The following is a 57,671-nucleotide window of genomic DNA, read 5'->3' on the forward strand; positions in this document are numbered from 1 at the left end:
TCAGCTCTGGCCTGCACCCAAGTCGCGATTCGTGTCGTCTGGTCTGTCGCGTATGAAGATCAAGATCAAAAGCGAACGCCTGTCTCGAATCCTGCAAAACCTGTAGGAGCTACCGGAGCTGTGCGACAGTGGCGAATGCGGTGTGTCAGGCAATACCTCTGCAGCTGACCCACCGCTTTCGCCACTGTCGGAACCTCCAGAGCTTGTACAGGTACAGCGTCAGCCTTGAGAAACTTGATTTTGATCCTGCCTTGCTCTGGCCTTTGATTTTGATCTTCAACCGAAAAATTGCAGGCGCCGCAGAACGCGACTCGGGTTGCAGGGAACTTCGACGAAGTCGAAGCCAACCAAGAGCAGGGTCTTTGAACTGCCCCCCCAAAAAAACCAAACACCCAGAAACCTGTACAAAACCGACGAGCTGTACAATATTTGTGTAGCTTTTTGATATTACGTTTGTGATGATCTGTGCACTGCAGATGGACATCGCAGGTGAGTATTGACACGCGCTCGATCGGCCATGGAACGAGGTCCCTAAGTTGTTCCACTTGCCAGAGCCGCCATCATGTTTTTCGACTCTTCCAAGAACAAGACCATCCAAAACCTGCAACTGACCGTTTCCCACCAGGCCAGTCTACTGGACGCCATCAGCCGCTCCATGGCGAGCATCGAGTTCGACCTCAATGGTGTCGTACTCACCGCCAATGACAATTTCTTCAAGACCATGCGCTACCGCCCTGAACAGGTGATCGGCAAGGAACACCGCATGTTCTGCACCTCCGAATATGCCCGCAGCAACGAGTACGCTCAACTCTGGTCGCGCCTGCGCAATGGCGAGTTTGTCTCGGCGACGTTTCAACGCGTGGCCGGCGACGGCAGCACGGTGTGGCTGGAGGCCAGCTATAACCCTGTCTGTGACGCCAATGGCAACGTCGAGAAAGTCATCAAATACGCGACGGACGTCACCGCAAAGCTGCAGGCCGAAAGCGAGACCCGCAACAAGCTGCAGGCCATCGACCGCGCCATGGCGGTGATCGAATTCGATGTGGACGGCCGCATCATCGCCGCCAACGACAACCTGCTGCGCCTGTTGGGCTACAGCCGTCAGGAGTTGCTGGGCAAGAGCCACAAGCTGCTCTGCCCCGCCGAGCTGACAAGCGGCGCTGATTACAAGGATTTCTGGAAACGCCTGAACAAGGGCGAGTTTTTCAGCGGCCAATTCAAGCGCATCGGCAAGCAGGGTCAGACACTGTGGCTGGAAGCGTCCTACAACCCGGTTTATGACGCCTGCGGCAAGCTGAGCAAGGTGGTGAAGTTCGCCTCCGACGTCACCGCACGGATCGAAAAGCACAAGCAGGACGCCCACAGCGCCGCGCAGGCGTATCACATCTCTGTGCAGACTCAGAAAGTCGCCGAGCAAGGCACGCAAGTGATTCAGCAGGCGGCCAGTGAAATGCGCCAGATTTCGCGCAACATTGACGATTCATCGCGGATCATCGGTCAATTGGGCGAACGCTCGGAGCAGATCACGGCCATCGTCAACACCATCCACAGCATCGCCGATCAAACCAATCTGCTGGCCCTCAACGCCGCCATCGAAGCGGCTCGCGCGGGGGATCAGGGTCGCGGATTCGCCGTGGTGGCGGACGAAGTGCGGCAGCTGGCCGGGCGCACCAGCCGCTCGACTCAGGAGATTTCAGAGATGATTCAGCTGATCCAGAACGAAACCCGCCAGGCCATCGTCAGCATGGACAACACCCGCAACAACGCGATCAAGGGTGTGGATCTGGCGGATCAGGCGGGTTCGGCGATCGTGCAGATCAGTAACGGGACCAACGATGCCGTGGATGCCGTGCGGGTGTTTGCCGGCAGGGATTGATATCGCTACCCCAACCTGTGGGAGCGAATTCATTCGCGAAAAATAGTTCGGCCAATACATATCCGTTGGATGTACAGGCCTATCGCGAATGAATTCGCTCCCACAGGGGGATCACCGTTGCAACCAAACCGTCGCGTTCATTAGGCCTTGCGCGCCTCGTTCTTGCTGCGCATGGCCTTGGCGCGCTTCTCCAGCACCACGTAGACAATCACCGCCAGCATCAAAGGAATCAGAAAATAAATCACCCGGTACCCAATCAGCGCCGCCAGCAGTTGCCCTTTGCTGAACTGGTGCTGCATCAAGGTAATGAACACAGTCTCCAACACCCCAAGCCCTGCGGGAATATGCGCAATAACGCCTGCGATGCTGCTGATCAGCAGAATCCCCAGCACTGCCGGATAAAACGCTTTTTCCGGTAGCAGCACATAAATCAACAGCGCCATCAGCCCCCAGTTCAGCGCGCCCAGTAACGCCTGGCGCAGCGCCTGATTGAGCGACGGCAATACCAGTTGCTGCTTGCGAATGGTCCACGTGCGGCGTTTGGAAAAACGGCACGCGAGGAAATAACCGAAGCACACCACCAACAGCACCACGCCGATCAATTGCAGCGTGGTGTCGCCGATCTTCCAGCCCTCGGGCAGGTCAATAAAACCTCCGGCAAAAACAAACCCCGCGAGCAGCATGTAGCCCAGCCAGTTGGTGATCAGGCTCAGGCTCAAGATGCGGGTGATGGTCGGCACGTCCAGCCCCAGCCGTGAATACAGCCGGTAGCGCAACGCAATGCCGCCGACCCAGGAGCTCAGGTTGAGGTTGAAGGCGTAGCAGACAAAGGTCACGGGCACGATCTGCTTCACCGACAGCTTGTGCTGGGTATAACGCCGCGCAAGCACGTCGAAGCCGCAATAGGTCAGGTAGCTGCCAAGCGCAATGAAAAAGCCCAGCACCAACGTGGTGGCCTTGTACGACTCCAGCGCATGCAGCACCTCGTTCCAGTCCAGATTCTTCACCAGCAGAAACAACATCACCGGCACGGCGATGAAAAAGAACAGGGTGAAGAGCCGCTTGGCCCAGGTCAGCCAGGGACGATTCTTGCCCGATTCAGCGGTTTTTTCCTGATCCGCCGACGCTTGCGATACCCCGCTCATAGCGATTTCTCCTGCTCGGTGGTCAGCTCGCGCTTGAGCTCCTGAGCCTCGGGCATCACGTCCGGCGCGCGCACCGGTTTCAGTCTTGGACCGTGCACAGGAAACAGCCCGGCGATGGCCGGAAAATGCCGCAGAAAGTGAAAGCTGAGAAAGATCATCGGCGCTCGCCACCATTGCCCTTTCGCCAGCCCTTTGAGGTTGGCCTGCTTGCTGTGGGCGGCGGCCAGTTCCTGCAAATGCTCATGCAGCTGCTGGTTGAGGGCACGATCGCGAATGAACAGGTTGGCTTCCAGATTCAGCGCCAGGCTCAACGGGTCGAGGTTGCTGGAGCCCACCGTGGACCACTCCTGATCGATCAGCGCGACCTTGCCGTGCAGCGCCCGCTGTTTGTATTCATGAATCACCACGCCTTCGCGCAGCAGCCAGGTATAAGTCAGGCGCGAGCACATGCGCACGAACGGCATGTCGGGTTTGCCCTGCAGAATCAGCGTCACCTTGACACCGCGACGCGCTGCATTGCGCAGTTCGCGCAGGAAGCGGTAGCTGGGAAAGAAGTACGCGTTGGCGATGGTGATGCGTTGGGACGCACTGCGCATGGCCAGCAAGTATTGCTCTTCGATGTCAGTGGTGTGGCGACGGTTGTCGCGCTCGGCCAGCAACATCCGCGCACTGCCCGCCTTGCGCGTGACCACGTCGAGGGGCGTGAACGTCTTGCGCAGCACAGGGCCGAGCATGTTCAGCGTGGAGCGATAGATATCGGCGACGATGGGCCCGCGCACCAGCACGGCGTAGTCCTGCTTGGCGGTGATGCCGGTGTCAGTCATGTGATCGACGCTGTAATTGATGCCGCCCATGAACGCCAGCTCGGCGTCGATGACCACCACCTTGCGATGCAGGCGACGAAACAGGTTGGTGCGCATGCCCATGAGTTTGGGGCGCGGGTCGAACAGCTGAATCTGCACCCCGGCAGCAATCATCGCCTGCACGAATGCGGTGCTCAGGTCGCTGGTGCCATAGTCATCGACTGTGATCACTACTCGCACGCCTCGGCTCGCCGCTTCGATCACTGCCTGCTGCAGCCCTTCGCCGACAGGGTCCTCGAAGATGATGAAGGTTTCGATCAGCACCTCCCGCTGAGCCGCGCGAATGCGTTCGAAGACCTTACTGAAAAAATCCTCGCCATTGATAAGCAGCTCCACGGAATTGCCGTCCTGCCAAAGGCCGCATCGATCGCTGAACGCCTTCATAACGTGACCTCCACCGCCAGCGGCGCGTGATCGGAAAGGTGAGACCAAGGCCGGTTCGACAGCACTTTCGGCGCACGAGCCTGCACGTTGCGTACGTAAATCCGGTCCAGACGCAGCAGCGGGAAACGCGCTGGAAAACTTTTGGCCGGCGCCCCGAATGACTCGACGAACACCTCCCGCAGCCCGATCGATGACAGCGCCGCGTCGGCCTTGAGTCGCCAGTCATTGAAATCCCCGGCGATGATCACTGGCGCGTCCTCAGGCAGCTTCGAGACGAGCTCTGCCATCAATGCAAGTTGCTGCTGACGGTGCACTTCCTTGAGGCCAAGGTGCACGCAAACGGCGTGAACCTCGCCGAAACGCGGCACATCCAGAACGCAATGCAACAAGCCGCGCTCTTCAGTGCCGAGTATGGAAATGTCGAAATTTTCGTGGCGCAGGATCGGGTACTTCGACAGCAGCGCGTTACCGTGGTGGCCGTGGGGATAAACCGCGTTGCGGCCATAGGCGAAGGCGTCCCACATGCTGTCGGCGAGGAACTCATACTGCGAGGTGGTCGGCCAGTCCTTGACCTTCTGCGCGTGGTTCTGATGCTCGCCGTGCACCTCTTGAAGAAACACCACGTCCGCCGACACGCTGCGCACCGCATCGCGCAACTCCGGCAGGATGAAGCGCCGATTGAGGAAGCCGAAGCCCATGTGCATGTTCATCGTCAGCACATTGAGGGTGACCTCGGTGGTGGCCGCCTGTCGCGGGCCGGCAATGTCTTCAGGGGTGAGAACAGTGGTCAAAACGTCACTCCTTGTAGATCGCCCGGTGCGACTTCCAGGTCTGCGGTCAAGTCAAAACGGGTAAGCAGCGTGCGGGCATCAAACGGCGCGCGCACTTTGATGTCGTTGTCGAAATAGCAGTAAACATCGCGGGATTTGCGCGCGCGGGGCGGTTTTTCGTTGGCCAGGTGCGCATCCTCAGGCTGCCGGCCCTGCCGCCACAACTCGATGCGATCGCCCCATCGCTTGAGCGCCTTGGGTGTGTAGCCGCTGGCGTAAAGCGCTTTGTCGCCGTGCAGGCGCAGGTACATGAAATCGCAGGTCAGGTCTTCCAGATAAGGCCACTTACCTGCGGTATCGGCCACCACCAGCGCCACTTTGTAAGTGCGCAGCAGGGCGATGAATTCCGGGACGGCGAAGCTTTCATGGCGGATTTCAACGGCGTGGCGCAAACGCGCCCTGGCCGCAATATCGAGGTAGCCCGGCTTCTCCATGCGCGCCGCGCAGCCTTTGGCGCAGGCTTTGGCGGCCTTGCCATCGTGGGGCAGCAACTTAAGAAAGGCCTCGAACTTTTCCGCGTCGAATTTGAAGCTCGGTGGAAACTGCCAGAGGATCGGGCCCAGCTTTTCCTTGAGCTGAAATATCCCCGAAGCAAAGAAATTGGCCAGCGCTTCTTCAATGCCGTTCAGGCGTTTGACGTGGGTGATGTAACGCGGCGCCTTGACGCTGAAGACAAAGCCCTTGGGCGTGTCGGCGTACCAGCGGGCGTACAGGTCCGGCGACTGCAGGGAGTAGAACGAGCCATTGATCTCAATGCTGTTCACAGCCCTGGAGGCGAATTTGAGTTCGTTTTTCTGGGCCAGGCCTTCCGGGTAGAAATCACCGCGCCACGGCACATAGCGCCAGCCCGATATGCCGATGCGGATATCGCTCATGCAAGTGCTCTCTGTGCTCGCCGTCACGGCGGGGGCCGTGACAGTCCTGAACTAGAGATATGAAGCCTGTGAGCCGGCCAGGTTCCATGATTTTTAGCCGGGGCTCATCTTCAGCCCGGCAGGCGCACGGTGCGCTTGGCGCCGGTGAACAACCCCCAGGTCGACATGAACAGTGCCGCGATCATCGGCCCGATCACGAACCCGTTCAGGCCGAACACGGCCATGCCGCCCAGGGTCGAAATCAGAATCAGGTAATCGGGCATCCGCGTGTCCTTGCCCACCAGAATCGGCCGCAGTACGTTATCCACAAGGCCAATCACAAAGACCCCGAACAAGCCCAGCACCACGCCTTGCCAAAGCATGCCGCTGGCCAGGAAATACACCGCCACCGGCGCCCAGACGATGCCCGCCCCCACTGCCGGCAGCAGCGACAGAAACGCCATAGCCACGCCCCAGAGCAAGGCGCTGGGGATATCGAGAATCCAGAAGATCAAGCCGCCCAGCGCTCCTTGAGTCACCGCCACCACGATGTTGCCTTTGACGGTTGCCCGCACCACCCGGGTGAACTTCAGTTGCAGTCGACGCTTCTGTGGCTCGGCCAGCGGCACGGCGGTGCGGATGCGGCGCACCAGCTCCGGCCCGTCGCGCAAAAAGAAAAACAGCAGGTACAACATGATGAAAAAGCTCACCACGAAATCAAAGGTGCCTTGGCCGAAGCTGAACGCTTGAGTGGCCAGGTACTGGCTGCCTTGCATCGCGGCCTTGGAGATTTTGTCCTGCAGCCCGTTGAAATCCCCGACACCCAGGCGATTGAGCCAGTGCTGAATCGACGTCGGCAGCAGCGCCTTGAATTCGGCGAGGTATTTGGAGATGTCCAGCTGGCCGCTTTCGACGTTCTTGTACAGCGCCGTGCCCTCCTGAACCATCAGCATGCTGATGATGATCACCGGCAGAATCGCGATCAGCAGGCAGACCAACAACGTGCACAGCGACACCGCATTGCGCTTCCAGCCGAAGCGCGCCAGGAACCGTCGTTGCAGCGGCGCGAAGATGATGCCCAGGATCACCGCCCAGAACACGGCGCCGTAGAACGGCAGCATGATCCAGATGAAGGCGATGGTGACCAGCACTAGCAACAGCATGAGGGTTTTGTTTTGCAGCGCAGTATCGTTCATGTTCCTTCCATGTCAGTGAGCCCCGCTGAGCACGAGGCCTAATGATTAGTCCGCCGATTGCGACAGGAGTGCCGCCTGTAACGCAGACGAGAAGAGGCATGGAATTGAACGAGGGTCAGGACGTGGCGGGTCGTAATGACCCGCCTTGCTGGCAATGGATGCCCTCGTCAGATGCGGAATTGCCCGACCAGTTGGCCCAGACGATGGTTGAGGTCCGTCAGGCTGCGCGAGGTGTTGGCGCTGTGGCGGGTTTCGTCGGCGACGCTTTCCACCGCAACGGCGATTTGATGCACGCTGCGGTTGATCTCCTCGGCCACGGCCGTCTGTTCTTCCGCGGCGCTGGCAATCTGCGCGTTCATCGAATTGATGGTGCCGATCAACTGACCGATGGTGTCCAGCGAGGCCCCGGCTTCGTTGGCTTTGGCAGAGGTGCCGTCGCCCGCTTCGCTTGAGCGACGCATCGCCGCCACTGCGCCCTGGGTGCCCTGTTGCAAGCGATCGATCATGCCCTGGATTTCCTGGGTGCTCTGCTGGGTGCGACTGGCCAGTGCGCGCACCTCGTCGGCCACCACCGCAAAGCCACGACCTGCCTCCCCCGCTCGCGCCGCTTCGATGGCCGCGTTGAGGGCCAGCAGGTTGGTCTGTTCGGCGATGGAGCGAATCACCCCCAATACGCCGACGATGGAAGTCACGTCGTTCTGCAGGCTGTCCAGCGAGGTGCCGCTGTGGCGGATGTCATTCACCAGTGCATGGATCTGCTCAATGCTGCCATCGACCACACGCTTGGCGGCCTGGCCCTCTTCGTCGGTCTGCTGCGCAGCCACCGACGCACCTTGCGCGCTCTTGGCAACTTCCTGAGCCGCTGCCGACATCTGATTGATGGCGGTCGCGACCTGATCGGTCTCGTGGCGCTGACGCTCCATGGCCTGTTCGGAGCGTTGCGCCTGATGGGTGACCTCGCCGACCAGCCCGGTCAGTTGCGAGGTCATTTCGGCAATCTGGCGCACCAGCCCGTGAATCTTGTCGACGAAGCGGTTGAACGAGCCTGCCAGTTCGCCGAGTTCGTCTTGCGAGGTCACGGCCAGCCGGCGCGTGAGGTCACCCTCGCCCGCCGCGATGTCGTCCAGATTGGCCTTCATCAGACGCAGCGGCCGCAGGATGCTGCCGGCGATCCACACGCCGATCACGGTAATGATCACCAGTACCAGCACGGCGATGCCGATGATGGTCATCAGCATGTCTTCCATGCGCTGGGTGACGGCCTGACGGACTTCGGCGACCTTGGCGTCGATGTTGTCCAGATTGACCGACGAGCCGACCGCCATATCCCACTTGGCGAGGTATTCGGTGTAGCCAAGCTTGGGCACCAGTTCGCTGGAGCCCGGCAGCGCCGAGGAATATTCGAGAAAATGGGTGCCATTCTTGGCGACGTCCACCAGGCCGGCGTTGACATAGACGCCATTGGGGTCGCGCACGTCCTTGAAGCTCTTGCCGATGCCATCGGGGCTGTCGCCCTTGAACAGGCGCACGGCCTGGGAGTCGTAGCCGAAGAAGTAGCCGTCTTTGGCGTACTTGACCTGAGAGAGCATCTTGATGACTTGCGCGCGGGCCTCGATGTCGCCCGGCGCCGAGGCGTCGTACAGCGGCTTGATCGTGCCCATGGCCACGGCGACGTAGCTTTGCAGGGTCGCCTTGGCTTCTGCGAGCAGATGCTGACGGGTTTCTTCGACTTCGCGCCTGGCCTGTTCGCGCAGCATGAACACCGTGCTCACGCTGATGATCAACGCGAACAGCAGCACCGGAAGCACCGCCAGGGAAAGGACTTTGGCTTTGAGATTTAGCCGCATAGGTACATGACCCTTTTATTATTGTGTACGTTGGCCCGTCGGGCTCCTTATCGGTTAACGGCGCGGCACGGCAAAAGTTGAGGTCACAACGGCGCTCGTTCCGTTAATGGATGCCCGGTTGCGAGGCCTGTCGTTCGGGCAGATCGATACGCACCTGCAAACCGCCGAGCGGGCTTTCAAGCAGTTGAATCCGCCCGCCCCAGGACTCGACGATGTCCTTGACGATGCCCAGCCCCAGGCCATGGCCGGTCACCTGTTCGTCCAGCCGGTTGCCGCGCCCCAGCACTTCTTCGCGCTGCACCTCGGGAATGCCCGGGCCATCATCGTCGATCAGCAGGCAGTAGCCGTCCGGCTCACGGGTGATGCACAGGCCTACCACGCTGTCAGCCCATTTGCAGGCGTTGTCCAGCAGATTGCCCAGCAGTTCGAGGATGTCTTCCCGGTCCCACGGCAGCACGAGGCCGCGGGGGACGTGATTGTTCAGCTCAAGGTGCTCGCCGTGGATCATCTGCAAGGTGGAAAACAGCCCCGGCAGCTCGACATCGCAGTCCAATCGCACGCCGGGCAAGGCATCGCCCGACAGCCGGGCGCGATTGAGCTCACGCTCCAGACGCTGCTGAATCTGCTGCAACTGCTCGCGCAAGGTCTCACGCACTTGCGGGTGGCCGGCCAGTTTCGGCCCTTGGGCGAGGCTCATCAGCACCGCCAGCGGGGTCTTCAAGGCGTGGCCGAGGTTGCCCAACGCATTGCGCGAGCGCTTGAGGCTGTCTTCGGTGTGGGCCAGCAGGTGGTTGATCTGCGCCACCAGCGGTTCCAGTTCCACTGGCACTTGTTCATCCAGTTGCGAGCGCTGGCCTTGCTGCAGTTGCTGAATTTGCTCACGGGCCTTGTCCAGCGGGCGCAGGGCGCGGCGTACGGTGATCCGTTGCAGGATCAGGATGAGGATCAAACCGCCCAGCCCCAGCGCCAGACCGATGCGCTGAACCAGCGCAAAACTGGCCTGCACCGGCGTGTAGTCCTGAGCGACGGTGATGGAAATGGTTTGGCCGAACTTGCGGTATTCGGAGTGCAGCAACAGCAGCGACTGCTTGGTCTTCTCCAGCTTGAAGTCAGCGTGCAGCCCGGTGTCGTCAGGCTGCGGCAGTTCCAGATCCCACAAGGATCGCGAGCGCCAGTGCCCGCCGTCGAAGTCGATGCGGAAATAATGGCCGGAATAGGGGCGCTGATAACCCGGCGACAGACGGTGCTCGTCCAACTGCATTCCCGCAGGGCCGCGAACGATGGCGACCAGCAGCAGTTCAGCGTCGTTGCGCAGTCCGGATTCCAGATAGCGTTGCATGCCGACCTCAAACAGCCAGAGGCTGACCTGCGCCAGCACCAGCCCGATAATCAGCAGCACGCTGATCAGGCCCAGGCTCAAGCGTCGCTGTATCGACCTCACCCGCCCGTCCCGCCGAACCGGTAGCCCTGACCGCGACGGGTCTCGACCACCGCGCGCCCCAGCTTGCGGCGCAGGTGGTTGACGTGCACTTCGATCACGTTGGAATCGCGCTCGCTTTCGCCGTCGTATAAATGCTCGGCCAGATGGCTTTTGGAGAGGATCTGCTCGGGGTGCAGCATGAAGTAACGCAACAGGCGAAATTCGGCGGCCGTCAGCTGGATTTCTTCGCCGTCGCGGATCACGCATTGACGACCTTCATCAAGGTGCAGGCCCGCTGCTTCGAGCTTCGGCTGGTTCGCCAGCCCACGCGCCCGACGCAACAGCGCCTGAATGCGCAGTTGCAGTTCTTCGGGGTGGAAAGGCTTGGTGAGGTAATCATCGGCGCCGGCTTTGAGGCCTTCGATCCGTTCGGCCCACGAACCGCGAGCGGTGAGCACCAGCACCGGCGTCGAAAGCCCGCCAGCGCGCCACTTTTGCAGCACTTCAAGGCCCGGAACGCCAGGCAGGCCCAGGTCAAGAATGATCAGATCATAGGGTTCGCTTGCGCCCTGATGTATGGCATCACGGCCATCGGCCAGCCAATCCACGGCGTACCCCTGGCTCAAGGCGCTGAGCAGCTCGTCGGCCAGGGGAACGTTGTCCTCAACCAGTAACAGGCGCATCAATCATCTTCCTTGTCTTCGAGCAGACGGCTGTCGCGCGCGTCGAACTTGAGCTCGCGCACCACGTGATCGGCGGTAACCAGCTCGATCTCGTAGACCAGCACGTCGTGTTTCTCTTCCAGCTCCGCTTCCAGGAGCTTTGAACCGGGGTAACGTCCCAACGCTTGTTCGATGAACTGCTCCAGCGGCAGGATCACGCCGCGCTGACGCAGCGCCAGCGCTTCATCCTGATCCAGATCCCGCGCGGTACAGACCGTGCAGGCCATGACTGCGCAGGTTGCAAGCAAACCGCAAACCAAACGTGCATAGGGACGCTTACCGGCGATCATTAGGTGTCCTGGTGATCTTTGAGAATCTGGCCGTTGGTGGCATCGAGTTCGACGTCCCACTCGACGCCCTTGGCATCGCGCAGTTCGACCTGATAGACGTATTTGCCATATTCCTGTTCCAGTTCGGTCTCGGTGATGGTCGCGCCTGCGTGCTTGGCCAGCACGGCGGCGTTGAGTTTTTCAAAGGACTGAATAGTACCTGCATCTCGCAGACGCAGGGCTTCATCCGGGCCCAGATCCTTGGCTTGTACGTAACCTGCGGTGACAGCGAGGGCAGCGGTGGCGAAAAGGGCAGTGAAAAATTTCATGATGAATCTCCGTTGAGTTCGTCGTTTTGACGCAAACAACGATATCGAAACGAACTTAATTGAAGCTGAATTCTCTGGCTACATGCCATTATGTTTGGTACTAACCGCCGCTTTCTGATCCCGCGTCGGTGGCTATAATCCGCCTCTGTTCAACGCTGGAGTGCCCATGAGCGCCATTCGGATCAAGACGCCCGCACTGACGATCAAGGCCGGCGCGCGCGCATTGGCGCGCATTCGTGACAATGGCCTGTCGCCCGCCGACGTCGGCACCATTCCCGGCGCAGCGGGAGGGCCCAAGGCCCTTGGCATTCAGGGGCTCGACCTGGCCCTGTTCGGCGAATGGCTGCCGCGCGTTGAACGCGAGCGCTCGCTGATCGGCGCATCCATCGGCTCCTGGCGCTTCGCCAGCGCCTGCCTGCCCAACCCCGTCGAAGGCATCGAACGGCTGGGCAAGCTCTATAACGAGCAGAGCTTTGCCAAAGGCGTGACCATGGCCGAGGTCACTCTGAGCTGTGTGAAGATGCTCGACGACCTGTTACAGGGCCACGATGCCAGCGTGCTGAGCAATCCCCACTACCGCCTCAACATCATGATCGTCAAAAGCCACGGCCTGCTGGCGCTGGACCATCGTGGTGGTCTGGGCCTCGGGCTCGGCTCGGTGATCGCCAACAACCTGATCGGCCGCGCCCGCCTGTCGCGCCACTTCGAGCGCCTGATCATGCACGACGCACGACTGGCCCCGCCGGTGCTGGCGCTGACTGATTTTCCGTCGCGCTGCCTGCACCTGGACACCGGCAACCTGCGCCATGCCTTGCTCGCCTCGGGTTCGATTCCGATGGTCATGCAGGGCGTCATGGACATCCCCGGCGTCGGCCCCGGGACCTTCCGCGACGGCGGCCTGCTGGACTACCACCTCGACCTGCCCTACAGCGGCAGCGACATCGTGCTTTACCCGCATTTCACCGACAAAATCATCCCCGGCTGGTTCGACAAGACCCTGCCGTGGAGGCGTGGTGATGTGGGTCGTTTGCAGGACGTTGTGTTGCTCGCGCCCGCGCGGGACTACCTGGCCACCCTGCCCTACGGCAAATTGCCGGATCGCAGCGACTTCAAGCGGTTTGTCGGCAAGGACAAGGAACGCCAGCAGTATTGGCGGACCGCGATGGAGCAGAGCCGACGATTGGGCGATGAATTCATCGAGCTCGTTGACAGTGGACGGCTGGCCGGGAGACTCCAGCCTCTGGTTTAAGGGGCTCTGATTCAACGGCGCGGGTTTTAACCAGGCGGTCAGGTTCTGCCTGTCCCCCGGCGATCCATTGCTGATAAACTCGCCGCCTGTATTTTTTTGTCCAGGCGATCGCCACTTTTCAAGGCCCTTACTACCGTGGAAATCTTCAAGGAATTTACATTCGAATCCGCCCACCGCCTGCCTCACGTCCCGGAAGGCCACAAGTGCGGCCGTCTGCACGGCCACTCGTTCCGGGTCGCAATCTACCTGCAGGGCGAGCCTGATCCGCACACCGGCTGGATTCGCGACTTCTCCGAGATCAAGGCCATCTTCAAGCCGCTGTATGAGCGTCTGGATCACAATTACCTGAACGACATTCCCGGTCTGGAAAACCCCACCAGTGAAGTACTGGTGAAGTGGATCTGGAATGAGCTCAAGCCGTTGCTGCCTGAGCTGTCGCAGATCCGTATTCACGAGACGTGCACCAGTGGGTGTGTTTATCGCGGTGAGTGATGTTATTTGAGGAGCGGTGGGTCCTGACGACCGAACCGTTTCGCCTTCGGCGACTTGCGTAAACAAGGCGCAATGCCCGCCCAAGGCGCAGGGTGCTTGCTGCGGGTTGGGCGTTGACTACGTCAAAGCGCTCACGCCGGCGATGTTCCGTGGCACGCCGCACTGCTACAGCGTCAGAACCGGTAGTTCAGCGCCAGGCTGGACAATACGGTTCTGCTGGCTTGAGAGCCTGCTTTCCCCCCGTAATACCGGCGCTCACCATCCTTCATATCCTTGACCAGCGTGCTGCCTTTGGCCTCGGCATAGGTCTGATAATCAACACCTGCCTTGAGCGAGAGCTGCGGGTTGAAACGATAAGACAGCCCCAGCGCCAGGCTTTGCATGCGGCCTTTGTTGCCGTTGTTGCCGGTAAAGGTGATGTCGCGCAGGTGATGCTGGTCATGGTCTCTGGCCTTGACCCACTGGCTGTATTTGAAGCGTCCTTCCAGTGTCCAGTCTTTATAGGTGTAAAGCCCCACCAGTCCCACGTACGGGGTTTCGTAGCTCTGTTCGTAGGTGATGCCTTTCACGCCTGCGGGGATTTTTCCCGAGATATCGCGAAAGCCTTCGTCCGATGAATAGGTCAGGCTGCCGCCTCGGGCCTGCCAGCCGAACTCGTTGCGCTGGTAACCCAGCAGGCCCCCCAACGCCAGATCGTCGCGCTTAAGTGCCCAAAGCGTGGCCGCAAATTCTGCCTGCCAGGCTTTCTGAATGCGCGTGTCGGGATGGTCTGAATAGTCGCTCCACCCGGCGTGCTCATCGCTGAGCCAGTCGTAATCCTTCATGTGCCCGTCGCCCTTGGCGATTTTCGTCCAGCCGCGGGCTTCCAGGGTCAGCGAGTCGTTTGGGTGGTAGGCCAACCCCAAATGAAGCGTGGGGACTCGCTTGAGGTCCCAGTTCAGTTGGCTGATTTTTTTGCCATCGTAGGTGTCGTACACCTTCTCCTGCGCCTGACCGTTCAGCAACCCCGCCCCCAGGCTCAACTCAACGCCGCCGAGCTGGAACTGTTGTTCGTCCTTTATTTGTGCGTGGGCGAGTGATTCTTGCGCGAGCGCTGCAAGTGTCAGCAATACCAGCGTTTTGCTTGCCTTCATAAACTGTTTAGTACCTTCCGCTTGAAGAGATGCCTGTGGTTTGGCAGGTGGCGAAAGGGTGACTTTTCCGGCGGGATGTTTCTGTCAGGTGACTCTTGTGTTGCGGTGTGAAAGCGGGAAGTCTGGGATGGGAAATGGACTACAAGCTTGAAACTCTGGAGGTGGCGACCGTGCGGGCCGCGATTGGGCGTAGACGGTGGCCAGGTAAAACACCGGTGTCTGGAGTACCGCTTTCGCGGCCGTCGTAACCTCCGACTGCTCCTACGAGAGATTGGGGCGTAACCCACATCAGCGTTCGCTTCTGGGTTCATGCGCGGTCAATCAGACGAATACCCCCGTCCCGAAAAACCAAAAAAGGGCCGCCCGCTCAAACGGACAGCCCTTTTCACCCAAGCCCGCGAAAATTACGCCAGGCTTTTACTCACGACTTCATACACATCCGGCGACAACTGCCCCGACGCGCGAATCCGCTCCAGCTCGCCCCTCATCAGCGCCTGGCGCTTGTCGTCGTATTTGCGCCAGCGCGTCAACGGCGCCAGCTGACGCGACGCGATCTGCGGGTTGAAGCTGTTCAGCTCGATGACCAGATCCGCCAGGAAGCGATACCCCGAACCATCCGCCGCATGGAAGTTGATCAGGTTCTGCCCGGCAAACGCACCGATCAGCGCCCGCACCTTGTTCGGGTTCTTGAGGGTAAACGCCGGGTGCTGCATCAGCGCCTTCACCCGCTCCAGACCGCCCGTTAGGGTGCTGCCAGCCTGCACACTGAACCACTGATCCATGACCAGGGCATTGTCCTTGAAGTTTTCGGCGAACACCGCCAGTGCCTTGGCCTTCTCGTCTTCGAATGGCGAGTTGACGAGCACCGCCAGCGCGGTCAGGCGTTCGGTCATGTTGTCGGCGCTGTCGAACTGTTCGATCGCCGCCGCCAGCACTTCTGGCTTGCCAGTGAGCATCAGGTACGACAATGCGATGTTTTGCAGCGCGCGGCGGGCGAAGTGTTCGGATTCAGCCACGTAGGCCGTGGCCTTGGACACCTCACGATTAGCCACGTAACGCTTCCACAACGCGTCGCTCAGGCTGTTCGCCAGTTGCTGACGAGCGAACTCGCGAGCGGCGTGGATGGCATCGACATCGGCCACTTCGCTGATTTCGGTGAGGTACGCCTCGCCTGGCAGCGAGAGCATTTCGGCGACCATCGCCTGATCCAGAGACTCATCCGCCAGCACGGTGCGCAGCGCAGTGGTCAGACGCTGATCCAGCACCAATGCCTCGCCCTTCTGATGCTGAGCAATCAGCTCCTGCAGCACCTGCACCGACAACTGCTGACCGGCATCCCAGCGGTTGAAGCCGTCGCTGTCATGCTGCATCAGGAACATCAGCTGGTCGCGGTTGTACGGGAAGCTCAGTTTCACCGGCGCGGAGAAGCCACGCAGCAGCGAAGGCAGCGGCTGTTCGGCGATGTCGACGAAGGTGAAGGTCTGTTCGGCTTCGGTCACGGAGATGACGCGGGAGGTACCGGATACCGAGGATTCATCCTGCAAGCGCAGCGCAATTTCCTGACCTTGCTTGTCCAGCAGGCCCAGCGATACCGGAATCACGAACGGCTTTTTCTCGTCGCCTGGCTGACCTGGGGTGGTCGGCGCGCTCTGGCGGAAGGTCAGGCTGTAGGTTTTGGCCGCAGCGTCGTAGGACTCGCTCACCGCCAGGCGCGGCGTGCCGGCCTGGGAATACCAGCGCTTGAACTGGGTCAGGTCGATGCCGTTGGCGTCTTCCATGGCCTTGACGAAATCGTCGCAGGTCACGGCCTGGCCGTCGTGGCGCTCGAAGTACAGGTCGCTGCCTTTACGGAAACCTTCGGCACCGAGCAAGGTGTGGATCATGCCGACCACTTCCGAACCCTTTTCGTACACGGTCAGGGTGTAGAAGTTGGAAATCTCGATGAAGCTGTCCGGGCGCACGGCGTGGGCCATGGGGCCCGCATCTTCAGCGAACTGGTGCGTGCGCAGGTACGCGACATCCTGAATGCGCTTGACCGTCGCCGAGTGCATGTCCGAGGAAAAGCCCGCATCACGGAACACGGTGAAGCCTTCCTTGAGCGACAGCTGGAACCAGTCGCGGCAGGTCACGCGGTTGCCCGACCAGTTGTGGAAGTATTCATGGGCGACGATGGCTTCAACACGTTGGTGCGCAGCGTCGGTCGCGGTTTCGGCGCGGGCCAGCACAGCGCTGGAGTTGAAGATGTTGAGGCCCTTGTTCTCCATGGCGCCCATGTTGAAGTCGTTGACCGCCACGATCATGAAGATGTCCAGGTCGTATTCGCGGCCGTAGACCTCTTCGTCCCAGCGCATGGATTTCTTCAGGCTGTCCATGGCGTGCTGGCATTTGTCGATGTTTTCCTGCTCGACATAAATGCGCAACGTGACCTTGCGTTCGGTCATGGTGATGAAGGTGTCTTCGATGCACCACAGATCACCCGCCACCAACGCAAACAGGTAGGCCGGCTTCTTGAACGGGTCCTCCCAGGTGATCCAGTGACGCCCGTCTTCGGAAGGGCCTGCCTCGATCGGGTTGCCGTTGGACAGCAGGATCGGGAAGTCCTGTTTGTCGGCAATCACGGTCGTGGTGAAGCTGCTCATCACGTCCGGGCGGTCGAGGTAATAGGTGATCTTGCGGAAACCTTCGGCCTCGCACTGGGTGCAGAACATGCCGCTGGACTTGTACAGGCCTTCCAGCGCGGTGTTGGTTTCGGGGTGGATCTTCACGCTGGTGTCCAGGGTGAAGGTCTCGGATTGGGGGTGGACGGTCAGGTTGTCCGGGGTCAGCTCGTAGTCACCCGCTGCCAGATCGACATCGGCCAGCTTGACCGACAGCAGTTCCAACTGTTGACCGTCAAGCACCAGCGGTGGCAAGGCGACTCCTTGTAAAGGCTGGCCCCGCTGCGGATTGCGGCGCATGACCAATTGCGCGTGCACCAAGGTGTGGTCGTCGAACAATTCGAAGGTCAGGTGCGTCTCGTCGATGAGGTACTCAGGCGCCTGGTAATCCTTCAGGTAGATCATTTTTGGCTGTTCGGTGCGCATGATGCTGTCCCTTCTTCCAATTCAGGCTACTGATGCACGGCGAGTTGATACGCCGTGTACTTGCGAATATTGATCACGCCCGTGTCGAAGATCAGGTACTGGCCCTTGATGCCCAGCAACGTGCCTTCGGCGATGGGGTCCTTGTCCAGGTTGAAGCTGACGATCTTCGTCGGATAAGCCTCGACCGGGTAGTTGATCTCGATGGGTTGCACATCGTTCAACAACTGGATCGCCTGCAGACCGAAGCGCGTTTGCAGTGACGCCAGGCCTTCGGCGCAAGACTCGAACAATTGCTGACGAATGGCCGTCAGGTCAACCGATGGCGCATCGCCTTTAAGCAGGGCCCGCCAGTTGGTGCGGTCGGCCACTTGGCTGCGGAACAGGTCTTCGACGAAACCCGACTGCTGACGGGTGGCTACGCGCACGATCGGCAACGCCTGGCTCGCGCCCTGGTCCAGCCAGCGTGTCGGCAGCTGGGTGGCACGGGTGATGCCGACTTTGACGCCCGACGAGTTGGCGAGATAAACCACGTGATCGGTCATGCAGAACTGCTCGCCCCACGACGGATCGCGGCAGGTGCCGTGTTCGTGGTGGCATTTTTCCGGGCTCATGATGCACAGGTCGCACTGGGCCAGTTTCTGCATGCAGGGGTAGCAATAGCCCTGGCTGAAGCTGGTCTTGGTGCGACGGCCGCAATGGCTGCAGTGAATGGCACCCAGGTATTCCAGGCGCACGGTCTTGCCGATCAGCGGGTTGACCGGAATTTCCGAGTCACCCAGACGAAACGCATATTCCACCTGCGTGGCATCGAGCCGGGCAGACATCTTGTTGACGGAGCCGCGACCAATCTCTATCAATGGATGGCATCCGACTTGAAGAGGATGTTCGGCACCGGCGCTGACTTGGAGGCGCACTCCTGCGGGCCCATGTAGCCGATGCGCTGTTCTTCGGGCACGTTGCGCACTTCCCAGGCGATCAGCGCCTGCAGCGACAGCTCACGTTGCTCTTGAGTCAGCTTGCGGCCATCGGACCACTTGCCGATTTCCACGGCCAGTTTCAGGCTCTCGTAGATGTCCGGGGTGATGTTTTCGATCATTTCGACAAAAGAGGACATTGGGCTCTCCCAGAATTAAGCGGGCAATTTTAATGCTTACGGCGCGCCAATGCACCGCCCACAAGACCTGTTGCACAACCGATGATCAGTCCGCCGACGTGGGCGCCGTTGGCGATTTCGCCAAAACCCAGCAGGCTGATCAGCCCGGACATGCACAGCACCAGCCACGCGAGCATCATCACCAGTACGCCGCGCGGCAAACGATAGATGGGGTTGGGTGCGAGCCATTGAAAGATCCAGCAGTGACCCAGCAAGCCATACAGCACTCCGGACAATCCGCCGAACAGGCTCGGGCCACTCCAGAAATACTGGCCGTAGTTGGAAAAGGCGCTGAAGGCCAGGGTCAGCCCCAGCAACTGCCAGCTGCCCTGGCGTACTTCGATACGCCGCCCCAGCTCCCAGAACCACAGGGCGTTCATCACCAGATGCAGCAGGCCGAAGTGGATCAACATCGGCGACACAATCCGCCACCACTGCCCCGCCGCCAGCGTGACATCGACCGGGGTGAACATCACGTAATCGCCGCTGACGCGGAAATCGTTGAAGGTCAGCCAGCTCAGCGCCTCGAAGTTGTCGCCCAAAAGCGTCACCCCCGCGACGATCAGGCACAGCAGCAAAAAGATGCTGGTCACCGGGCTGCTGCGCACTTGCAGCAACGGACTTGGGCGGCTTACGGCCACCACTTCACGGCCCGGCGGCAGCTGCGCGGTAGGATCGCCTTGCGGGTATTGCTCATAGAGACGCCGGACATCGTCGGCCAGTTGCGGCGCGTCGGGCACCCAGAGCACTTGCTCGCCTGCCTCCTCGCTGACCCGGTGCGGGACGTTGAGGCGGCGCAGCAGTTCGACGAAACCGCTCAGGTCGATGTTCAGGGGCAGACGCAGGACGGCGACCGGATTCATGGATTAAGGCTCATTTGGCAATCTCGGGCCGCGTGACATCGACCCAGACGAATTTGCTCGGGTCGATGCGGGTTTCTTGATCAAGGCGATACGCGGCCAGCTTGCCGTACAGCACGGCGCTGTAGTCCAGGCACGCCAGGTTCGGGCGAATCGGAGCGGGAATCCCGCTGCGCCAATAATGGCCGACGAACAGCAATGGCTCGTCCGCGCCATAGCGCAGCAACGCGCTTTTCTCGCTGTCCGACAGCGGCCGTTTGGCCACGGGCTCGGGCAAAGCGTCGGGCTGGAACACCACGTCGCCGTAGGTCTGCGGGTTGTCTTCCCAAAACTTGGTGCGGAACGAGGCTCGGGTCAGGCCATCACCACCGGTGAGCGTCATGCCGTGGGGCAGGCGCATGTCGGTGCCGCGCAACAGTCGGTCGAACACCGCGCTGGCGAAACTGCCTTGCACGGCAGAGGCCTGGACGAAGTGCTGATCGATGCGACCGTCGCCATGGGCGCTGCGCAATGGCTCGATCAGGTTGGTGTCCCAACAGGCGTGCACCAGCCGGAAACGCTCGGCGTCGATGAACAGCGGCAGCTCATAGAACCATTTGAGGAAGTCGTTCCAGTCGCCGGGATGCCCTTCGAACTGCGCCAGGGTTTCGCCCAAGAGGCGCGCGTGACGGGGCGTGTGCTCGCGCACGAACTGCTTGCCGCTTTCCGGCGGCGCAGGGGTCGACCAGCCCAAGGCATTGAACTCATGGTTGCCCATGATGCAGAACGCCTGCCCGGCCACGACCATGTCGTGAACGATGTGCAGTGCCTCGCGAATGCGCGGGCCGCGGTCGATGATGTCGCCCAGGAACAGGGCGATGCGTTCAGGGTGGCGCCAGACGCCGGCCTGAAAGCGGTAACCAAGGGTGTCGAGCAAGTGCTCAAGGGTCTGGGCACATCCATGCACGTCACCGATCAGATCGTAGCTACGCGCGGGATCGAGCATCAGTCGCTCCCGCCGCCGAGCCGACTGCCCCAACCGAGTTTGGTCCGGCAGACTTCGTAATAGTTGTGATCGAGGGGGTGAATCAGACGCAGTTTTTGCGGTTTCTTTTTCACGGTCACGGTGTCACCCGGCGCGCAGGTGAAGTGGTTTTGTCCATCGCAGGAGACCTGTGGATAAATCGTCATGTCCTTTGAGACAACGATTTTCAGCTCACTGTTGCCGTCGACGACAATTGGCCGGCCGGACAGGGTGTGCGGGTACATCGGCACGATGACAATGGCGTCCAGCTTGGGGTGCATGATCGGGCCGCCCGCCGACAGTGCGTAGGCCGTGGAACCTGTCGGCGTGGCCACGATCAGGCCGTCGGCCTTCTGGCTGCAGACGAACTGGCCGTCGATGTAGATCTCGAATTCGATCATGCGCGTGGATTTGCCGGGGTGCAGCACCACATCATTGAGGGCGTCGCCCTGGCCGATCGCTTCACCGTGACGGCGCACTTCGGCCTGCAGCAGGAAGCGGTTTTCCACCAGATAATGACCGTCGAGCACCTCGGCGACCTTCACTTCCAGCTCATCGGGGCGGATGTCGGTCAGAAAGCCCAGGCTGCCGCGGTTGATCCCCAGCACCGGCACGTTGTGCTTGGCCAGCGCGCGGGCGGCGCCGAGCAGGCTGCCATCGCCGCCGACGACGATGACCATGTCGCAGACTTCACCGAGCATCTTGCGCGAAGAGGTTTGCAGACCATGCCCCGGCAGGACCTCGGCGATGGTGTCTTCGAGGATCACATGCAGGTGCCGCGATATCAGGAATTTCTTGAGTCGGCGGACAGTCTCGAGCACTTGGGAACTGCCCAGGCGACCAATGATGCCGATATTACGAAATTGCTCCATGGGGCTCCCGCGGGGTTCATGCCTGTAAAGAACGCGATTATGGGCGAAGGGGTCGGTAGCGGCAAATCACGGTGCATGCCGATTGGTTTGCGGACGGCTCACTTCGCTCGGTAACCATCCCAATACCCGGCGACGTCAGCCCGAATCGCGTTGAACGGCGAACAAAAACGGCACGATCTGTAGGAAAACAGCCGCAACCTTAGAGGCTTTCGCTGACGCTCTCCCGGGCACGCCGTCACGCCAACCCCGTTCACCCTGCTCCACCTTACCTCTCCAACGCCCTTATCCATCGCCTGCATGGGGGAACGAGGGCAGCGTGCGAATCGACGTTCACACGTCGCACATCGCTGTGACCCACTCCAAACCGCACGGAAGCGTTTCTTTGACAGGATCCATTAGTGGCTAAAGGCTATTTCATTCGAAAAAACGATCGTACCGCCTGCGGTGGCGTTGTCCTGGACTCACACCCCGGGGTCAATATGTTTGGACAGGAACATTGCCGCGAAGGCGACAGGGTCACGTGCGGCGTCGATGGGCAGATCTACACCATCGAGGGGGGAATCTCGTATATCACGAGTCACGGCAAACGCGTGGCAGGGTCACTCGACAGCTACAGCACCTGTCCCTGCCGGGCGGAGCTCTGGCCCTCCTCCACCCAATCCTCCTATGTGAGCCGTTCCGATAATGGACCGAGCACATCGGACGCACGCAAAGCACCCGTTTATGCGGTTGCCGCCCGCTCCGTCCCACCCTCCACTTCGAAACATTCAAATCCCGATGCAAAGGTCGGCGTCAACGTCGAGGAACTAGAAGAAGAGGAAGAAGAAGTCGAGCAGCAACAGCTCATCACCCTGCGCATCGGCGTGTTCTTCGACGGCACCGGCAACAATCAGGCGAACAGCGAGACCGTCGCCGGGTGCATGGCCCGAGACGTTGGCTTGCAGGATCAGAGCGAGGACATCCGGCAGTTCTGCGCAACGTATGGCTATGGCGTGGATGGCAGTACGCCGGACAACAGCTATGGCAACGACACCAGCAATGTAGCGCGGTTGTATGAGCTGTATGTGGATCAGGCGGACATCAGCCTTGGGGCGGAGGACGAAGAGGCTTCGATTGCCGTCTACTTAGCAGGCATCGGGACCGTGAGTGGTGGCGACGATGATCGCTACGGTCAGGCGACGGGGCGTTGGGGAACGGGGGTGTTGGCGCGGGTGGAGCAGAGCTCTGAGTTGGTAACCGAACGATTGCAGCGGTTCAGACGCCATAATCCAGGGATCAAGGTCAAGCGCGTGGAAGTGGACGTGTTTGGCTTCAGTCGAGGGGCCGCTGCTGCCCGACACTTTGCCAACGACTTGCGCAACGCCCAAAAAAGTCTTCTGGCAAAAACCCTTTCCGCAGACCCGGCCGCGTTTGTCGAAGGCTTTGCCTGGCGACTGGAGCAGGATTTCTGCCTCAACTTCATCGGCCTGTTCGACACCGTGGCCGGAATCGTCTCGCCTCTGGCGGGTGATTTCAGCCCCGGCAATGCCCGCGTGTCAGGCCTGAACCTGGCACTGCCCGCCAACATCGCACGGAAGGTCGTCCAGTTCGTCGCTCGCGACGAACATCGCCTCAACTTCGCCCTGACCCGTACCGATCACGACATTCTGCTGCCCGGCGCCCACTCAGACATCGGCGGCGGCTATCTGCCACGCAGCCGCGAACGGGTATTAGTGAGTAAGCCACTGCACAGCCTGGAACACCTCTATCTGAGCCATGAGCGTTCATCCGCCTTTTACCAGTTGCGGACCAGCAACGATCCCTGGCTCCGGCACCTGGAGGCGAATGGCATTGAATGGGACATCGAAATCTGGTCTGTCGTACAGCCACGCAGCCGAGACGAACTGCACCCCATGCAACGCGTCTACGTGGCGCCCAAGGTCGAGCGCGAAGTGTACGGCGACCTGTCCAAAATCTACCTGCGCATCATGCGCGATTTGGGCGCACGGCACCGCGTTCCGTTCATCGCTCTCGATGATCTCGACGACCGTCTGGCACTGCCGAAAGAGCTGACCTCAATCGCCGAAAAGCTGCGGGCGTATGTCCTGCACGGCTTGCCCACCCCCAACCTAACAACCCCGGAAGAACAGTTGCTGCTCCAGCGATACATCCATTTGTCTGCGAACTGGAACGCCGTGATGAACTTCAGGAACAGCGATCTGGACCTCATTTTCATCAACCGTCCCACCCACGATCACCGGCGAGTGACCCATGCCAATCGCTAAATGGAGCCTGCTCGCTGTACTGGCTCTGCTCCCGCTGCTGGGCGCCTGTGGCACCAACCGCTACGGCGTGAACCTGCCCTACGACGGGTGGCGGCTGGGCTTTTTCGCGCCCAATTACATGGAGGTCTGGATCGAAACCGCCAACGTCATCGACATCAACGACCGTATTTTCAGACGCGCCATGAGCGGCATTGCTTCCGTTAGGTCGCCCCGCAATTTCAGGGGAAACCCGAATGGCTGGCCTAAAAATCCTGTCGATGGAAAAGGCAAGCATGTCTTCGGTGCGAATTTGCCTCAGCTGATCTATGTCCGTTGGCAATCACTGGCTGAGCCACGGACCTATGAGGCGTTTATCGAGATACCGAGTGCCGTGGGTCAAGAAATGCTCAAGGGAGAGCGGGCGTACTGCTACGGCGATACCTGGATAGACGACCACCGAAAAAATGTCGTTATAGGTTTGGCCCCCGGCGGCATCGCCAAAACCTGGATCATGGGCGTGTGCCTTGACGCAATCGAAGTCAGCCGCGTTCAAGCCAAAGTGGCTCCGAAAGGCCCTTACGAAGGCTTCTCGAACGGTCGGTATCGTGATCTGAACCCGGAGGCCAAGGCCTACATCGACAAATTCGGCATTCCCTTCGACTCATGGTGAAGCACCTCCCATCCATGCCTGCACAAAGGGAGGCTCGATGATTTTCGATCACTACGATTGCCAAGGCACCCAGTGCAAGCGAGTGACCCATGCCAATCGCTAAAGGGAGCCTGCTCGCTGTACTGGCTGTGCTCCCGCTGCTGGGCGCCTGTGGCACCAACCGCTACGGCGTGAACCTGCCCTACGACGGGTGGCGGCTGGGCTTTTTCGCGCCCAATTACATGGAGGTCTGGATCGAAACCGCCAACGTCATCGACATCAACGACCGTATTTTCAGGCGCGCCATGAGCGGCATTGCCTCCGTAAGGTCGCCCCGCAATTTCAGGGGAAACCCGAATGGCTGGCCTAAAAATCCTGGCGATGGGGCAGGCAAGCATGTCTTCGGTGCGGATTTGCCTCAGTTGATCTATGTCCGTTGGCAATCACTGGCTGAGCCACAGACCTATGAGGCGTTTATCGAGATACCGAGTGCCGTGGGTCAAGAAATGCTCAAGGGAGAGCGGGCGTACTGCTACGGCGATACCTGGATAGACGACCACCGAAAAAATGTCGTTATAGGTTTGGCCCCCGGCGGCATCGCCAAAACCTGGATCATGGGCGTGTGCCTTGACGCAATCGAAGTCAGCCGCGTTCAAGCCAAAGTGGCTCCGAAAGGCCCTTACGAAGGCTTCTCGAATGGCCTCTACTACCGAGACCCCAATCCAGAGGCCAAAGCCTACATCGACAAATTCGGCATTCCCTTCGACTCATGGTGAAGCACCTCCCATCCATGCCTGCACAAAGGGAGGCTCGATGATTTTCGATCACTACGATTGCCAAGGCACCCAGTGCAAGCGAGTGACCCATGCCAATCGCTAAATGGAGCCTGCTCGCTGTACTGGCCCTGCTCCCGCTGCTGGGCGCCTGTGGCACCAACCGCTACGGCGTGAACCTGCCCTACGACGGGTGGCGGCTGGGCTTTTTCGCGCCCAATTACATGGAGGTCTGGATTGAAACCGCCAACGTCATCGACATCAACGACCGTATTTTCAGGCGCGCCATGAGTGGCATCGCCGCCGTGCGGTCGCCCCGCAATTTCAGGGGAAACCCGAACGGCTGGCCTAAAAATCCTGGCGATGGGGCAGGCAAGCATGTCTTCGGTGCGAATTTGCCTCAGCTGATCTATGTCCGTTGGCAATCACTGGCTGAACCGCAGACCTATGAGGCGTTCATCGAGATACCCGAAGCGACCCGGCAGAAAATGCTCGAAGGCGGACGCACCTACTGCAAGGCCAGCAATATCTCGCTGGACGATTACCGAAACAACATTGCCATCGGCTTGGCCCCCGGCGGCATTGCCAAGACCTGGATAATGGGCGCTTGCCTCGACGCAATCGAAGTCAGCCGCGTTCAAGCCAAAGTGGCTCCGAAAGGCCCTTACGAAGGCTTCTCGAACGGTCGGTATCGTGATCTGAACCCGGAGGCCAAGGCCTACATCGACAAATTCGGCATTCCCTTCGATTCATGGTGAAGCACCTCCCATCCATGCCTGCACAAAAGGCCGGGTCCATGACCTTGAGCAGCGGCGATTGCCAAGGCACTCAGCAGTGCAAGCGAGTGACCCATGCCAATCGCTAAATGGAACCTGCTCGCTGTACTGATCCTGCTCCCGCTGCTGGGCGCCTGTGGCACCAACCGCTACGGCGTGAACCTGCCCTACGACGGGTGGCGGCTGGGCTTTTTCGCGCCCAATTACATGGAGGTGTGGATCGAAACCGCCAACGTCATCGACATCAACGACCGTATTTTCAGACGCGCCATGAGCGGCATTGCTTCCGTTAGGTCGCCCCGCAATTTCAGGGGAAACCCGAATGGCTGGCCTAAAAATCCTGGCGATGGGGCAGGCAAGCATGTCTTCGGTGCGGATTTGCCTCAGTTGATCTATGTCCGTTGGCAATCACTGGCTGAACCGCAGACCTATGAGGCGTTCATCGAGATACCGAGTGCCGTGGGTCAAGAAATGCTCAAAGGAGAGCGGGCGTACTGCTACGGCGATACCTGGATAGACGACCACCGAAAAAATGTCGTTATAGGTTTGGCCCCCGGCGGCATCGCCAAAACCTGGATCATGGGCGTGTGCCTTGACGCAATCGAAGTCAGCCGCGTTCAAGCCAAAGTGGCTCCGAAAGGCCCTTACGAAGGCTTCTCGAACGGTCGGTATCGTGATCTGAACCCGGAGGCCAAGGCCTACATCGACAAATTCGGCATTCCCTTCGATTCATGGTGAAGCACCTCCCATCCATGCCTGCACAAAGGGAGGCTCGATGATTTTCGATCACTACGATTGCCAAGGCACCCAGTGCAAGCGAGTGACCCATGCCAATCGCTAAAGGGAGCCTGCTCGCTGTACTGATCCTGCTTCCGCTGCTGGGCGCCTGTGGCACCAACCGCTACGGCGTGCACCTGCCCTACGACGGGTGGCGGCTGGGCTTTTTCGCGCCCAATTACATGCAGGTGTGGGAACGATCAACGGGCGCCCCATAGTCCGGGCTTGGCGTAGGTTCAACCGGTGGAACCTACGCCCCTGTGGCAGCTTTCAGAGGAGTGCGCCCTGCTATCCTTCGCCCATGACCCCATTCCCGACCCTCACCGCCTTGCCCCTTCAACTGCGCACGCCTCAGGTGCGGGATCTGGCGTGGGTGATCCTCTCGCCGCCGATGCTGGCGCTGACCGAATGGCCGCAGCGTCATCCCTTGAGCGGCAGTGATTGGGTGCAGAATCCCGAGGCATTGGACGCCTTTTTGCGGGGTCTCGACCAGGACAGTGGCGTTCTCGTTGAATGGCTGTCGCGCCGTTCGATACGGCGTCTGGGGTTGTATTACGAACACCTCTGGCATTTCGCAATCCTGCACGCGCCGGGTGTGGAGATGATTGCCGCCAACCTGCCGATTCGAGTCGGCGGGCATACGCTGGGAGAGCTGGACATGCTGTTGAGGGACAAGAACGGTATTCATCACGTTGAATTGGCGATCAAGTTTTATCTGGGCGAGCGGGACACCGACCGCGCGGATCCGGCGAACTGGCTGGGACCCGGATCCCATGATCGGCTGGGGTTGAAGCTCGCCCACCTGAGTCAGCATCAGTTGCCGATGTCGGGGCGTGAGGAAAGTCGGGAAGCGTTGTCGGCATTGGGGATTGAATCGTTCAACGCGGCGCTCTGGCTGGGCGGTTATCTGTTCTATCCGTGGCCCGACACAGGTGCTTCCCCACAGGGCGTGCACGCCGAGCATCTGCGTGGGACATGGATTCATCACAAGGACTGGCCGGCCTTTGCCGCGCATCACCCCGAAGGACGCTGGCAACCGCTGCCACGCCACGCCTGGCTGGGCCCGGCGCGGTATGACGAAATCTGGAGTGAGGCTGAATTTCAGGCATGGCGAGAACAGCTCGACCCCATGGCCCAGGCGCAACTGCTGGTGCGCCTGACACAAACGCAGCAAGGCCACTGGCAGGAAGCCGAACGCGTGTTTCTGGTTTCAAACCTGTGGCCTGCGCTGGCGCCGGCCGACGAGGTCAGACACTCAGTCGCAGCACCAGCGCCGCCAGCGTGATCAACAACACCGGCAAGGTCAGCATGATGCCGACGCGCAAGTAATAACCCCAGCCGATGCTCACGCCCTTGCGCGCCAGCACGTGCAGCCAGAGCAAGGTCGCCAGGCTGCCGATGGGAGTGATCTTCGGCCCCAGGTCACTGCCGATGACGTTGGCGTAAATCATCGCTTCCTGAAGCGGCCCGTGTGCCTGACTGGCATCAATGGACAGCAACCCGATCAGCACCGTCGGCAGGTTGTTCATCACCGACGACAGCAACGCGGTCAGCACCCCGGTGCCCATCGCCGCGCCCCACAGGCCGTGCTCGGCGAAGCGATCCAGCCAGCCTGCGAGGTAGGTGGTCATGCCCTCGTTGCGCAGCCCGTAGACCACCAGGTACATGCCCAGCGAGAAAATCACGATCTGCCACGGCGCTTCTTTCATGACCTTGCGCGTGGAAATCTTGTGCCCCTTGGCCGCGATGCCCAACAGGATCGCCGCGCACACCGCCGAGATCGCGCTGATCGGAATGCCCAGCGGCTCCAGGGCAAAACAGCCGACCAACAGAATCCCCAGCACCCACCAGCCAGCGATGAAGGTTGCGCGGTCTTTAATGGCCGATGCCGGTTCATCGAGTTGGGAAGCGTCGAAGGTTTCAGGAATGTCGCGGCGCAAGAACAGCATCAGCACCGCCAGGGTCGCTGCGACGCTGACCAGATTGACCGGAACCATCACCGAGGCGTAGCGGTTGAAGCCGATGCCGAAATAGTCAGCCGAGACGATGTTGACCAGATTCGACACCACCAACGGCAAGCTCGCGGTGTCGGCAATGAAGCCCGCCGCCATGACGAATGCCAGGGTCGTGGCCGGGGAAAAGCGCAAGGCCAGCAGCATCGACATGACGATGGGCGTGAGGATCAGCGCCGCGCCGTCATTGGCGAACAGCGCCGAGACCAGCGCGCCGAGCAGCACGATGAACGCGAACAGCCAGCGGCCGCGACCCTTGCCCCAACGCGCCACATGCAGCGCCGCCCAGTTAAAGAACCCGGCCTCGTCGAGCAACAGGCTGATGATGATCAGCGCAATGAAGGTGCCCGTGGCGTTCCAGATGATGTGCCAGACCTGCGGGATGTCCGCCAGGTGTACGACCCCGAAAATCAACGCCAGCACCGCGCCGAACGTTGCACTCCAGCCGACGCCGAGGCCCTTGGGTTGCCAGATCACCAGGGTAATGGTGATCAGAAAAATAAGTACCGCTGTCAGCATCAGTGCTTAGTCTTCGGAAGCAAAATCGCCAAGATGCCCAGCAGCGGGAGGAAGGAACACACGCTGTAGACAAACACGATGCCGTAAAGGTCGGCCAGGTGCCCTAACAAAGCGGCGCCGATGCCACCAAAGCCGAACATCAGGCCGAAGAAGATCCCGGCGATCATGCCGACGTTGCCCGGCACCAACTCTTGGGCGTACACGACGATGGCGGAAAACGCCGAGGCCAGGATGAAACCGATGATCACGCTGAGCACGCTGGTCCAGAACAGATCGGCATACGGCAGCGCGAGGGTAAACGGCGCAGCGCCCAGGATCGAGAACCAGATCACTGCCTTGCGACCGATCTTGTCGCCGATTGGCCCGCCGAAGAAAGTGCCCGCCGCGACCGCGCCGAGGAACAGGAACAGGTGCAGCTGGGAGCTGGCGACGGACAGGTCGAAGCGCTCGATTAGGTAGAAGGTGAAGTAGCTGGTGATGCTGGTCATGTAGAAGAATTTGGAGAACACCAGAAACGCCAACACGGCCAGCGCGAAGGTCACCCGCGCCTTGGACAGACCGTGGGTCGCCGCCTTGCCTGCCTTGAGTTTGAACAGCGCCAGGTGCGATTTGTACCAGCGGCTGATGGCCCATAGCAGGCCCACGGAGAACAGCGCGAACAGGCCGAAATACGCCACGTGCCCCTGGCCGAACGGAATGATGATCGCCGCCGCCAGCAACGGCCCGAACGCCGAGCCGCTGTTACCGCCCACCTGAAAGGTCGATTGCGCCAGGCCAAACCGCCCACCGGAGGCCAGACGGGCAATCCGCGAGGCCTCAGGATGGAACGTCGACGAGCCGATGCCGATCAGCGCCGATGCGAGAAGAATCATCGGGAAACTGCCCACGGTCGAGAGCATCAACACGCCAATCAGCGTGCAGATCGAGCCCAGCGGCAGGACCAGCGGGTTGGGATGGCGGTCGGTGTAGTAACCGACCCACGGCTGCAACAGCGACGCGGTGATCTGGAACGTCAGGGTGATCAGACCGACCTGGGTGAAGGTCAGGCCGTAGTTGGCCTTGAGCATCGGGTAGATCGACGGCAGGACCGACTGGATCAGGTCGTTGATCAAATGCGCCAGCGCCACTGCGCCAATGATGCGCATGACCAACGGGCTGGATTGAGGCGTCGCAGAAGTCGCGGTCGAGGGGCTGGTGACGGCCATCTGGGTTCATCCATCGAACGATTAGATGTGCCGCACGCAAGTAGTTACAAAAGATGTCGGCGACACAAGGGGTCGTCAATGTGCCATTTTTTGGGGCGCAGGTGCCATGTTTTGTTGCGAAAAATGCATCGTTAGGAGCACGCTTGCCCGCGACTGCAGAGTGTGTGTGCCACGGGAGTGACTGACACATCGCTTCGCGGGCAAGCGCGCTCCTACAGAAATGAACGTGTCAGGCGATAGACCCTACGGCTGAACGCTGGCCCAGCGTGCCGTCCACTTCATCCAGCGCAACCCTGGAGGTTTCGCGCAACGCCAGGCCGCCCACCAACCCCAATAGGGCAATGGCGATCAGGTAAAACGCCGGGGCCAGGTTGCTGCCGGTCAGGCCAATCAGCCAGGTCGCCATCAACGGCGCTGTGCCGCCAAAGATGGTGTAGGCCATGTTGTAGGTGATCGCCGAAGCGGTGTAACGAGTGCGTGTAGGAAAGGTCTCCGACAACAACGCCGCAGTCACCACGTTACACAACACCGCGCCGGTGGCCAGCAGCAACACACCGATGATCGCGCCTGCGAAGGAGCCGGAACTGGCCATCAGGAAGGACGGATAGACCATCACCGCCAGCAGGACACACGCCGTGATCACGGTCACCCGACGCCCGACCTTGTCGGAGAATGCGCCCGCCATCGGGCACATCGCCGCCGCGAACAGCAACGCGATCAGCGACACCAGCAAGGCCGTGGCCCGGTTCAAGCCCCCCGCCACTTGCAGATAGGTCGTGAAATAGGTGGTGAACATGTAGAACGACAGCGCAGTCAGCGAGATGAACGCGCCCAGCGCCAGGATCGCCCCGCCGTGATGGCGCAGGGTTTCCTTGAGCGGCGAGTGGGCGACGGCGTGATCATCTTCAACGGCCTGGAACGCCGGGGTTTCGTCCAGCTTCCAGCGCAGGTACAGGCCGACCAGCCCCAGCGGCGCGGCCACCAGAAACGGCACGCGCCAGCCCCAGCTGTTCATGGCCTCTGCCGACAGCGAGGCTTCGAGCGCATAGGCGAAAATCGCTGCTGAGGCGAACGCCGCGAAGGTCGACACCGGGACGAAGCTGCCGTACCAGGCGCGTTTGCCTCGCGGCGCGTGCTCCATCAGATAGGCACAGGCCCCGGCGTACTCGCCCCCGGCGGAGAACCCCTGGGCGCAGCGAATGATGGTCAAAAGAATCGGCGCCGTGACGCCGATCGCTGCGTAAACCGGCAGCAAGCCGATGATCGTCGTGGCCCCGGCCATCAACAGAATGGTGAACGCCAGGGTGCGTTTGCGGCCGATCCTGTCGCCCAGCATCCCGAAGAACAGCCCGCCCAACGGGCGAAAGGCAAAGGCCACAGCGAACACCGCGAAGGTCTTGAGCAGCGCTGCACTGGCATCGCCACTGGGGAAGAATTGCTGGGCGATGGTGGTGGCGAGAAATCCGTAGACGGCAAAGTCGAACCATTCGACGAAATTGCCGATGCTGGCCGCGACGATGACTTTTCTCAAAGTGGCAGGATCGACCTGCTCAATGGCGGGAGTGGTCATGTAAAACCTCGGCGCGCGTAGGAAAGATCCGATTATCGGTACAGCGCCTGAGCCGCCTCACTCCAGAAGTGTCGTCGACATACTCAGGACCGACCTGTCGGGGTGACTGTTCCGCAGGATTCGTGCCAGAGGCATCAGGTGATGGCATCCACCTCAGATAGAGGGCCAAACGCGGAATCACTGTGGGAGCGAATTCATTCGCGATCCATTTTTCAGGCGACAGATGTGTGTCGGATGTACTGCCGTCTCGCGAATGAATTCGCTCCCACAGGGATGGAGCTACTGTCGAAGGTTGCTGTGGCTGTGGGTCTTCGTGCATGCCAGCCCCCATACCTCAGCAGGCCGCAGCTTCGCTTTGACGCCAGTCAGCGGGGGGGCGCGTTAGAAGCACAGTGAGAAGGTCGCGGATGTCTCTGCGCATGTGATCCCCTGTGGGAGCGAATTCATTCGCGAAGGGCCGGAACATTCAACACATAGGGTGTTGCCTGAACGATTTTTCGCGAATGAATTCGCTCCCACAGGGGGATGCATCGCGTGCTAGATCAGCGCCCGCTTGCCCTGCAGGCCACCGGTATGAACAAAGATCAATCGCGTGCCCTTGGCGAATCGACCAGCCGCGGCCGCTTGCCGTAGAGCCAGCAAAGCCTTGCCTGTGTACAACGGCTCAAGCGGCACTCCACTCTGGTCTTCGCTTAACGCGATGAATTCGAGCAACTCAGGATCGGTCTTGGCGAACCCACCGCGACTGGCATCCATCAGCTCATACCGGCTCAAACCCTGCGTGCCGACAATCCCCGCCACATTGCCCTCAACCCCATGCCCCTCAGGCACCGCCATCGCCCCGAACACCTTGCGCACCCCGTCTTCAGCCAGCACCAATCCCGCCAGCGTGGTGCCCGTTCCACATGCCAGCCACCAGCCGTCGTAGTCGCTCCAGCCGATGTCGGCGAGCTGGGCGCGGGCCTGGCTCACGATCTCGGCGCAACCCGACGCACCCTCCCACCCACCGCCGCCTTCGGGAATCGGGTGCAGCTGTGGATAACGTTCGCGCCACGGCACCCAGAACCCTGCTTCATGGCGAGCGCGATATCCGGCGTAACCGAGCCAGTGCAGTTCCATGCCGAAGGTCTTCAGATCGACCACCGTCGGGGTTTCAACCGGGTGCCCGCGCAGCAACCCGACGGTGGAAAAGCCGAATCGCTTGCCCGCTGCGGCAAGGGCATGAAGGTGATTGGAATGCGCGCCACCCAAGCTGATCACGCCGTCGGCGCCTGCGTGTTTGGCGGCGGCGAGGTGATGGGTGAGCTTGAACCATTTATTGCCGCTGATGAGCGGATCGATCAGGTCCAGCCGCAGGATGGCGACGTCGATGCCTGCCGAGGTAAGCCAAGGCAGGTTGAGGGGTTGGAGAGGGGCTTGGGGGAGCATGGTATGACGACATGGATAGGAGAACGTGAATTCTACACAGTCGTTCTTGCTTCTGGCTGAAGGCCGTGGGAGCCGGCTTGCTGGCGAATACAATCGATCTGACACATCGATTTTGGATGACACACCGCATTCGCCAGCAAGCCGGCTCCCACGCCTTCCGCAGAAGCTCAAGCCAAGGCTTACAACTCCGCCGCCAACCGCGAGCCCTGATTGATCGCGCGCTTGGCATCCAGTTCGGCGGCCACGTCCGCGCCGCCGATCAAGTGCACGCTCTGCCCCGCCGCCTGCAGGCCGTCATAGAGTTCGCGCAACGGGTCCTGCCCCGCGCAGATCACCACGTTGTCCACCGGCAGCAGCTTTTCCTCACCCTCGGCACCGATGCGAATGTGCAACCCTGCATCGTCGATCTTCACGTACTCGACACTGTTGAGCATCTGCACGTGCTTGTTTTTCAGCCCCGCGCGGTGAATCCAGCCGGTGGTCTTGCCCAGGCCGTCGCCGACCTTGGAGGTCTTGCGCTGCAACAGGTACACCTGACGCGCCGGCGCATGAGGATGCGGCTTGATCCCGGCCACACCACCACGGGCCTGCAACGCGCCATCGATGCCCCACTCTTCCCAGAACGCATCGCGATCCAGACTCGTGGCCACGCCCTGATGCACGAGGAATTCCGACACGTCGAAGCCGATACCGCCCGCGCCGATCACCGCCACCGATTTGCCCACCGGCTTGCGCTCAAGAATCACGTCCAGGTAGCTCAGCACTTTCGGGTTGTCGACGCCCGGAATGGCCGGCGTGCGCGGCGCGATACCGGTGGCGAGGATCACTTCGTCATAACCTTTGCCGACCAGATCATCCACCGAAACGCGCTGATTCAGACGCACATCCACGCCTGTGGTCTGCAGCTTGCGGCCGAAATAACGCAGGGTCTCGAAGAATTCTTCCTTGCCCGGCACGCGCTTGGCGATGTTGAACTGACCGCCGATCTCGCTCGCCGAATCAAACAGCGTCACCTCATGACCACGCTCGGCGGCCACCGTTGCCGCTGCCAGACCCGCAGGCCCGGCGCCGACCACGGCGATTTTCTTGATCTGTTTGACCGGCAGGTAATTGAGCTCGGTTTCGTGACACGCGCGCGGGTTGACCAGACAGCTGGTGAGCTTGCCGTCGAAGATGTGGTCCAGGCACGCCTGATTGCATCCGATGCAGGTATTGATCTCGTCACTGCGGCCGGCCGCGGCCTTGTTGACGAATTCCGGGTCGGCCAGAAAAGGCCGGGCCATCGACACCATGTCGGCGTCGCCTTCAGCCAGCACGGCTTCGGCAACTTCCGGGGTGTTGATGCGGTTGGTGGTGATCAGCGGGATCGACACCGAACCGCGCATCTTCGCCGTGACCTTGGCGAACGCCGCACGGGGCACCTTGGTAGCGATGGTCGGGATACGCGCTTCGTGCCAGCCAATGCCGGTGTTGATGATCGTCGCGCCAGCCTTTTCGATGGCCTGCGCCAGCTGCACCACTTCTTCCCAGGTGCTGCCGCCTTCGACCAGGTCCAGCATCGACAGGCGATAAATGATGATGAAATTGCGGCCCACGGCCTCGCGCACTCGACGCACGATTTCCACCGCCAGACGCATGCGGTTTTCGTAACTGCCGCCCCAGCGATCGGTGCGGTGGTTGGTGTGGGCCACGAGGAACTGGTTAATCAGGTAGCCTTCCGAACCCATGATTTCGACGCCGTCGTACTCGGCGGTCTGGGCCAGGGTGGCGCAGGTGACGAAGTCCTGAATCTGCTTCTCGATGCCCTCCTCGTCCAGCTCCTTGGGCTTGAACGGGTTGATCGGTGCCTGGATCGGGCTTGGCGCCACCTGCTTGGGGCTGTAGGCGTAACGGCCGGTGTGCAGGATCTGCATGCAGATCTTGCCGCCCGCTTCGTGCACGGCCTTGGTCACGATGCGGTGATGCTCGGCTTCCTCAGGCGTGCTCAGCTTGGCGGAACCGGCGTACACGCCGCCCTCAACGTTCGGTGCGACACCGCCGGTCACCATCAGGCCAACGCCGCCCCGGGCACGCTCGGCGAAATACGCCGCCATGCGCTCGAAACCGCCGGGCTTTTCTTCAAGGCCGGTGTGCATCGAGCCCATGAGGGTGCGGTTGCGCAGCGTGGTGAATCCCAGGTCCAGCGGAGCCAGCAAGTGCGGGTAGTGAGCGGCGGCCATAAAACAACTCCATCGAGCATCATCACGGAAAGCGCGAGCACTCTCCGGTGCCCGTCGACTCGTCAGGGACTACAAGCATAGCCCTGTTCATGACGCAGACATTAAACACCGCGGCGGTCACGCTCAATGACCGAAAGTGACAACTTAATGATCGTAGTGAGCAGCGCTTGGCCGAGCGCTGCTCGATTCGTCTCAGGCCACGGCGTCCGCAGCGCCGCCATTGGCCGAGGCCACAACCCGAGCACGCCACGCAAACCCCAGCACCATCAACAACCCCAGACCCGCCATCGCCGCGCCCGCCAGGGAAATCGCCGGATAGCCCAGGCCTGCATTGATCACCGCACCTCCCAGCGCGGCGCCAATGGCGTTGCCGAAGTTGAACGCGCCGATGTTGACCGCCGACGCCAGGTTGGGCGCGTCCTTGGCGGCTTCCATCACGCGCATTTGCAGGGGTGGCACCAGGGCGAAGCTCGCAGCGCCCCAGATCAGGATCGCCACGGCCGTGGGCAGCGGCCAGCGCATCAGCACGGCGAAGGCCAGCAGGACGACGATCAGCACCACCAGCGACACGATCAGGGTGCGATCCACCGAACGGTCCGCCGCCTTGCCGCCCCACATATTGCCCAGGGTCAGGCCGATACCGAACAGCACCAACATGGCGGTAATAAAAGTGGTGGAGGCGTGGGTTTCGCTGTGCAGGATCGGCGCAATGTAGGTGAACACCGTAAACATCGCCCCCGAGCCCACGACGGTCAGTGCCAGCGCGGCGAGCACCGGCCCACGGGCCAGCACCTTGATCTCGGCCAGCACGCCGTCACTTTTGGGCAGCGGCAGGTTGGGCAAGGCGAACCACAGCGACGCCATGGCGACAAAGCCTAAACCGGCAATGCCCCAGAACGCGCTACGCCAGCCCATGATTTCGCCGAACCAGCTGGCCAGCGGCACCCCGCCGATGGTCGCAAGCGTCAGCCCCATGAACATCGCCGCGACGGCCCCTGCCCTTTTCTCGGGTGGCACTACGCTGGCGGCAACAATCGAGCCGATGCCGAAGAAGGCGCCGTGGTTGAGGGAGGTCACGACCCGGGCGATGAGCAAGCTTTCATAGCTGGTGGCCATCGCCGACATCAGATTGCCCAGGGTAAAAATCGCCATCAGCCCGATCAGCAGATAACGCCGTGGAATCTTGCCGGTGGTCAGGGTCATCAGCGGCGCGCCGATCAGCACGCCCAACGCGTAGGCGCTGACCAGCAGGCCTGCGGTGGGGATCGAAACCCCGAGGTCGGCAGCAATGCCGGGCAACATGCCCATGGGGGCGAATTCGGTCACACCGATGCCAAAGGCACCGATGGATAACGCTACAAGCGGTGGATTGATACGCATGAAATTGGCTCCTTATCTATGCCGCAAATGCTACGATCCCGGCTCGCGCGGCGGTAGAGCCCTTTAGGTACAAGCACCTTTGCCCTGGAGGCACAAATGGATTTCAACGGCAGGTCGGGGGAAATGGAAGTGTTCGCCAAGGTGGCGCAGGCCGGAAGCCTGTCGGCAGCCGCTCGATCACTGGGGCTGACGCCTTCTGCGGTGAGCCGGATCATCGCCCGCACCGAACAACGCATCGGCACGCGCCTGCTGTTGCGCACCACGCGCGCTATCACCCTCACCGCCGAGGGCGAGGCGTACTTGCGGGGCGCGCGACGCATCCTCGCCGACATGGCCGAAGTCGAAGAAGCCATCGCCAGCCAAGGCGTGCCACGGGGTCGATTGCGGGTCAGCGCATCACTGGCTCATGGGCGTCTGGCAATCGTGCCGCTGGTGGCAGCCTTCACCGCGCGCTACCCGGAAATCCTCGTCGATCTGACCTTGGGCGATGAAGTGGTGGACATCCTCGCCGGACAAGCCGACGTCGCCGTGCGCTTCGGTTATCTGCCGGACAGCCCCTTGAGTGCGCGCTGCATCGGCGAAACCGGACAAGTGATCGTCGCTTCCCCGGCCTATCTGGAACGTCACGGCACGCCCCGTGAACCCGAAGACCTGGCCCGCCACAACTGCCTGCGCTTCAACTTCCGCCGCGCCACCCCCGACTGGCCATTTCGCCGCGACGATCAGGCATTCTCACTCAAAGTCTCTGGCAGCATCGAATGCAGCAGCGGCGAAACGCTGGCGCAACTGGCCAGGCTCGGCGCCGGCATCGCCCGCATCGGCGCCTTTACCGTAGTCGACGAGATCGAACGTGGCGAACTGGTGCCGCTGCTGGAAGCCTACAATCCCGGCGACCGCGAGCCGATTCACGCGGTGTTCGTCGGCGGCTCGACCATGACCGCGCGGGTCAGGGTGTTCGTGGACTTTCTGGTGGAGCACCATCGCGATTGGCGCTATGCCTTGCAACTCGCGGATCAGCTCGAATCCCCGCGTCATGCCCGCCCCCGATGATGTCGACGATAAGGTTGGTCACCGTCAGGTCGATTTCGATTTCCGGGTAGCGGTCGTTGAACACCGGCAGCACCGGGCCCAACAGCAGGTCGGCGGCATCGCCCAGAAGGTTAAGGCGAATGCGCCCGGTGGGTTCGTCGCGAAAGCGATTGAGCGCCTCGGTTGCCTGGCCGATGGCGTCCATCGGCTTGCTGATCACCCCGACCAGCTCCTCCCTCGCCGCCGTCAGCGTCACGCTACGCGTCGTGCGATTGAGCAGACGCACACCCAGCCTCGATTCCAGCCCCTTGATCGCATGACTCAACGCCGACGCGCTGATCACCAGCCCCTTGATCGCACGGCTGAAACTCTGGTGCCGGGCGATGGCCAGGAAATAGACGAAATCGGCGAGATTGGCACGGCTGACCTGCATGGGCGGGTTCCTGTGTGGGACGGACTGGAATGTTATCGCTTGAGCGATGCCGTATTGATCTGACGCCTACACATCCTTGTCAGACCTAACGTCCTACACTGTTGAGCGAATCCCCAGCACACGGACAAGTGCCCAATGCAACCTGTTATCCGAACCGCAACCCCCGCAGACGCACCTGCCATCAGTCATCTCATCATCACCACGCTGCGCGAATCCAACGCACAGGATTACTCCCCCGAGATCATCGAGCAGGTGCAGCAGCACTTTTCTTGCGAGGCGATGGTGCAGTTCCTGACCCAGCGTCAGGTGTATGTGGCGACCATAGAGGGCGAGGTGGTGGCGACGGCAAGCCTGGATCGCAGCACGGTGCGCAGTGTGTTCGTTGCTCCAAGTTATCAAAGGGCAGGCATGGGTCGGTTGTTGATGACGGCGCTTGAGTCAGCGGCCAGCGAAGCCGGGATCACGCAGCTACGCGTGCCCTCTTCGATCACCGCTGAAGGGTTCTATGCCGGGCTGGGGTTCACGAAGGTGCGGGACGAATTTCATGGCGCCGAGCGCACGATCGTGATGGAGAAGACGCTGGGGTCTTAGCGACGTGCAGATCAACAGCGGCGTTCTCGCCTCTGTTGGGGAGATCAGTGGCCCGAGAGCCCCAATCAAACGATACCGTGGTCAGTGCTGCCAGCAGGCTGCGTATTGCTTGCATACACCAAAACGCTGGTCCAGCTCCGCCAGACGCGCTTGCTGCGCACTGAGGGTTTCCTTGAGGAGTTCGCGCTGGGTGCGGTAGTAGTACTCCAGCATGGCATTGTTGGTGGACGCTGCCTTGCTGCGATCGGCCGTCGGGCTGTCAGGCAACAGCTCCTTGATATCGGGCGTCTCCAGCAGGCCCAGCTGGGTGCTGTAGTAATCCTTGTACAGCTGCAGAGAACGCGCCTTGGTGCCGGTCATCTCGCCTGCGAACCACTCCAGGTCCTGGCGATACTCGGTCCAGTAGGCATCCGGCAATGCCACGCCTACGCGCTGTTTGCGCTCTTGCACCGCCTTGTCGAGAAACGCTGGCTGGATCAACGATGCATCGTCGGCGTCGGGCTTCATCTTCGCGATGACACTGGCGTCGACGATGCTGGCGATCATGGCCGCACGCTCCGCTGACTGGGGCTGGGCCTGAACGGGTTTGGGGAACATCGGGTTGCTTCCGGCGCAGGCCGGCAGACCTTTGTTGGTCAGCGCGATGGGCGAACGTACAACCTTGCCGTCAATCTGGCGCAAGCGGTTGAGGGTGATCTGGCTGCGACCGATGTAACGGAAGTTGGCTTCGTACTCGCCGCCACTCTGTGGCGTGAAGTTGAACGCGACCGTACAGACGCTCCCGCTGCCCAGCGTATTGGCTCGCGCGAACAGCTCACGGCCAGGCTGCAGCCGCACCTCGAGCCAGGCTTTGGCATCGTCAGGCGCAGGGGCGCTCATGTCGGCGCGTCGACGGGTATTGGCTGAAAACAGGTTATTGAGCAGCCCCGTGGTCTGACCGCCACAGTGTTCTGCATCGAACAGATCGAGGGTGGAATTTTCATTGCTGCTGATGAAACGCAGCTTGGCTGCATCGGGCTCTCTGGCATCGGGAAAGGTGCCATTGAAACTGCATCCGCTCAGTAACAGCGCGGCAACACTGACGACGCCGGAACGGCCCGTCGGGAAAAATCGAACATGATGATGTATCGTCCTTGATGCACAGATAGGCGAAAGGCCATCATGCTAAAGAAGGCAGGCATCGCCGTCCAGCGCGTCTGCCACGTCAGTTTATTTTGATTGCGCTGTACTCCCCGAGGTAATGGAATGCTCGATACGCACCATATATTTGCAATTGGCTTGGTCGGACTCCTGGCAGGTTGCTCGTCAATGCCTCCTGAAATGGCACTGAATTCACCCGTTAACAACGCGCAAAACTCAGGCCTGGTGGTCGGTTCATTGATAGAAGGCGGCCCCTATGGCACCTATCTTGAGTTTCGCGACATCAAGAGCAACAAGACCTATGGCTGGGGCCCAAAGGACGACTATTCGGGCTGGCTGCCTGCCGGTGAATATGAGGTGAGCCGTCTGGGGCATCGCCGCGGGGTCATGGGGCCCTACTCCAAACCCCTGCGTTTCAGCGTGACTCAAGGGCAGCTCAATTACCTGGGGGAGATGGTCTATGGCTGTTCGGCCGTTGCTGAACCGGCGGCTGTGTACGGGGTCATGAACTGCGGCCTGCTCGCCCTTGGCGAATGCACGGTGCCCAGCCCCAGCGTGAACGTCTGCGTGGTTGACCGCGAAGATCAAGCCCTCAAGCTTTTTTTGCAGCAGCACCCGGAGCAAAACGGTTTGCCGGTGCATAACGCCGTCATGTCGCGGCGCTAGTTGTCATCCTTTTTTACGACAGGAAGTCTCTCGTGCAACGGATTGTGATTCTGGGCAACGCAGGCAGCGGCAAGTCCACGCTGGCGCGCCTGCTGGGCAAACGTCTCGACCTGCCCGTCGTGCATCTGGACACCTTGTTCTGGGAGCCCGGCTGGGTCGAGCCCGATGCGGTACGGTTCCGGGAACGGGTGCGCAACGCAATCGCCACCGACGCCTGGATCTGCGAAGGCAACTACGCCCGCCGCACCTTCGACCTGCGCCTGCCCCGCGCAGACCTCGTCATCTGGCTTGATACGCCTCGACTGACCTGCCTGATGCGGGTCTTGGTCCGTAGCGCAATGAACCGCCCACGGCCTGACCTTCCTGCGGGCTGTAGAGAAAAACTTGATCGCGCATTTCTAGCCTTCCTCAAGTTTGTGTGGCAGTTCGACCATGGCTATCGTCAAGGCATCGAAACAGCGCGAATGGCCATGGGCCCGGATGTGCCGGTGGTGCATTTGAGAGGAACGCGGCAGATCAGCGGTTTTGTTGAGGGGTTGGCCGAAAAGAGTTGATCCTGGATAACGACAAGACGCGTAATCAATGTATTCACGGTCTGAAGCAGGACGTTCGACGCCTGGACCATCGTTGGTTAAGCTCGGCTTTTTTCCGAGCAGAACATGACGTGAACAAGGTCTATCAAGGAAGTTGCCTGTGCTCTGCCGTCAGATATGAGCTGCTGAGTGCGCCAAAAGCCGTGAGTCATTGCCATTGCAGCCAGTGCCGGAAGGCGCATGGGGCCGCATTCGCCACGTATGGCAGCGTCCTTCGCAATGAACTGAAGATACTCAGCGGCGCAGATCGCCTCAGCGCCTATCGCTCCTCTGAATCAGTGCTGCGTGAGTTCTGCTCAACTTGCGGATCGACCTTGTTCTGGTCACGGGACAAGGGAGAGTTTGCCAATTGGGTTTCGGTGGCACTGGGTACGTTTGATACCCCCTTCATTCCCAGAAAGCACACGCATGTTCATCTCGAGTCTTCGGTTGATTGGTGCACACAATCACTCATAGCCAGGTAACCGCCCCGGTGACACTTAAAGAAGACATCTGGAAGACCTTCGGCCCTACGGTTTTCCATCGCCCCTTGTTTTACACCTACCCGGGCGGCCTGCGATTTGGGCTCTCTGAAACGGGAAGCGAACTCGAACAGTTTCTGCTGGCACTGCGTAAAGCAACTCAGATCTGTCGGGACATTTTCATCGAAGACTCGCTGGTCGTTTGTCTGCGAACGCACTCCACCGCAAACCATTTTGGTCACCGTGCAACTCTGGAGTCGTTGAGATCCGCCGGCATCGTCATTCCGGCATGGCGAGAGGTGTGGAGCGAAGCGATTGATCAGGAAGATTGGTACTGCGACTCGGTGCCCGAGTATTGGATCTACCTCGCATTCAAGGCGCCCGTCTCGCTGCTCGAATCCTTTCTGTGGTGTGCGTTGGCAAAGGACTTCAGGGCTATACAACCCAAGCCTGGATGCGACTTTTACCTCTTCAATATGCAGAAGAAAGTTCTCGCATTTCCTTATGACGACAGGGGCATGGACGTCGTAGGCCCGAATAAGAAATTGCTGTCAGCCCTGTATGAGGCGCATCGGCCGTACGTACTGGAATACGACCAGCGAGCCGACGACAAATGAGCTTCGAAGGTGGGGCGATCACTGCCCCACCCTTCTGTCAGAGCTTTTTCATTCCCCGCTCCAAGACCCACCCAACGCCGCCTGCAACTGCACGCTTGTCACCAACTGCGTCGCCACCAGGCTCAGCAACGTCTGTCGCTCGTTGAGACTGGTCGCCTGTGTCGTCGCGACATCCAGGTAGTCAATCACCCCCGCTTCATACTGATCGCGACTGACCGACGCGGAATCTTCTGCGGACTGTGCGGAGTGGCGGCGGGCTTCGAGCTCGGGTTGCAGGGTGCGCAGTTCGACGAGGTAGTCTTCGACTTCGCCCAATGCGCTGAGGACGGTCTGGCGGTAGGTGGCGACGCTGGCGTCATAGGCGTGGCGGGCCTGGTCGACGCTGGCTTTGGTGGCGCCGAAGTCGAGGATGGTGCCGGTCAGGCTCGGGCCGATGGACCAGAAGCGGTTGGGCAGCGAGAACAGGTTGCTGAGGGTCGAGCTCTGGTAGCCGCCGCTGGCGCTGAGGGTCAGGTCTGGGTAGTACGCAGCGGTGGCCACGCCGACAGCGGCGTTGGCAGCGGCCATTTGGCGTTCGGCGGCGGCGATGTCGGGGCGGCGTTCGAGCAGGCGGCTGGGCAGGCCCAAGGGTACGTCGGGCACGTGGTATTGCCAGGCGGGGTCGGCGGCCAAGGCGAAGTCGGCGGGCGGTTTGCCCATCAGCAAGGCGATGGCGTGTTCGTACTGCGCGCGCTGCCATTGCAGGTCGAGCATGGAGGCTTGGGCGCTTTGCAGCTGGGTCTTGCCGGTGGCGAGGTCGGCGCGGGAGACGATCTGTTCGTCGTACTTGTTCTGGATGATTTGCAGGTAGCGCTGGTAGCCGTCGATGGTCTCGCGGTACAGGGCGATGCGTCGGTCAAGCAGGCGCAGCTGGAAGTAGTCCTGGGCCAGTGACGACTGCGCGCTCAAGGTCGCATTGCTCAGGTCGGCGGCGCTGGCCTGGGCGCTGGCGCGGTCCTGTTCGGTGGTGCGACGCAACTTGCCCCAGATGTCGGCTTCCCAGCTCAGGTCGAGGCTGGCGGAGTGCTCTTTTCTCACCCCGCCGCTGCTGCTGGTGCTGGTGGAAGATGACGAGCCTGTGGACGTCTCGCTGCGGGTGCTCGAGCCGGTGCCGGTGAGCAGCGGGAACTGGTTGGCGCGAGACTCACGCACCAGCGCCAGCGCTTGCTGATATTGAGCGGCATACACAGCGACGTTCTGGTTGTTGAGTTGCACCTGGGCGACCAGCGCGTTCAGCTGCGGGTCCTGATACAGCTCCCACCACGGGCCTTTGGGCAGCTCATCCTGGGGGCTTGCCGCCTTCCAGCCTTGGGCTTCCTTGAAGGTGGTGGAGATCGGCGCGGTCGGCTTGTGGTAGTCGGGGCCGACGGTGCAGCCGCCCAACACGCTGCTGGCCAGCAGCACGGCAACACACAAGCGGTTCAGCAGTGGAGCGTTCATTCATTCAACCCTGTCAGTCAGCCGGGCACGTGAGTGCGGCGGATACGCGTGTGCCAGAAATGCCGGGAGGCGCGGCTCAGGCGGTCTAGATAGAGGTACACCACCGGGGTGGTGAACAGCGTCAGCAATTGGCTCAGCACCAGGCCACCGGCAATGGCCACGCCCAGCGGCTTGCGCAGGTCGGCATCGCCGCCGCTGCCGAGGGCCAGGGGCAAGGCGCCGAAAAACGCGGCCAGAGTGGTCATCATGATCGGCCGAAAGCGCATGCGGCAGGCTTCGATGATCGCGCGCTCCGGGGACAGCTTGCGGTCGCGTTCGGCCATGAGAGCGAAGTCGATCATCATGATGGCGTTCTTTTTGACGATGCCGATCAGCAGCAGAATGCCGATCAGGGCGATCACCGTGAGCTGCATGTTCACCGCCTTGAGCAGCAACAGCGCGCCCACCCCCGCCGACGGCAAGGTCGAGAGAATGGTCAGCGGGTGGATGTAACTCTCGTAGAGCACCCCGAGCACGATGTACACCGCCAGCAGCGCTGCGGCGATCAGCCACGGCATGCTCGCGGCCAGCGCGGCATAGGCCTGGGCGGTGCCGGCGAAACCGTATTGCACGTCCCTTGGCAGGCCGACCTTGTCGACCGCGCGGTTGATCGCGGCCGTGGCCTGCTCCAGCGAAACGCCGTCCTGCAGGTTAAAGGCGATGGTGCTGGTGGCCGACTGACCCTGGTGGGCCACGGCCAGCGGCGCATTGTCCGGGCTGAAGGTGGCGAAGGCGGTCAGCGGCACCTGCTGGTTGTCGGCGTTGATCACGTACATGCGGTCGAGCATGGTCGAGTCGCTGGTGTAGACCGGATCCAGGCCCATGATCACGTGATACTGGTTGAGGGTTTTGTACAGGGTCGCGACCTGGCGCTGGCTGTAGGCGTTGTTGAGCAAGTTGTCGATGTCGCTGACGCTTACGCCCAACCGGCTCGCTGCGGCGCGGTCGATGTGCAGCTTGAGTTCCTGGCCGCCGGTCTGCGAGTCGGAGTCGATGCCGGTCAATTCTGGCAACGCCCGCAGCGCGGCTTCGACCTTGGGCGCCCATGTGCGCAGCAGGTCCAGATCATCAGCCTGCAAGCTGAACTGGTAGGTGGCATTGGCACTGCGCCCACCCACGCGAATGTCTTCGGCGGGCATCAGAAACACCTGAATGCCGGCGACCTTGTTGTTGGCGCGGGTCAAACGATTGGCGATGGCCGCCGCGCTGCTGGTGCGCTGGGTGTAATCCTTGAGTCGAATGAAGAAGTCGCCGGTGTTGCGCGACCCTGCCCGCCCGCTGCCGGTGGACGACATCACGGCCTCGACGTCGGCGTCGGCGGCCAGGTCGTGGGCGATCTGCATCAGGTGCGGCTTGAGGGCCTGAAACGAGATGTTCTGGTCGGCGCGCACGGCGCCCATCAGCACGCCGGTGTCCTGAGCGGGAAAGAAGCCTTTGGGCACCGTGGCGTAGAGGTAGACGTTGAGCACAACGGTGAGCAAGAGGCTGAACAGGGTCAGCAAGCGATGACGCATCACCCACGCCAGCGCGGCGAGATACGCGCCTTGCATGCGCGCAATCCCGGCTTCGATCCAGCGATACAGACGCGGCTCGCGAGCGTCGTGGGCAGGCTGGCGCAGGAGCATGACGCAGAGCACCGGGGTCAGGCTCAGAGAGACGATCATCGACAGGCCAAGCGCCACGCTCAAGGTCACCGCGAACTCCCGAAACAGCCGCCCGACGATGCTGCCCATCAATAGAATCGGGATGAACACCGCCACCAGCGACAGGGTCATGGACAGCACCGTGAAGCCCACTTCGCGGGTGCCCATCAGCGCCGCACGCAGGGGGCGCATGCCCATTTCCTGATAGCGCGCGATGTTCTCCAGCACGACGATGGCGTCGTCCACCACGAAGCCTGTGCAGATGATCAGCGCCATCAGCGACAGGTTGTCGAGGCTGTAGCCGAGCAGGTACATGATCGAGCAAGTGCCGATCAGCGACACCGGCAACACCACCGCCGGAATCAGCGTCGCACGCACGTTGCGTAAGAAAACAAAGACCACGGCGATGACCAGCAAGGTGGCGATCAGCAGGGTTTCTTCGGTGTCGTGCAGGGACGAGCGCACGGTAGGGCCGCGGTCGATCACGCTGATCAGTTGCACGTCGCCGGGGATCTCGCGCTGCAGTTCGGGCAGCAGCGCTTTGATGCTGTCGATGGTCTGCAGCATGTTGGCGCCGGCCTGACGGGTCACGCCGAGGGTGACCGAGGGCTGGCCGTTGTAGTAGCCACCGACGAAGGTGTCTTCCACCGAATCGTAGACGTTGGCCACGTCACGCAGGCGCACGGCGGTGCCGTTCTGGTAGGTGATCACCAGCGCCTGATAGTCGACGGCCTTGTCGATCTGGTCGTTGGCGTCGATCACCCAGCTTTGCCCGTCGCCCTGCAGGATGCCCTTGGGCTTGGCCTTGGTGGCGTTGTTGATGGCCGTGCGCACGGTCTCAAGGGAGATGCCGGCGTGGTTGAGCAGGTTGGGCTGAATGTCGATGCGCACGGCGGGCAACGCGCCGCCGCGCACCGACACTTCGCCCACGCCGTTCACCTGAGCGACCTTCTGCTGCAGCTTGCTGTAGGCCAGGTCGTAGAGCTCGCCGGGGCTGCGGGTCGATGAGGTCAGCGCCAGCATCAAGACCGGCGCCTCCGACGGGTTGGCTTTGCGGTAAGTGGGCAGCGACGGCATGGAACTGGGCAAGAGGCTGCGCGAGGCGTTGATCGCCGCCTGCACGTCGCGGGCGGCGCCGTTGATGTCGCGGTCCAGCTCGAATTGCAGGATCAGCGTCGTCGAACCCTGGCTGCTGGTGGACGTCATTTCGGTGATGCCCGCGATCTGCCCCAGGCTGCGCTCAAGCGGTGTGGCCACGGTGGCGGCCATGGTCTCGGGGCTGGCCCCCGGCAGCGAGGCGCTGACCATGATGGTCGGGAAGTCGACCTGCGGCAGCGGCGCCACCGGCAGCAGCGTGTAGCCCAGGATGCCGGCCAGGGTGATGCTCAGGCTCAGCAAGAGCGTCGCCACCGGGCGGCGAATGAACAGCCGTGAGAGGTTCATGCCTGGCCTCGACCGATGCGCGTGCTGCCCCGCTTGAAGCGCGCCTTGGCCCGTTCCGACAGGCTATCGAACAACAGGTAGATCACCGGCGTGGTGAACAGGGTAAGGACCTGGCTCAGCAGCAGCCCGCCGACGATCACCAGCCCCAGTGGCCGACGCAACTCAGCACCCGCCCCGGTTGCCAGCATCAGCGGCAAGGCACCAAACAGCGCGGCCAGGGTGGTCATCAAAATCGGTCGCAAGCGCAGCAGCGCTGCACGATGAATCGCCTCACGGGCGTTGAGGCGTTGGTGCTGGCGGCCCTCAAGGGCGAAGTCGATCATCATGATCGCGTTCTTCTTGACGATGCCGATCAGCAGAATCACCCCGATCAGGGCGATCAGGCTGAATTCAGTGCCGGTGAGCAATAGCGCCAGCAACGCGCCGATGGCCGCCGACGGCAGGGTCGAAAGAATCGTCACCGGGTGAATGAAGCTCTCGTAGAGCATGCCCAGCACGATGTACATGGTCACCAGCGCCGCGAAAATCAGCCACAGCGTGTTGCCGGTGGCGGTCTGGAAGGCTTCTGCGGCGCCCTGATAACGCAGGGTGATGCTGCTCGGCGCATCGAGTTCGGTCATCACCTGAGCGATGGCCTGCTGTGCCTGTTCAAGGGAATATCCGTCTGCCAGGTTGAAGGATACGGTCACCGCCGGGAACTGATCCAGCCGGCTCAGCGACAGCGAACCGGTACGCTGGCCGACCTTGGCGATGTCGGTCAGACGCACCATTTGTGCGGGCGTGGAAGTCGTGGTCGAGCCTGTCGAAGTGCTGGTGCTCGACGTTGTGCTGCTGGTGGTCGAGGTGCTTGTGCTCCCTGTCGCCGCGGCCAGGTAAATGTTGTCGAACGCCGCGAGGTTCTGCTGGAACTTGCCCGGCACCTGCAGCACCACGCGGTACTGGTTTGACTGGGTGAAGATGGTCGAAATCAGGCGCTGGCCAAAGGCGTTGTAGAGCGCGGTGTCGACGTCCGATGCGCTGATGCCGTAACGCATGGCAGCGGCGCGATCCAGCTCCACATAGGCCACCAGCCCCTGGTCCTGCAGGTTGTCGATGACGTCACGCATTTGCGCACGGTGCTGCAGCTTCTCCATCAGCTTGGGCACCAGCGCCGAGAGGTTGGCGCTTTCCGAATCGTCGAGGGTGAACTGGTACTGGCTGGGGGTCAGCTGGTCGTCGACGGTGAGGTCCTGGGACGACACCAGATTGAGCTGAATTCCCGCTACGGCGCTGGCGGATTTTTCCAGTCGGGTGATGACCTGTGTGGCGGTGTCGTCGCGGTCCTCGAAGGGCTTGAGTTCGATCTGCAGACGACCGTTGTTCAGCGAGTTGTTGTTGCCGTCGACGCCGATGGTCGATGACACCGATTCCACGGCCGGGTCCTTGCGCACCACCTCAACCATGGCCTGCTGACGGCGAGCCATTTCACCGAATGAGACGTCTTGCGAGGCGCGGGTGAAGCCTTGAATCAGACCCGTGTCCTGGGTCGGAAAGAAACCCTTGGGCACCACCAGATACAGAAAGCCGGTCAGTGCAACCGTGCCCACCGCCACCAGCAAGGTCAGGCGCTGGTGATCGAGCACCCACACCAGCCCGCGATCATAGGCATTGAGCACCTTTTGATACTGACGATCGCCCCAAGCTGCGAAGCGGCCCTTGCTGTCCTCCGGCACATGGCGCAACAGGTGTGCGCAGAGCATCGGCGTGAGGGTCAGGGAGACGATCATCGACACCAGAATCGCCACCGCCAGGGTGATGGCGAACTCGCGAAACAGCCGCCCGACCACGTCGCCCATGAACAGCAGCGGGATGAGCACGGCGATCAGCGAGAAGGTCAGCGAGATGATGGTGAAGCCGATTTCCTGGGAGCCCTTGAAGGCCGCGGCCATGGGCTCTTCGCCCTCCTCCAGGTGCCGGGAAATGTTCTCCACCACCACGATGGCGTCGTCGATCACAAATCCTGTGGCAATGGTCAGCGCCATCAGTGTCAGGTTGTTCACGCTGAACCCGGCCAAGTACATGACCCCGAACGTACCGATCAGCGACAGTGGCACTGCAAGGCTGGGGATGAGCGTGGCCGTCAAGTTGCCGAGGAAGGCAAAGGTCACCAGCACCACCAGGCCAATGGACAGCAGCAGCTCGATCTGCACCTCCTTGATCGATGCGCGAATGGTCTGGGTGCGGTCGCTGATCACGGTGAGCTTCACCGAATCCGGCAGCGCCGACTGCAAGGTCAGCAGCTTGGCCTTGATGCTGTCGACCACCTCGATGACGTTGGCGCCAGGCTGACGCTGCACGGCAATCACAATCGCCGGCTGTCCGTTGGCCGTGGCCGACAGGTACTGATCCTGAGGCGCTTCGGCGGTGGTGGCGACATCTTTGAGGCGCAGCGCTGCGCCGTTCTCGTAGGCCAGCACCAGCTCGCCGTATTCCACGGCATCACGCAGCTGGTCGTTGGCGTCGATGGTGATCGAATGCGCCGGGCCATCGAAGCCGCCCTTGGAGCCGTTGACGTTGGCGGCATTGACCTTGTCATAGACGTCTTCCAGGGTCAGGCCATGGGCCGCGAGGCTGGTGGGATTGACCTCGATCTTCACCGCCGGCTGCTGACCGCCCGCAAGACTGACCATGCCCACACCGGAAATCTGCGAAAGCTTGAGCGCCACCCGGGTGTTGACCAGATCCTGCACGCGGGTGAGCGGCAGGCTGTCGGAGGTGGCTGCCAGGGTCAGCACGGCGGTGTCGGCCGGGTTGACCTTTTTATAAGTGGGCGGGTTGGGCAGGTCGGTGGGCAACAGGCTGTTAGCGGCGTTGATGGCCGCCTGCACCTCTTGCTCGGCAACGTCCAGCGACAGGTCCAGAGAGAACTTCAGGGTGATCACCGACGCCCCGGCCGAACTGGTCGAGTACATCTGCGACAGGCCGGACATCTGCCCCAACTGACGCTCCAGCGGCGCTGTGACCGCCGAAGCCAGCACGCTGGAACTGGCACCCGGATACAAAGTACTGACCTGAATGGTCGGGTAGTCGACTTCCGGCAGCGCCGAGGTTGAGAGCAAGCGGTAGGCGAAAATGCCGGCCAGCATCACCGCCAGCATCAGCAAAATCGTGGCCACGGGACGCTGGATAAACAGTCGCGACGGGTTCATGGGGTGACGTTGCCGGTGGCGGGCTGAGTGGTTTTGCCCGAGGTTTTGCCGGGTGTTTGAGAGGCATCGCTGGCCGGTTTCTCGACCTCTACCCTGCTGCCGTCACGCAGGTGATCGATTCCCCGCGTGACCACTTGCTCGCCCTGCTCCACGCCTTTGCTGATGACTGTCTGATCGCCCATGACCGGGCCGACCGTGATGCTGCGGCGATTGGTTTTGCCATCCTTGACCACGTAGAGAAACTCGCCGTCGCTGCTCAGTTGCACAGCGGCGGACGGTACCACCACAGCGTTGTGCAGGATGTCGGTGGTCAGCTTCACGTTGACGAACTGATTGGGGTAGAGCTTCTCGTCGGGGTTGTCGAACAACGCCTTCAACTTGATGCTGCCGGTGGTGGTGTCGATCTCGTTGCTGATGAATTTCAGCGTGCCGCTGGCCAGCGTTGTGGTGCCCAACTGGTCAAGGGCCTGCACGCTCAGTGACTCACCCTTGCGCACTTTGGGCAGCAAAGCCGCCAGTTGCGCCTGGGGCAGGCTGAAGGTCACGGCGATGGGGTTGGTCTGGGTCACGGTGACGATGCCAGTGGTGCTGCTGGACGACACCACGTTACCCGGGTCCACCAGACGCAGGCCGACGTAGCCATCAATGGGGGAGACGATTTTGGCGTAGGTCAGGTTGAGTTTCGCGGCGTCGATCTGGCCTTGATCGGCCTTGACGGCGCCGGCGTACTGGCCGACGGTGGCCATCTGCGTATCCAGATCCTGCTTGGCCAGGGAGTCCTTGGCGAACAAACGCTTGTAGCGTTCGGCAGTCAGTTGCGCGCTTTTGAGCAACGCCTGATTCTGCGCCATGTCGCCCTGGTATTGATCCAGCGTGGCCTGATACGCGCGAGGGTCGATCTGCGCCAGCACCTGGCCTTTCTTCACGTACTGGCCTTCGGTGAAGTACACGGCCATCAGTTCGCCGTCGACGCGGCTGGTGACCGTGACCGAATAGTTGGGAATGGCGGTGCCCAGCGCCTGCTGGATCACCGGCACATCGGCGAGCCCTGCCGTGCCGACGGCCACGCTGACGGTGGCGTTGGTGTCGACCATGCCAGGGCCGGCATGACGCCCACCGGGGCCGGCGGGCACGGCGCTGGCATCGCTCTGCGTCGGTACGGAGGACGGGGTGTGCTTGATGTACACAAAGACAGCGCCAATGGCTGCGGCTATCAGGAGCGCGAATACAAGGCGCTTGCGTGAACGGGCTGCCGGGATCTGGGTCATTGGAAACTTCTGTGTGGGCAAGGGATAACGCGTGCAGCGGTGAAACGGGCGCCGCTGCACCGGACACATCACGGCTCAGCTTGGCGACACCTGTTGCAACGACCGGCAGAGGCACTCATGCAGACCGCAGACCGGCTGCAGGATTCAAGTGGCTGAAACGCTTGAGCGTGATGGGGCCATTTAGCCGCGCATCACCTGCCCGAACAAGCTGTAAAGACCACCTTTGCCAATTATTTACAAACACCTGAACATCGCGCAGCGCCTTGTACGGCGCTGCTTGCAGCCGAATCGAGCGATGTATCGACTTTGTCACCAGAGGGTATCGAAACGGCTACTCGAAACAGCCTCAGAAGCGATAATCAACACCCGCTCCGGCATACCACGACCTACCCGGTGCCGCTTCGTAGTAACGCGCATTGCTGTCGCCGACGATCACCGAGCCCACGTATTGCCGGTCCAGCAGGTTGTCCAGGCGCAGCAGTTGATGGAAGGTCCAGTGCCCGTAATCCTGCTCGAAACGCGCACGCCAGTTGAATACCGTGTAGGCAGGCGCCGCCTTGTCCTGATTGCTGTCCTCGACATACACCTTGCTGCGGTACTGCGCTTCAAGCCCGGTGCTGATGCCTGAACGCGGCTTCCACACCAACTCGCCAAACAGGCTGTTGAGCGGCACGCCCGGCAGCTGATTGCCTTTTTCGATGACCTTGCCGCTCTGGGTGAAGTCCTCGTCGTAGGTCGCATCCGTGCGGGTGTAGGCCAAGGTGGTCTGCCACTGCTCGCTGAGCTGGCTATCCAGGCTGATCTCGACGCCGCGACGCAGCGTCTTGCCGGCGTTGGTGTAGCTGGTGCGGCCGTCGGTGGAGCTGGCGACGACGATCTCATCGTCCGTGTGGATTTCAAACACCGCGGCATTGAGGCGAGTGCCCTGCCCCAGGCGCGCTTTCAGGCCTAGCTCGTATTGGGTGCTGGTGGCCGGATCGAGGCCAAAGTTGAAGCTCTCAGCCAGCCCCGGTGCGTAGGCCATCTCGGCCTGGGTCGGGGTTTCGAAGCCTTTGCCGACGCTGAAATAACCATGCAGATCCGGCGTGAACGCGTACATCACCGACAGCGAGGGCGTGTTCTGCTGGTACTTTTTCGACCCGCTGCCATCGCCGTTGGCCAGGTAGTGGTCGTTCACATCCATGGTCATGGTGCTGTGACGAACACCGGCTTCCATGACCCAGTTGCCCAGCGCCCAGTGGGCCTGCACGTAAGGGTCGAGGCTGGTGGCGGTGTCCTGCTCGTCACGGCGCAATTCGCCTTTGACGCCCATCTGGCTGCCGCTGAAATTCTGGTAGCCGCGACGATCATCCTGACTGCGATCGTAGTCGGCACCCACCGTTACCTTGAAGTCACCCGGCAGTGCAGACAACGGCTGAATCCAACGCAAGGTGCCGCCATGAAACTCGCGATCAAAATCCACCACCCCGCCGCCGCGCTGGCTGTTGGAAGCCACTGTGCGCGGAATCGACAGGTACTGAATGACGCTGCGCTGCCCGGCGTAAAGGTTGAACTGCAAGGTCGCGTCGCCGAAGTAACGCTCGTAATTCATGCCCAGTTGCTGGTGATCGATGCTCTTGCGGGTGTTGTAGGTCTCGGCGACCGAAGCCACCGAGCGCGGGTCGTGCTTGTAGGCATCCCAGGTCTGGCCGAGGGGGTCTTGCGTGTTGTTCTGCTCCAGGCTGCTGTAGATCAGCGCGAGGTGGGAGTCCTCGTCGGGGTTGAAGGTCAGCTTGCCGAAGGTCTGGTCGCGGCGCGCGGCACTGTGGTCGCGATAGCCGTCGGTGTCCAGGCGCGAGGCATCCAGCACGAAGCCTGCGGTGTCATTGCCGCCTTGCGCGGACAGGTGATTCTTGTTAAAGCCATCGCTGCCAAAAGTGGTCTCCGCGCCAACGGTCGCCGGGCCCTGGCCGTCGCGGGTGAACATCTGGATCACGCCGCCGGCGTTGCTGCCGTAGATCGTCGAAGCCGGGCCACGCAACACTTCGATGCGGTCCGCTACATCGAGGTTGAGCGAAGCCGCCTGCCCCTGACCATCGGGGGTACTGGCCGGGATGCCGTCGCTGAACAGCTTCAAGCCGCGGATACCAAAGGCCGAACGCGCGCCGTAGCCCCGCGAGGAAATCTGCAGATCCTGGGCGTAGTTCTGACGGTTCTGCACCACCAGCCCCGGCACCCGCGACAGCACTTCCGACAGGTTCACGCCCAACTGGCCGTCGGTGCCCTTGGACAGGTCAACGGTGTCGATGGAAAACGGCAGCTCGAAACTCGATGCCGGCGCGTAACTGCCGGTGACCACTGTAGGCTCGGCGATGTCGAGGGTCGCCGGGGTGTCCGCGTAGCCGAGGCTGCTCGTGCCCACGCCCCAGCACAACAGGGTCAGATTGAACGGGGCGCTCAGGCGCGAGCGGGTAAAGCGAGGTGACATCTGAAACTTCCTGTAGGCATGCATCGGTAGAAAGACATCATTTGAAGGCAAAAGCATGCCCCACGACACACCCTTTCGCGTACAGCATCAGACGTTCAATTCGGCCAGCACTTAAACACTCGTCGTGACCGGGCCGCATGGGTGCCTGCACAGATCGATCTCCCATTCCCCGACCACGCTTAAGGATTGAGCCCATCGCGCTGCTGCGCACTCCAGAGTTCGAGGTTGGCGGTGACCAGCGCTTGCGGCAGAGGGCTGGATACGATCTTCTTCATTTCATCGTTGATCTTGTCCTGCAGCGGCGGTTTCAGGCACTCCGAGCTGGGGGACAGCGCCAGATACAGCCCTTCGCTGCTGATCGGCGGCTCCAGCGCCTTCACCTCGGTGTCGACTCCCAGTTTCTTCGCCAGGGCGAAGCCCGGAAACTGCTCGAAGATCACGAAATCATTGCGCTTTAGGATGAGCTTCTGGAACGCTTGGCTGGCGGTGGGAACGGCCTCCAGCGAAAGGTGCGCCTTGGCGTAGTCATCGAAGGCCTGGCCATAGCTGTTATTGACCAGGGTGCCACCGCTGCGCCCGATCAGGTCGGACCACTGGTGATAGGGAAACGCGCTGTCTTGCCTCACCCAGATCATGCTTGAGGTAAACAGGAACGGAGGGCTCACGAAATTCAGCGTCCGCGCCCGCTCGGCCGTGAGGAAGTAGCCGACCAGCATATCGATGCGCCCCGCCCTCACCTCTTCCTGAGCCCGCGACCAAGGCCCGCCGTAGACCACCTTGATGTCCAGCCCCAGCCGGGTTCCCAGCTGTTTGATCAGGTCGGCATTGGCGCCGATCAGTTGCTGAGGGTTGTGCGGGTCTCGCCACAGGTAGGGCGGGTATTCGGCATTGCCGGTCGCGGTGAGGTGATCACACGCATTTTCGCTCATCGCCATACCGGGGAGCAGCAGCGTGGCCGCTATCGACGCGAACTTGCACAGACGATGCCCGATCATATTGAACCTCTGAGGAAACCCCACCTGCGAGCGGTATGCCCATCGCCAATTGATGTCCGGCGAACACGATGGATGACACGGGGACAGCAACAATCTCTATTGAGATCCCGTGCACGGGCCATTCGTGCCGAAAACTTCAAAAGGCGCATCTGCACTGAAGACCCGAATGCCACAGTTCGTCAAATCATGTCGGCAACCGTTGCGGGTTTTCCCTGCCCGACAGCCCCGCCGACCTCGCGTCCTCACGCCACATCCCGCAACAGCCACCCCACTACCTTGCCCAGATCCGAGCGTTCATCAGGGGCGCTTGCGGTCAGCAGGTAAAACCCGGCGTCAGTGTCCAGCACCTGTTCGGGGTCCAGCGCCCTCACCAGCGCGCCACTGGCCAATGCCCCTGCCACCAATACGTTGGGCGCCAAGGCGACACCCAGCCCGCGTTCGGCGGCTTCGATGGCCAGGCTCGTCTGAGAAAACATTTGCATCGTGGAGGTGGAAGGCACACGGCTGGCGGCAAACCAGCGGCTCCAGTTGTCATGGGAATCGGCGATCAGCGGGGCGCCATGGGCGAGGTCTGGCAGGGTATGCCAGCGATGCTGTCCCTTCACGCTCGGCGAGCACACCGGAATGATGCTGCCCAGAAACAAGGGGTGCACGTGGCAACCTGGAAACGGCGGCGTGCCCCAGCGAATCGCCATGTCGACCGCATCCACACCGTGCAGCGAACGTGCAGCATTACTGGCGTCGATCATCACCGACAACTCGGGTTCAGCCTCGCTCAAGCGGGCGAGCTTCGGGATCAGCCAGCGACTGGCAAAGGCCCCCGTGGTGCTCAAGGTCAGGGCACGGGTGCCGGAGGTTGAACGCTGCGCCGTGAGCTCGCGGGTCGCCTCGTTGATCAGGTCCAGCGCCAGCTGAACCTTGGTCAGAAAATCTTCTGCTTCAGGCAGCAACTGCGTGCCGCGAGGCAGGCGCTTGAACACCACCATACCCAGCTTCTGCTCCAGCAAACGGACCTGCTGCGCCACCGCGCCGGTGGTGATGTGCAGCTCGTCAGCGGCGGCGCGAAAGCTGCCGCGTCGGGCCGTTGCCTCGAAAGCAACCAGTTGACCGATCACGGCATGCCCCGATCGCGTAAGGAGTGATTTGTTCATCGTTGACCTGCCTGATTACCCATGCCGCGAAAGCATGAGTATGTAGTTTTTCTACAGCCTCATACAAAAAACATCGCTAGTGCAGTGAGAGATCGTGACCTAGATTGAGCCCATCCCGACCCTTCATTCCTTAAGAGGATTCTCAAATGTCCGAAGCAAAAGTGGCGCTGATCATCGCCGGTGGCAGCGGCATGGGCGCGGCTGCGGCACGTCGCCTGGCGGCCGATGGCTTCAAGGTGGGCGTGCTGTCTTCGTCCGGCAAAGGCGAAGCGCTGGCGCAGGAACTGGGCGGCATTGGCATCACCGGCTCGAATCAGTCGACCGACGACATCAAGCGTCTGGTGACCGCCGCCGTGGACAAATGGGGTCGCATCGATGTGCTGGTCAACAGCGCAGGCCACGGCCCACGGGCGCCGATTCTGGAGATCAGCGACGAAGACTGGCATCGCGGCATGGAGGTGTACCTGCTCAATGTCATCCGCGCCACGCGGCTGGTGACGCCGTTCATGCAGCAGCAAAAAGGCGGCGCAATCATCAATATTTCCTCGGCCTGGACGTTCGAACCGACCGCCATGTTTCCCACCTCGGCGGTGTTCCGGGCGGGTCTGGCGTCATTCACCAAAATCTTTACGCAGACCTACGCCGGCGACAACATCCGCATGAACAACGTGCTGCCGGGCTGGATCGACAGCCTGCCGAGCACCGATGAACGCCGCGATAGCGTGCCGCTCAAGCGCTATGGCAGCAGCGAAGAGGTGGCCGCGACGATTGCGTTTCTGGCCTCTGAAGGCGCGGCTTACATCACCGGGCAGAACCTGCGGGTCGATGGCGGTGTGACCCGGTCGGTCTGATGCCCATCGAAGGGATGCCCCACAGCGGGCATCCCCCCGGAATTTACGGCAATTCCTTCCTATCGGACGCCGTTTTGCGTAGCCTTCGTAACCATTCCATTTCATCGGTTTCGAAAGGCATTCTTCCGCCCCTCCATGCGCAAAGTTCTTGGCTCCCTCACCGCGACCGTGCTGGTGATTCTTCTCGTCAGCTACGGGCTGTGGACGAGCAAACGTCACGTCGGCCATTACCTCACCGACCTGCGCATCCAAGTGGTGATCAACGACGGCCAGCCTGGCGACCGCGGCAATCTGCTGGGCATTCAGCCGGAGCTGTTTCCTTCCGATTATTCGAGCACCAAACGCCTGCATCGCAAGCTGGCGGCCTACCTGCAACAGGCCCGCGACCACGGCCTGATCAACGACAAAACCATCGTCGTGCTGCCCGAACACATCGGCACCTGGTTGTTCGCGATGGACGAGAAATCGCAGTTCTATCAAGCCGCT

48 protein-coding genes and 3 pseudogenes (1 of these 51 only partly in view) are annotated in these 57,671 nt (G+C 61.2%); 19 read left to right on the top strand and 32 right to left on the bottom strand.

Annotation, left to right across the window (positions count from 1 at the left end):
* Positions 1–655: 655 nt before the first annotated feature.
* Both AC07V9_RS21355 and AC07V9_RS21360 read left to right on the top strand, forming a co-directional pair.
* Positions 656–1,333: pseudogene (locus tag AC07V9_RS21355) on the top strand (PAS domain-containing protein); the annotation flags it as partial.
* A gap of 111 nt (positions 1,334–1,444) precedes the next feature.
* Positions 1,445–1,876, top strand: a pseudogene (locus AC07V9_RS21360) (methyl-accepting chemotaxis protein); the annotation flags it as partial.
* A gap of 140 nt (positions 1,877–2,016) precedes the next feature.
* On the opposite strand, the gene AC07V9_RS21365 reads toward AC07V9_RS21360, so the two are convergent.
* The 10 genes from AC07V9_RS21365 to AC07V9_RS21410 all read right to left on the bottom strand — a co-directional run bounded on the left by AC07V9_RS21365 (position 2,017) and on the right by AC07V9_RS21410 (position 11,735).
* Positions 2,017–3,021, bottom strand: a complete 1,005-nt coding sequence (locus tag AC07V9_RS21365) for a lysylphosphatidylglycerol synthase domain-containing protein (RefSeq protein ID WP_495017630.1) — start codon at positions 3,019–3,021, stop codon at positions 2,017–2,019.
* A complete protein-coding gene (gene clsB, locus AC07V9_RS21370) occupies positions 3,018–4,268 on the bottom strand; it encodes a cardiolipin synthase ClsB (RefSeq protein ID WP_495017631.1) in 1,251 nt (416 codons plus the stop codon). The genes AC07V9_RS21365 and clsB overlap by 4 nt, the downstream gene beginning before the upstream one ends.
* Positions 4,265–4,966 carry an endonuclease/exonuclease/phosphatase family protein gene (locus AC07V9_RS21375; protein WP_495017676.1) on the bottom strand — a complete coding sequence of 234 codons (702 nt, stop codon included), beginning with the start codon at positions 4,964–4,966 and terminating at the stop codon, positions 4,265–4,267. The genes clsB and AC07V9_RS21375 overlap by 4 nt, the downstream gene beginning before the upstream one ends.
* Before the next feature lie 89 nt (positions 4,967–5,055).
* Positions 5,056–5,973, bottom strand: coding sequence for a DUF72 domain-containing protein (locus AC07V9_RS21380; protein ID WP_495017632.1), 918 nt, complete (start codon positions 5,971–5,973; stop codon positions 5,056–5,058).
* Between the two features lie 110 nt (positions 5,974–6,083).
* Positions 6,084–7,148: an AI-2E family transporter gene (locus AC07V9_RS21385; RefSeq protein WP_495017633.1), complete on the bottom strand. Its 1,065-nt coding sequence runs from the start codon at positions 7,146–7,148 to the stop codon at positions 6,084–6,086.
* Positions 7,149–7,315: 167 nt separating this feature from the next.
* Positions 7,316–8,995: a methyl-accepting chemotaxis protein CtpM gene (gene ctpM, locus AC07V9_RS21390; RefSeq protein WP_495017634.1), complete on the bottom strand. Its 1,680-nt coding sequence runs from the start codon at positions 8,993–8,995 to the stop codon at positions 7,316–7,318.
* Positions 8,996–9,098: 103 nt separating this feature from the next.
* Positions 9,099–10,436 carry an ATP-binding protein gene (locus AC07V9_RS21395; protein WP_495017635.1) on the bottom strand — a complete coding sequence of 446 codons (1,338 nt, stop codon included), beginning with the start codon at positions 10,434–10,436 and terminating at the stop codon, positions 9,099–9,101.
* Positions 10,433–11,098: a response regulator transcription factor gene (locus tag AC07V9_RS21400; protein WP_495017636.1), complete on the bottom strand. Its 666-nt coding sequence runs from the start codon at positions 11,096–11,098 to the stop codon at positions 10,433–10,435. The genes AC07V9_RS21395 and AC07V9_RS21400 overlap by 4 nt, the downstream gene beginning before the upstream one ends.
* Positions 11,098–11,427 (bottom strand): PepSY domain-containing protein, encoded by a 330-nt coding sequence (locus AC07V9_RS21405; protein ID WP_495017637.1) that lies wholly within the window; start codon positions 11,425–11,427, stop codon positions 11,098–11,100. The genes AC07V9_RS21400 and AC07V9_RS21405 overlap by 1 nt, the downstream gene beginning before the upstream one ends.
* Complete coding sequence (locus tag AC07V9_RS21410; RefSeq protein WP_495017638.1) at positions 11,427–11,735, bottom strand: PepSY domain-containing protein; 309 nt, start codon at positions 11,733–11,735, stop codon at positions 11,427–11,429. Before AC07V9_RS21410 ends, AC07V9_RS21405 begins: the two co-directional genes overlap by 1 nt.
* Positions 11,736–11,901: 166 nt before the next feature.
* Here AC07V9_RS21410 and AC07V9_RS21415 point away from each other — a divergent pair, with 166 nt between their 5' ends.
* Together AC07V9_RS21415 and queD are read left to right on the top strand one after the other, a co-directional pair.
* Positions 11,902–12,984, top strand: coding sequence for a patatin-like phospholipase domain-containing protein (locus AC07V9_RS21415; RefSeq protein WP_495017639.1), 1,083 nt, complete (start codon positions 11,902–11,904; stop codon positions 12,982–12,984).
* A 135-nt stretch (positions 12,985–13,119) separates the two neighbouring features.
* On the top strand, positions 13,120–13,476 hold the full coding sequence (queD, locus tag AC07V9_RS21420) for a 6-carboxytetrahydropterin synthase QueD (RefSeq protein WP_495017640.1): 357 nt from the start codon (positions 13,120–13,122) through the stop codon (positions 13,474–13,476).
* Positions 13,477–13,649: 173 nt separating this feature from the next.
* Here queD and AC07V9_RS21425 read toward each other — a convergent pair whose 3' ends face one another.
* From AC07V9_RS21425 to AC07V9_RS21455, 7 genes are all read right to left on the bottom strand, one after another.
* Complete coding sequence (locus AC07V9_RS21425; RefSeq protein ID WP_495017641.1) at positions 13,650–14,609, bottom strand: omptin family outer membrane protease; 960 nt, start codon at positions 14,607–14,609, stop codon at positions 13,650–13,652.
* Between the two features lie 404 nt (positions 14,610–15,013).
* Positions 15,014–17,692 carry an aminopeptidase N gene (pepN, locus tag AC07V9_RS21430; RefSeq protein WP_495017642.1) on the bottom strand — a complete coding sequence of 893 codons (2,679 nt, stop codon included), beginning with the start codon at positions 17,690–17,692 and terminating at the stop codon, positions 15,014–15,016.
* Positions 17,693–17,718: 26 nt separating this feature from the next.
* Complete coding sequence (locus AC07V9_RS21435) at positions 17,719–18,549, bottom strand: DUF2797 domain-containing protein (protein ID WP_495017643.1); 831 nt, start codon at positions 18,547–18,549, stop codon at positions 17,719–17,721.
* Entirely contained in the window at positions 18,546–18,806 is a 261-nt protein-coding gene (locus tag AC07V9_RS21440) for a YeaC family protein (protein ID WP_062380693.1), read from the bottom strand. The genes AC07V9_RS21435 and AC07V9_RS21440 overlap by 4 nt, the downstream gene beginning before the upstream one ends.
* A gap of 29 nt (positions 18,807–18,835) precedes the next feature.
* On the bottom strand, positions 18,836–19,708 hold the full coding sequence (locus AC07V9_RS21445; RefSeq protein ID WP_495017644.1) for a rhomboid family intramembrane serine protease: 873 nt from the start codon (positions 19,706–19,708) through the stop codon (positions 18,836–18,838).
* 10 nt (positions 19,709–19,718) lie between these two features.
* On the bottom strand, positions 19,719–20,690 hold the full coding sequence (locus AC07V9_RS21450) for a metallophosphoesterase (RefSeq protein WP_495017645.1): 972 nt from the start codon (positions 20,688–20,690) through the stop codon (positions 19,719–19,721).
* Complete coding sequence (locus tag AC07V9_RS21455) at positions 20,690–21,580, bottom strand: NAD(+) kinase (RefSeq protein WP_093459812.1); 891 nt, start codon at positions 21,578–21,580, stop codon at positions 20,690–20,692. Before AC07V9_RS21455 ends, AC07V9_RS21450 begins: the two co-directional genes overlap by 1 nt.
* Positions 21,581–21,978: 398 nt before the next feature.
* On the opposite strand from AC07V9_RS21455, the gene AC07V9_RS21460 reads away from it, so the two are divergent.
* From AC07V9_RS21460 to AC07V9_RS21490, 7 genes are all read left to right on the top strand, one after another.
* Complete coding sequence (locus AC07V9_RS21460) at positions 21,979–23,844, top strand: type VI secretion system family protein (protein WP_495017646.1); 1,866 nt, start codon at positions 21,979–21,981, stop codon at positions 23,842–23,844.
* Positions 23,831–24,493 carry a DUF2931 family protein gene (locus AC07V9_RS21465; protein WP_495017647.1) on the top strand — a complete coding sequence of 221 codons (663 nt, stop codon included), beginning with the start codon at positions 23,831–23,833 and terminating at the stop codon, positions 24,491–24,493. The genes AC07V9_RS21460 and AC07V9_RS21465 overlap by 14 nt, the downstream gene beginning before the upstream one ends.
* A gap of 89 nt (positions 24,494–24,582) precedes the next feature.
* On the top strand, positions 24,583–25,248 hold the full coding sequence (locus tag AC07V9_RS21470) for a DUF2931 family protein (RefSeq protein ID WP_495017648.1): 666 nt from the start codon (positions 24,583–24,585) through the stop codon (positions 25,246–25,248).
* A gap of 89 nt (positions 25,249–25,337) precedes the next feature.
* Positions 25,338–26,003 (top strand): DUF2931 family protein, encoded by a 666-nt coding sequence (locus tag AC07V9_RS21475; protein ID WP_495017649.1) that lies wholly within the window; start codon positions 25,338–25,340, stop codon positions 26,001–26,003.
* Between the two features lie 93 nt (positions 26,004–26,096).
* The gene (locus AC07V9_RS21480) at positions 26,097–26,759 is read left to right on the top strand and encodes a DUF2931 family protein (RefSeq protein ID WP_495017650.1); all 663 of its coding nucleotides are present in this window, start codon (positions 26,097–26,099) and stop codon (positions 26,757–26,759) included.
* An 89-nt stretch (positions 26,760–26,848) separates the two neighbouring features.
* On the top strand, positions 26,849–27,016 hold the full coding sequence (locus tag AC07V9_RS21485; RefSeq protein ID WP_495017651.1) for a hypothetical protein: 168 nt from the start codon (positions 26,849–26,851) through the stop codon (positions 27,014–27,016).
* An 83-nt stretch (positions 27,017–27,099) separates the two neighbouring features.
* Positions 27,100–28,083 (top strand): DUF1853 family protein, encoded by a 984-nt coding sequence (locus AC07V9_RS21490; protein ID WP_495017652.1) that lies wholly within the window; start codon positions 27,100–27,102, stop codon positions 28,081–28,083.
* On the opposite strand, the gene AC07V9_RS21495 is transcribed toward AC07V9_RS21490, so the two are convergent.
* The 6 genes from AC07V9_RS21495 to AC07V9_RS21520 all read right to left on the bottom strand — a co-directional run bounded on the left by AC07V9_RS21495 (position 28,046) and on the right by AC07V9_RS21520 (position 37,131).
* Positions 28,046–29,329, bottom strand: coding sequence for an arsenic transporter (locus AC07V9_RS21495; RefSeq protein WP_495017653.1), 1,284 nt, complete (start codon positions 29,327–29,329; stop codon positions 28,046–28,048). The genes AC07V9_RS21490 and AC07V9_RS21495 overlap by 38 nt on opposite strands.
* Positions 29,329–30,534: an MFS transporter gene (locus AC07V9_RS21500; RefSeq protein WP_495017654.1), complete on the bottom strand. Its 1,206-nt coding sequence runs from the start codon at positions 30,532–30,534 to the stop codon at positions 29,329–29,331. The genes AC07V9_RS21495 and AC07V9_RS21500 overlap by 1 nt, the downstream gene beginning before the upstream one ends.
* Positions 30,535–30,763: 229 nt before the next feature.
* Positions 30,764–32,104, bottom strand: a complete 1,341-nt coding sequence (locus AC07V9_RS21505; protein ID WP_495017655.1) for an MFS transporter — start codon at positions 32,102–32,104, stop codon at positions 30,764–30,766.
* A 537-nt stretch (positions 32,105–32,641) separates the two neighbouring features.
* A complete protein-coding gene (locus tag AC07V9_RS21510; protein WP_495017656.1) occupies positions 32,642–33,532 on the bottom strand; it encodes a 1-aminocyclopropane-1-carboxylate deaminase/D-cysteine desulfhydrase in 891 nt (296 codons plus the stop codon).
* A 179-nt stretch (positions 33,533–33,711) separates the two neighbouring features.
* On the bottom strand, positions 33,712–35,751 hold the full coding sequence (locus tag AC07V9_RS21515) for an oxidoreductase (RefSeq protein ID WP_495017657.1): 2,040 nt from the start codon (positions 35,749–35,751) through the stop codon (positions 33,712–33,714).
* A gap of 192 nt (positions 35,752–35,943) precedes the next feature.
* Positions 35,944–37,131, bottom strand: coding sequence for an MFS transporter (locus tag AC07V9_RS21520; RefSeq protein WP_495017658.1), 1,188 nt, complete (start codon positions 37,129–37,131; stop codon positions 35,944–35,946).
* A gap of 96 nt (positions 37,132–37,227) precedes the next feature.
* On the opposite strand from AC07V9_RS21520, the gene AC07V9_RS21525 reads away from it, so the two are divergent.
* Complete coding sequence (locus AC07V9_RS21525) at positions 37,228–38,181, top strand: LysR family transcriptional regulator (protein WP_495017659.1); 954 nt, start codon at positions 37,228–37,230, stop codon at positions 38,179–38,181.
* Here AC07V9_RS21525 and AC07V9_RS21530 read toward each other — a convergent pair.
* Positions 38,150–38,593: pseudogene (locus tag AC07V9_RS21530) on the bottom strand (LysR family transcriptional regulator); the annotation flags it as partial. The gene AC07V9_RS21525 and the pseudogene AC07V9_RS21530 sit on opposite strands and share 32 nt — an antisense overlap.
* Positions 38,594–38,728: 135 nt before the next feature.
* Between AC07V9_RS21530 and AC07V9_RS21535 the strand changes: the two are divergent.
* Positions 38,729–39,184: a GNAT family N-acetyltransferase gene (locus tag AC07V9_RS21535; RefSeq protein WP_495017660.1), complete on the top strand. Its 456-nt coding sequence runs from the start codon at positions 38,729–38,731 to the stop codon at positions 39,182–39,184.
* Between the two features lie 81 nt (positions 39,185–39,265).
* Here AC07V9_RS21535 and AC07V9_RS21540 read toward each other — a convergent pair whose 3' ends face one another.
* Entirely contained in the window at positions 39,266–40,063 is a 798-nt protein-coding gene (locus AC07V9_RS21540; protein ID WP_495017661.1) for a hypothetical protein, read from the bottom strand.
* Positions 40,064–40,492: 429 nt separating this feature from the next.
* Between AC07V9_RS21540 and AC07V9_RS21545 the strand changes: the two genes are divergently transcribed.
* From AC07V9_RS21545 to AC07V9_RS21560, 4 genes are all read left to right on the top strand, one after another.
* Complete coding sequence (locus tag AC07V9_RS21545) at positions 40,493–40,990, top strand: hypothetical protein (RefSeq protein WP_495017662.1); 498 nt, start codon at positions 40,493–40,495, stop codon at positions 40,988–40,990.
* A gap of 32 nt (positions 40,991–41,022) precedes the next feature.
* Positions 41,023–41,544: a P-loop NTPase family protein gene (locus AC07V9_RS21550; RefSeq protein ID WP_495017663.1), complete on the top strand. Its 522-nt coding sequence runs from the start codon at positions 41,023–41,025 to the stop codon at positions 41,542–41,544.
* 110 nt (positions 41,545–41,654) lie between these two features.
* On the top strand, positions 41,655–42,047 hold the full coding sequence (locus AC07V9_RS21555) for a GFA family protein (protein ID WP_495017677.1): 393 nt from the start codon (positions 41,655–41,657) through the stop codon (positions 42,045–42,047).
* Positions 42,048–42,055: 8 nt separating this feature from the next.
* Positions 42,056–42,661: a DUF3885 domain-containing protein gene (locus AC07V9_RS21560; protein WP_495017664.1), complete on the top strand. Its 606-nt coding sequence runs from the start codon at positions 42,056–42,058 to the stop codon at positions 42,659–42,661.
* 48 nt (positions 42,662–42,709) lie between these two features.
* Here AC07V9_RS21560 and AC07V9_RS21565 read toward each other — a convergent pair whose 3' ends face one another.
* From AC07V9_RS21565 to AC07V9_RS21595, 7 genes are all read right to left on the bottom strand, one after another.
* Positions 42,710–44,140 (bottom strand): efflux transporter outer membrane subunit, encoded by a 1,431-nt coding sequence (locus AC07V9_RS21565; protein WP_495017665.1) that lies wholly within the window; start codon positions 44,138–44,140, stop codon positions 42,710–42,712.
* A 17-nt stretch (positions 44,141–44,157) separates the two neighbouring features.
* Complete coding sequence (locus AC07V9_RS21570; protein ID WP_495017666.1) at positions 44,158–47,265, bottom strand: efflux RND transporter permease subunit; 3,108 nt, start codon at positions 47,263–47,265, stop codon at positions 44,158–44,160.
* Entirely contained in the window at positions 47,262–50,453 is a 3,192-nt protein-coding gene (locus tag AC07V9_RS21575; protein WP_495017667.1) for an efflux RND transporter permease subunit, read from the bottom strand. The genes AC07V9_RS21570 and AC07V9_RS21575 overlap by 4 nt, the downstream gene beginning before the upstream one ends.
* Positions 50,450–51,721 carry an efflux RND transporter periplasmic adaptor subunit gene (locus tag AC07V9_RS21580; RefSeq protein WP_495017668.1) on the bottom strand — a complete coding sequence of 424 codons (1,272 nt, stop codon included), beginning with the start codon at positions 51,719–51,721 and terminating at the stop codon, positions 50,450–50,452. The genes AC07V9_RS21575 and AC07V9_RS21580 overlap by 4 nt, the downstream gene beginning before the upstream one ends.
* 346 nt (positions 51,722–52,067) lie before the next feature.
* Positions 52,068–54,188 (bottom strand): TonB-dependent receptor family protein, encoded by a 2,121-nt coding sequence (locus AC07V9_RS21585; protein WP_495017669.1) that lies wholly within the window; start codon positions 54,186–54,188, stop codon positions 52,068–52,070.
* 179 nt (positions 54,189–54,367) lie between these two features.
* Positions 54,368–55,183 (bottom strand): substrate-binding periplasmic protein, encoded by an 816-nt coding sequence (locus AC07V9_RS21590; RefSeq protein WP_495017670.1) that lies wholly within the window; start codon positions 55,181–55,183, stop codon positions 54,368–54,370.
* Between the two features lie 242 nt (positions 55,184–55,425).
* Positions 55,426–56,334 carry a LysR substrate-binding domain-containing protein gene (locus AC07V9_RS21595; RefSeq protein ID WP_495017671.1) on the bottom strand — a complete coding sequence of 303 codons (909 nt, stop codon included), beginning with the start codon at positions 56,332–56,334 and terminating at the stop codon, positions 55,426–55,428.
* Between the two features lie 146 nt (positions 56,335–56,480).
* Here AC07V9_RS21595 and AC07V9_RS21600 point away from each other — a divergent pair, with 146 nt between their 5' ends.
* Both AC07V9_RS21600 and AC07V9_RS21605 read left to right on the top strand, forming a co-directional pair.
* Positions 56,481–57,185, top strand: coding sequence for an SDR family oxidoreductase (locus tag AC07V9_RS21600; RefSeq protein ID WP_495017672.1), 705 nt, complete (start codon positions 56,481–56,483; stop codon positions 57,183–57,185).
* Positions 57,186–57,320: 135 nt separating this feature from the next.
* Positions 57,321–57,671, top strand: partial view of a carbon-nitrogen hydrolase family protein gene (locus AC07V9_RS21605; protein WP_495017673.1) — the 5' end (the start) only. It continues 789 nt past the right edge of the window; only the first 351 of its 1,140 coding nucleotides appear in the window; the start codon lies at positions 57,321–57,323; its stop codon lies beyond the right edge, outside the window.

This window comes from Pseudomonas sp. GW821-FHT02A11, assembly GCF_059421985.1.

Excerpts from the sequence above, each read along its gene's own strand:
- AC07V9_RS21500 (WP_495017654.1), bottom strand. The coding sequence starts at position 30,534 with ATGGCCGTCACCAGCCCCTCGACCGCGACTTCTGCGACGCCTCAATCC.
- AC07V9_RS21475 (WP_495017649.1), top strand. The coding sequence starts at position 25,338 with ATGCCAATCGCTAAATGGAGCCTGCTCGCTGTACTGGCCCTGCTCCCG.
- AC07V9_RS21540 (WP_495017661.1), bottom strand. The coding sequence starts at position 40,063 with ATGAGCGCCCCTGCGCCTGACGATGCCAAAGCCTGGCTCGAGGTGCGG.
- AC07V9_RS21565 (WP_495017665.1), bottom strand. The coding sequence starts at position 44,140 with ATGAACGCTCCACTGCTGAACCGCTTGTGTGTTGCCGTGCTGCTGGCC.
- AC07V9_RS21600 (WP_495017672.1), top strand. The coding sequence starts at position 56,481 with ATGTCCGAAGCAAAAGTGGCGCTGATCATCGCCGGTGGCAGCGGCATG.
- AC07V9_RS21520 (WP_495017658.1), bottom strand. The coding sequence starts at position 37,131 with ATGCGTATCAATCCACCGCTTGTAGCGTTATCCATCGGTGCCTTTGGC.
- AC07V9_RS21425 (WP_495017641.1), bottom strand. The coding sequence starts at position 14,609 with ATGAAGGCAAGCAAAACGCTGGTATTGCTGACACTTGCAGCGCTCGCG.
- AC07V9_RS21385 (WP_495017633.1), bottom strand. The coding sequence starts at position 7,148 with ATGAACGATACTGCGCTGCAAAACAAAACCCTCATGCTGTTGCTAGTG.
- clsB (WP_495017631.1), bottom strand. The coding sequence starts at position 4,268 with ATGAAGGCGTTCAGCGATCGATGCGGCCTTTGGCAGGACGGCAATTCC.
- AC07V9_RS21465 (WP_495017647.1), top strand. The coding sequence starts at position 23,831 with ATGCCAATCGCTAAATGGAGCCTGCTCGCTGTACTGGCTCTGCTCCCG.
- AC07V9_RS21415 (WP_495017639.1), top strand. The coding sequence starts at position 11,902 with ATGAGCGCCATTCGGATCAAGACGCCCGCACTGACGATCAAGGCCGGC.
- AC07V9_RS21450 (WP_495017645.1), bottom strand. The coding sequence starts at position 20,690 with ATGCTCGATCCCGCGCGTAGCTACGATCTGATCGGTGACGTGCATGGA.
- AC07V9_RS21510 (WP_495017656.1), bottom strand. The coding sequence starts at position 33,532 with ATGCTCCCCCAAGCCCCTCTCCAACCCCTCAACCTGCCTTGGCTTACC.
- AC07V9_RS21525 (WP_495017659.1), top strand. The coding sequence starts at position 37,228 with ATGGATTTCAACGGCAGGTCGGGGGAAATGGAAGTGTTCGCCAAGGTG.
- AC07V9_RS21375 (WP_495017676.1), bottom strand. The coding sequence starts at position 4,966 with ATGGGCTTCGGCTTCCTCAATCGGCGCTTCATCCTGCCGGAGTTGCGC.
- AC07V9_RS21380 (WP_495017632.1), bottom strand. The coding sequence starts at position 5,973 with ATGAGCGATATCCGCATCGGCATATCGGGCTGGCGCTATGTGCCGTGG.
- AC07V9_RS21545 (WP_495017662.1), top strand. The coding sequence starts at position 40,493 with ATGCCTCCTGAAATGGCACTGAATTCACCCGTTAACAACGCGCAAAAC.
- AC07V9_RS21455 (WP_093459812.1), bottom strand. The coding sequence starts at position 21,580 with ATGGAGCAATTTCGTAATATCGGCATCATTGGTCGCCTGGGCAGTTCC.
- AC07V9_RS21580 (WP_495017668.1), bottom strand. The coding sequence starts at position 51,721 with ATGACCCAGATCCCGGCAGCCCGTTCACGCAAGCGCCTTGTATTCGCG.
- AC07V9_RS21365 (WP_495017630.1), bottom strand. The coding sequence starts at position 3,021 with ATGAGCGGGGTATCGCAAGCGTCGGCGGATCAGGAAAAAACCGCTGAA.
- AC07V9_RS21410 (WP_495017638.1), bottom strand. The coding sequence starts at position 11,735 with ATGAAATTTTTCACTGCCCTTTTCGCCACCGCTGCCCTCGCTGTCACC.
- AC07V9_RS21575 (WP_495017667.1), bottom strand. The coding sequence starts at position 50,453 with ATGAACCCGTCGCGACTGTTTATCCAGCGTCCCGTGGCCACGATTTTG.
- AC07V9_RS21570 (WP_495017666.1), bottom strand. The coding sequence starts at position 47,265 with ATGAACCTCTCACGGCTGTTCATTCGCCGCCCGGTGGCGACGCTCTTG.
- AC07V9_RS21400 (WP_495017636.1), bottom strand. The coding sequence starts at position 11,098 with ATGCGCCTGTTACTGGTTGAGGACAACGTTCCCCTGGCCGACGAGCTG.
- AC07V9_RS21495 (WP_495017653.1), bottom strand. The coding sequence starts at position 29,329 with ATGCTGACAGCGGTACTTATTTTTCTGATCACCATTACCCTGGTGATC.
- ctpM (WP_495017634.1), bottom strand. The coding sequence starts at position 8,995 with ATGCGGCTAAATCTCAAAGCCAAAGTCCTTTCCCTGGCGGTGCTTCCG.
- AC07V9_RS21515 (WP_495017657.1), bottom strand. The coding sequence starts at position 35,751 with ATGGCCGCCGCTCACTACCCGCACTTGCTGGCTCCGCTGGACCTGGGA.
- AC07V9_RS21470 (WP_495017648.1), top strand. The coding sequence starts at position 24,583 with ATGCCAATCGCTAAAGGGAGCCTGCTCGCTGTACTGGCTGTGCTCCCG.
- AC07V9_RS21445 (WP_495017644.1), bottom strand. The coding sequence starts at position 19,708 with ATGAATCCGGTCGCCGTCCTGCGTCTGCCCCTGAACATCGACCTGAGC.
- AC07V9_RS21585 (WP_495017669.1), bottom strand. The coding sequence starts at position 54,188 with ATGTCACCTCGCTTTACCCGCTCGCGCCTGAGCGCCCCGTTCAATCTG.
- AC07V9_RS21405 (WP_495017637.1), bottom strand. The coding sequence starts at position 11,427 with ATGATCGCCGGTAAGCGTCCCTATGCACGTTTGGTTTGCGGTTTGCTT.
- AC07V9_RS21480 (WP_495017650.1), top strand. The coding sequence starts at position 26,097 with ATGCCAATCGCTAAATGGAACCTGCTCGCTGTACTGATCCTGCTCCCG.
- AC07V9_RS21595 (WP_495017671.1), bottom strand. The coding sequence starts at position 56,334 with ATGAACAAATCACTCCTTACGCGATCGGGGCATGCCGTGATCGGTCAA.
- AC07V9_RS21490 (WP_495017652.1), top strand. The coding sequence starts at position 27,100 with ATGACCCCATTCCCGACCCTCACCGCCTTGCCCCTTCAACTGCGCACG.
- AC07V9_RS21505 (WP_495017655.1), bottom strand. The coding sequence starts at position 32,104 with ATGACCACTCCCGCCATTGAGCAGGTCGATCCTGCCACTTTGAGAAAA.
- AC07V9_RS21440 (WP_062380693.1), bottom strand. The coding sequence starts at position 18,806 with ATGTCCTCTTTTGTCGAAATGATCGAAAACATCACCCCGGACATCTAC.
- AC07V9_RS21485 (WP_495017651.1), top strand. The coding sequence starts at position 26,849 with ATGCCAATCGCTAAAGGGAGCCTGCTCGCTGTACTGATCCTGCTTCCG.
- AC07V9_RS21590 (WP_495017670.1), bottom strand. The coding sequence starts at position 55,183 with ATGATCGGGCATCGTCTGTGCAAGTTCGCGTCGATAGCGGCCACGCTG.
- pepN (WP_495017642.1), bottom strand. The coding sequence starts at position 17,692 with ATGCGCACCGAACAGCCAAAAATGATCTACCTGAAGGATTACCAGGCG.
- AC07V9_RS21535 (WP_495017660.1), top strand. The coding sequence starts at position 38,729 with ATGCAACCTGTTATCCGAACCGCAACCCCCGCAGACGCACCTGCCATC.